The sequence below is a fragment of the Pseudosulfitobacter sp. DSM 107133 genome, from assembly GCF_022788695.1.
In the GTDB taxonomy this organism is placed as follows: Bacteria; Pseudomonadota; Alphaproteobacteria; order Rhodobacterales; family Rhodobacteraceae; genus Pseudosulfitobacter.
The window spans coordinates 1-57,049 of sequence record NZ_CP085161.1; the positions used below are offsets into that span (position 1 = coordinate 1).

General features: G+C 60.1%; 50 protein-coding genes and 2 pseudogenes (1 of these 52 cut by a window edge). 32 read left to right on the forward strand and 20 right to left on the reverse strand.

Features of this window, described 5'->3' with window-relative positions; genetic code table 11:
- From repA to DSM107133_RS23980, 5 genes are all read left to right on the forward strand, one after another.
- On the forward strand, window positions 1–1,212 hold the full coding sequence (gene repA / locus DSM107133_RS23960; protein WP_064225041.1) for a plasmid partitioning protein RepA: 1,212 nt from the start codon (window positions 1–3) through the stop codon (window positions 1,210–1,212).
- A gap of 103 nt (window positions 1,213–1,315) precedes the next feature.
- On the forward strand, window positions 1,316–2,311 hold the full coding sequence (repB, locus tag DSM107133_RS23965; protein ID WP_064225040.1) for a plasmid partitioning protein RepB: 996 nt from the start codon (window positions 1,316–1,318) through the stop codon (window positions 2,309–2,311).
- A gap of 160 nt (window positions 2,312–2,471) precedes the next feature.
- Window positions 2,472–3,752 (forward strand): plasmid replication protein RepC, encoded by a 1,281-nt coding sequence (gene repC / locus DSM107133_RS23970; RefSeq protein WP_064225039.1) that lies wholly within the window; start codon window positions 2,472–2,474, stop codon window positions 3,750–3,752.
- A 55-nt stretch (window positions 3,753–3,807) separates the two neighbouring features.
- Complete coding sequence (locus DSM107133_RS23975) at window positions 3,808–4,065, forward strand: type II toxin-antitoxin system ParD family antitoxin (RefSeq protein WP_064225038.1); 258 nt, start codon at window positions 3,808–3,810, stop codon at window positions 4,063–4,065.
- Window positions 4,062–4,397, forward strand: a complete 336-nt coding sequence (locus DSM107133_RS23980; protein WP_064225037.1) for a type II toxin-antitoxin system RelE/ParE family toxin — start codon at window positions 4,062–4,064, stop codon at window positions 4,395–4,397. The genes DSM107133_RS23975 and DSM107133_RS23980 overlap by 4 nt, the downstream gene beginning before the upstream one ends.
- Before the next feature lie 6 nt (window positions 4,398–4,403).
- On the opposite strand, the gene DSM107133_RS23985 is transcribed toward DSM107133_RS23980, so the two are convergent.
- Window positions 4,404–5,519, reverse strand: coding sequence for a tyrosine-type recombinase/integrase (locus DSM107133_RS23985; RefSeq protein ID WP_065331088.1), 1,116 nt, complete (start codon window positions 5,517–5,519; stop codon window positions 4,404–4,406).
- A gap of 165 nt (window positions 5,520–5,684) precedes the next feature.
- On the opposite strand from DSM107133_RS23985, the gene DSM107133_RS23990 reads away from it, so the two are divergent.
- The 8 genes from DSM107133_RS23990 to DSM107133_RS24025 all read left to right on the forward strand — a co-directional run bounded on the left by DSM107133_RS23990 (window position 5,685) and on the right by DSM107133_RS24025 (window position 14,870).
- Complete coding sequence (locus DSM107133_RS23990) at window positions 5,685–7,331, forward strand: Mu transposase C-terminal domain-containing protein (protein WP_114295578.1); 1,647 nt, start codon at window positions 5,685–5,687, stop codon at window positions 7,329–7,331.
- A complete protein-coding gene (locus tag DSM107133_RS23995; RefSeq protein WP_114295321.1) occupies window positions 7,324–8,202 on the forward strand; it encodes a TniB family NTP-binding protein in 879 nt (292 codons plus the stop codon). The genes DSM107133_RS23990 and DSM107133_RS23995 overlap by 8 nt, the downstream gene beginning before the upstream one ends.
- 71 nt (window positions 8,203–8,273) lie before the next feature.
- On the forward strand, window positions 8,274–9,218 hold the full coding sequence (locus DSM107133_RS24000) for a TniQ family protein (RefSeq protein WP_240310681.1): 945 nt from the start codon (window positions 8,274–8,276) through the stop codon (window positions 9,216–9,218).
- Between the two features lie 205 nt (window positions 9,219–9,423).
- Window positions 9,424–10,308: a DUF1403 family protein gene (locus DSM107133_RS24005; protein ID WP_064225035.1), complete on the forward strand. Its 885-nt coding sequence runs from the start codon at window positions 9,424–9,426 to the stop codon at window positions 10,306–10,308.
- A gap of 2 nt (window positions 10,309–10,310) precedes the next feature.
- Window positions 10,311–10,925, forward strand: coding sequence for an SMC-Scp complex subunit ScpB (locus tag DSM107133_RS24010; RefSeq protein WP_064225034.1), 615 nt, complete (start codon window positions 10,311–10,313; stop codon window positions 10,923–10,925).
- A gap of 359 nt (window positions 10,926–11,284) precedes the next feature.
- Window positions 11,285–13,519, forward strand: coding sequence for an AAA family ATPase (locus DSM107133_RS24015; protein ID WP_064225033.1), 2,235 nt, complete (start codon window positions 11,285–11,287; stop codon window positions 13,517–13,519).
- Window positions 13,516–14,223: a UvrD-helicase domain-containing protein gene (locus DSM107133_RS24020; protein WP_240310675.1), complete on the forward strand. Its 708-nt coding sequence runs from the start codon at window positions 13,516–13,518 to the stop codon at window positions 14,221–14,223. The genes DSM107133_RS24015 and DSM107133_RS24020 overlap by 4 nt, the downstream gene beginning before the upstream one ends.
- Window positions 14,223–14,870 (forward strand): hypothetical protein, encoded by a 648-nt coding sequence (locus DSM107133_RS24025; protein WP_240310674.1) that lies wholly within the window; start codon window positions 14,223–14,225, stop codon window positions 14,868–14,870. The genes DSM107133_RS24020 and DSM107133_RS24025 overlap by 1 nt, the downstream gene beginning before the upstream one ends.
- Before the next feature lie 13 nt (window positions 14,871–14,883).
- On the opposite strand, the gene DSM107133_RS24030 is transcribed toward DSM107133_RS24025, so the two are convergent.
- Window positions 14,884–15,975: a beta family protein gene (locus tag DSM107133_RS24030; RefSeq protein WP_082894843.1), complete on the reverse strand. Its 1,092-nt coding sequence runs from the start codon at window positions 15,973–15,975 to the stop codon at window positions 14,884–14,886.
- A complete protein-coding gene (locus DSM107133_RS24035; RefSeq protein WP_064225031.1) occupies window positions 15,944–17,272 on the reverse strand; it encodes an XRE family transcriptional regulator in 1,329 nt (442 codons plus the stop codon). Before DSM107133_RS24035 ends, DSM107133_RS24030 begins: the two co-directional genes overlap by 32 nt.
- A 462-nt stretch (window positions 17,273–17,734) precedes the next feature.
- Between DSM107133_RS24035 and DSM107133_RS24040 the strand changes: the two genes are divergently transcribed.
- A complete protein-coding gene (locus tag DSM107133_RS24040; RefSeq protein WP_064225030.1) occupies window positions 17,735–18,073 on the forward strand; it encodes a helix-turn-helix transcriptional regulator in 339 nt (112 codons plus the stop codon).
- Window positions 18,066–19,367 (forward strand): type II toxin-antitoxin system HipA family toxin, encoded by a 1,302-nt coding sequence (locus DSM107133_RS24045; RefSeq protein ID WP_064225029.1) that lies wholly within the window; start codon window positions 18,066–18,068, stop codon window positions 19,365–19,367. Before DSM107133_RS24040 ends, DSM107133_RS24045 begins: the two co-directional genes overlap by 8 nt.
- Window positions 19,368–19,445: 78 nt before the next feature.
- Here DSM107133_RS24045 and DSM107133_RS24050 read toward each other — a convergent pair.
- A pseudogene (locus tag DSM107133_RS24050) lies at window positions 19,446–20,406 on the reverse strand (IS481 family transposase).
- A 286-nt stretch (window positions 20,407–20,692) separates the two neighbouring features.
- Here DSM107133_RS24050 and DSM107133_RS24055 point away from each other — a divergent pair.
- Together DSM107133_RS24055 and DSM107133_RS24060 are read left to right on the forward strand one after the other, a co-directional pair.
- Window positions 20,693–21,874: a DNA repair exonuclease gene (locus DSM107133_RS24055; RefSeq protein ID WP_064225028.1), complete on the forward strand. Its 1,182-nt coding sequence runs from the start codon at window positions 20,693–20,695 to the stop codon at window positions 21,872–21,874.
- Entirely contained in the window at window positions 21,871–25,287 is a 3,417-nt protein-coding gene (locus DSM107133_RS24060; RefSeq protein WP_064225027.1) for an AAA family ATPase, read from the forward strand. Before DSM107133_RS24055 ends, DSM107133_RS24060 begins: the two co-directional genes overlap by 4 nt.
- 96 nt (window positions 25,288–25,383) lie before the next feature.
- Here DSM107133_RS24060 and DSM107133_RS24065 read toward each other — a convergent pair whose 3' ends face one another.
- From DSM107133_RS24065 to DSM107133_RS24075, 3 genes are read right to left on the reverse strand one after another with little or no spacing between them, the layout of a single operon-like run.
- Entirely contained in the window at window positions 25,384–26,235 is an 852-nt protein-coding gene (locus DSM107133_RS24065; protein ID WP_082852112.1) for a TniQ family protein, read from the reverse strand.
- Window positions 26,232–27,113: a TniB family NTP-binding protein gene (locus tag DSM107133_RS24070; RefSeq protein WP_067267035.1), complete on the reverse strand. Its 882-nt coding sequence runs from the start codon at window positions 27,111–27,113 to the stop codon at window positions 26,232–26,234. Before DSM107133_RS24070 ends, DSM107133_RS24065 begins: the two co-directional genes overlap by 4 nt.
- Window positions 27,114–27,125: 12 nt before the next feature.
- A complete protein-coding gene (locus DSM107133_RS24075; protein ID WP_107817728.1) occupies window positions 27,126–28,739 on the reverse strand; it encodes a Mu transposase C-terminal domain-containing protein in 1,614 nt (537 codons plus the stop codon).
- Between the two features lie 156 nt (window positions 28,740–28,895).
- Between DSM107133_RS24075 and DSM107133_RS24080 the strand changes: the two are divergent.
- Both DSM107133_RS24080 and DSM107133_RS24085 read left to right on the forward strand, forming a co-directional pair.
- Window positions 28,896–29,504: pseudogene (locus DSM107133_RS24080) on the forward strand (IS3 family transposase); the annotation flags it as partial.
- A 146-nt stretch (window positions 29,505–29,650) separates the two neighbouring features.
- Window positions 29,651–30,777, forward strand: a protein-coding gene (locus DSM107133_RS24085; RefSeq protein ID WP_240310525.1) for an IS3 family transposase whose coding sequence is annotated in 2 segments (ribosomal slippage) — window positions 29,651–29,912 and window positions 29,912–30,777 — 1,128 coding nt in all. Because the reading frame shifts where the segments join, the coding sequence is not laid out codon by codon here.
- Between the two features lie 59 nt (window positions 30,778–30,836).
- On the opposite strand, the gene DSM107133_RS24090 is transcribed toward DSM107133_RS24085, so the two are convergent.
- Window positions 30,837–31,175 carry a TetR family transcriptional regulator gene (locus tag DSM107133_RS24090; protein ID WP_067264464.1) on the reverse strand — a complete coding sequence of 113 codons (339 nt, stop codon included), beginning with the start codon at window positions 31,173–31,175 and terminating at the stop codon, window positions 30,837–30,839.
- 167 nt (window positions 31,176–31,342) lie between these two features.
- Between DSM107133_RS24090 and DSM107133_RS24095 the strand changes: the two genes are divergently transcribed.
- From DSM107133_RS24095 to ugpC, 6 genes are all read left to right on the forward strand, one after another.
- Window positions 31,343–32,185, forward strand: coding sequence for a metallophosphoesterase (locus tag DSM107133_RS24095; RefSeq protein WP_067264461.1), 843 nt, complete (start codon window positions 31,343–31,345; stop codon window positions 32,183–32,185).
- Window positions 32,186–32,230: 45 nt separating this feature from the next.
- Complete coding sequence (locus DSM107133_RS24100; protein ID WP_114293606.1) at window positions 32,231–33,544, forward strand: ABC transporter substrate-binding protein; 1,314 nt, start codon at window positions 32,231–32,233, stop codon at window positions 33,542–33,544.
- Window positions 33,545–33,606: 62 nt separating this feature from the next.
- Window positions 33,607–34,542, forward strand: a complete 936-nt coding sequence (locus DSM107133_RS24105; protein WP_082852031.1) for a sugar ABC transporter permease — start codon at window positions 33,607–33,609, stop codon at window positions 34,540–34,542.
- The gene (locus tag DSM107133_RS24110) at window positions 34,532–35,395 is read left to right on the forward strand and encodes a carbohydrate ABC transporter permease (protein ID WP_067263926.1); all 864 of its coding nucleotides are present in this window, start codon (window positions 34,532–34,534) and stop codon (window positions 35,393–35,395) included. The genes DSM107133_RS24105 and DSM107133_RS24110 overlap by 11 nt, the downstream gene beginning before the upstream one ends.
- Window positions 35,395–36,138 carry a tyrosine-protein phosphatase gene (locus DSM107133_RS24115; RefSeq protein ID WP_067267189.1) on the forward strand — a complete coding sequence of 248 codons (744 nt, stop codon included), beginning with the start codon at window positions 35,395–35,397 and terminating at the stop codon, window positions 36,136–36,138. The genes DSM107133_RS24110 and DSM107133_RS24115 overlap by 1 nt, the downstream gene beginning before the upstream one ends.
- Window positions 36,135–37,241: a sn-glycerol-3-phosphate ABC transporter ATP-binding protein UgpC gene (gene ugpC / locus DSM107133_RS24120; protein ID WP_067264170.1), complete on the forward strand. Its 1,107-nt coding sequence runs from the start codon at window positions 36,135–36,137 to the stop codon at window positions 37,239–37,241. Before DSM107133_RS24115 ends, ugpC begins: the two co-directional genes overlap by 4 nt.
- 18 nt (window positions 37,242–37,259) lie before the next feature.
- On the opposite strand, the gene DSM107133_RS24125 is transcribed toward ugpC, so the two are convergent.
- The 5 genes from DSM107133_RS24125 to DSM107133_RS24145 form a co-directional block, all read right to left on the reverse strand.
- A complete protein-coding gene (locus DSM107133_RS24125) occupies window positions 37,260–37,643 on the reverse strand; it encodes an enoyl-CoA hydratase-related protein (RefSeq protein ID WP_067264167.1) in 384 nt (127 codons plus the stop codon).
- A 69-nt stretch (window positions 37,644–37,712) separates the two neighbouring features.
- The gene (locus tag DSM107133_RS24130; protein ID WP_082852112.1) at window positions 37,713–38,564 is read right to left on the reverse strand and encodes a TniQ family protein; all 852 of its coding nucleotides are present in this window, start codon (window positions 38,562–38,564) and stop codon (window positions 37,713–37,715) included.
- Window positions 38,561–39,442 carry a TniB family NTP-binding protein gene (locus DSM107133_RS24135; protein ID WP_067267035.1) on the reverse strand — a complete coding sequence of 294 codons (882 nt, stop codon included), beginning with the start codon at window positions 39,440–39,442 and terminating at the stop codon, window positions 38,561–38,563. The genes DSM107133_RS24130 and DSM107133_RS24135 overlap by 4 nt, the downstream gene beginning before the upstream one ends.
- A 12-nt stretch (window positions 39,443–39,454) precedes the next feature.
- Window positions 39,455–41,068 carry a Mu transposase C-terminal domain-containing protein gene (locus DSM107133_RS24140; protein WP_107817728.1) on the reverse strand — a complete coding sequence of 538 codons (1,614 nt, stop codon included), beginning with the start codon at window positions 41,066–41,068 and terminating at the stop codon, window positions 39,455–39,457.
- A gap of 282 nt (window positions 41,069–41,350) precedes the next feature.
- The gene (locus tag DSM107133_RS24145; RefSeq protein ID WP_114295287.1) at window positions 41,351–42,256 is read right to left on the reverse strand and encodes a hypothetical protein; all 906 of its coding nucleotides are present in this window, start codon (window positions 42,254–42,256) and stop codon (window positions 41,351–41,353) included.
- A 1,130-nt stretch (window positions 42,257–43,386) separates the two neighbouring features.
- Between DSM107133_RS24145 and DSM107133_RS24150 the strand changes: the two genes are divergently transcribed.
- From DSM107133_RS24150 to DSM107133_RS24170, 5 genes are all read left to right on the forward strand, one after another.
- On the forward strand, window positions 43,387–43,725 hold the full coding sequence (locus tag DSM107133_RS24150; protein WP_064225024.1) for a DUF736 family protein: 339 nt from the start codon (window positions 43,387–43,389) through the stop codon (window positions 43,723–43,725).
- Window positions 43,726–44,359: 634 nt separating this feature from the next.
- Window positions 44,360–44,536, forward strand: a complete 177-nt coding sequence (locus DSM107133_RS24155; RefSeq protein WP_235602448.1) for a hypothetical protein — start codon at window positions 44,360–44,362, stop codon at window positions 44,534–44,536.
- Between the two features lie 410 nt (window positions 44,537–44,946).
- Window positions 44,947–45,669: a helix-turn-helix domain-containing protein gene (locus DSM107133_RS24160; protein WP_233501446.1), complete on the forward strand. Its 723-nt coding sequence runs from the start codon at window positions 44,947–44,949 to the stop codon at window positions 45,667–45,669.
- Complete coding sequence (locus tag DSM107133_RS24165; protein WP_114295286.1) at window positions 45,662–47,578, forward strand: relaxase/mobilization nuclease domain-containing protein; 1,917 nt, start codon at window positions 45,662–45,664, stop codon at window positions 47,576–47,578. The genes DSM107133_RS24160 and DSM107133_RS24165 overlap by 8 nt, the downstream gene beginning before the upstream one ends.
- 14 nt (window positions 47,579–47,592) lie before the next feature.
- Window positions 47,593–49,506: a type IV secretory system conjugative DNA transfer family protein gene (locus tag DSM107133_RS24170; protein ID WP_114295285.1), complete on the forward strand. Its 1,914-nt coding sequence runs from the start codon at window positions 47,593–47,595 to the stop codon at window positions 49,504–49,506.
- 18 nt (window positions 49,507–49,524) lie between these two features.
- On the opposite strand, the gene DSM107133_RS24175 is transcribed toward DSM107133_RS24170, so the two are convergent.
- The 6 genes from DSM107133_RS24175 to DSM107133_RS24200 form a co-directional block, all read right to left on the reverse strand.
- Window positions 49,525–50,946, reverse strand: coding sequence for a DUF2235 domain-containing protein (locus tag DSM107133_RS24175; protein WP_064225048.1), 1,422 nt, complete (start codon window positions 50,944–50,946; stop codon window positions 49,525–49,527).
- Window positions 50,947–51,054: 108 nt separating this feature from the next.
- Window positions 51,055–51,777, reverse strand: coding sequence for a DUF6602 domain-containing protein (locus DSM107133_RS24180; RefSeq protein ID WP_064225022.1), 723 nt, complete (start codon window positions 51,775–51,777; stop codon window positions 51,055–51,057).
- 12 nt (window positions 51,778–51,789) lie between these two features.
- Window positions 51,790–52,689 carry a CBASS oligonucleotide cyclase gene (locus DSM107133_RS24185; protein WP_064225021.1) on the reverse strand — a complete coding sequence of 300 codons (900 nt, stop codon included), beginning with the start codon at window positions 52,687–52,689 and terminating at the stop codon, window positions 51,790–51,792.
- Window positions 52,686–53,189: a hypothetical protein gene (locus DSM107133_RS24190; RefSeq protein ID WP_064225020.1), complete on the reverse strand. Its 504-nt coding sequence runs from the start codon at window positions 53,187–53,189 to the stop codon at window positions 52,686–52,688. The genes DSM107133_RS24185 and DSM107133_RS24190 overlap by 4 nt, the downstream gene beginning before the upstream one ends.
- Window positions 53,186–53,656, reverse strand: coding sequence for a hypothetical protein (locus DSM107133_RS24195; protein WP_064225019.1), 471 nt, complete (start codon window positions 53,654–53,656; stop codon window positions 53,186–53,188). The genes DSM107133_RS24190 and DSM107133_RS24195 overlap by 4 nt, the downstream gene beginning before the upstream one ends.
- Window positions 53,656–54,561 carry an AAA family ATPase gene (locus tag DSM107133_RS24200; protein WP_064225018.1) on the reverse strand — a complete coding sequence of 302 codons (906 nt, stop codon included), beginning with the start codon at window positions 54,559–54,561 and terminating at the stop codon, window positions 53,656–53,658. Before DSM107133_RS24200 ends, DSM107133_RS24195 begins: the two co-directional genes overlap by 1 nt.
- Before the next feature lie 181 nt (window positions 54,562–54,742).
- Between DSM107133_RS24200 and DSM107133_RS24205 the strand changes: the two genes are divergently transcribed.
- Window positions 54,743–55,804, forward strand: a complete 1,062-nt coding sequence (locus DSM107133_RS24205; protein WP_064225017.1) for an XRE family transcriptional regulator — start codon at window positions 54,743–54,745, stop codon at window positions 55,802–55,804.
- A gap of 37 nt (window positions 55,805–55,841) precedes the next feature.
- Entirely contained in the window at window positions 55,842–56,297 is a 456-nt protein-coding gene (locus tag DSM107133_RS24210; protein ID WP_229737798.1) for a hypothetical protein, read from the forward strand.
- Between the two features lie 152 nt (window positions 56,298–56,449).
- Here the strand turns inward: DSM107133_RS24210 and DSM107133_RS24215 are convergent, their stop codons facing one another.
- A protein-coding gene (locus DSM107133_RS24215; RefSeq protein WP_064225015.1) for an ATPase, T2SS/T4P/T4SS family crosses the window boundary here: on the reverse strand, window positions 56,450–57,049 show its 3' portion. It continues 381 nt past the right edge of the window; the window shows 600 of its 981 coding nt (coding positions 382–981); its start codon lies off the right edge, out of view; its stop codon occupies window positions 56,450–56,452.

The window sequence follows — 57,049 nt, forward strand, 5'->3', positions numbered from 1 at the left end:
ATGCGAGATAGGTCATTTACGGCTGATACGAAGGATCAACCCTTCGACGAGATCATCCTTCAACAGGGAGAGCTGATTTCTGACCGTCTCAATATGTTGCGGCAGGAACAGTATCCTCCAGATGCCCAGAAAGGTCTACGTCAGTTTTCGCTGGCGGAGGTCGCTTATTATCTCGGCGTGACCCAGTCGACAATCAAGAAGCTCCACCTAGAAGGTAAGGGGCCTGATCCCGAAACCTCGTCGTCGGGGAGGCGTAGTTATTCAGCTGAGCAAATGCTCGAACTGCGGGCGTATTTGGACAAGCATGGTCGGCCTGGAAAGCGGCGGTATGTGCCCCATCGGCGTGAAGGTGAGGAACTGCATGTAGTTTCTGTCGTCAACTTCAAAGGCGGGTCCGGAAAGACGACGACTGCGGCTCATCTGGCTCAGCACTTGGCGCTGAAAGGGCATCGTGTACTGGCGATCGATCTTGACCCGCAGGCATCACTGACAGCTCTGCATGGTATTCAGCCGGAGCTCGATAATGTTCCATCGCTCTACGAGACGCTCCGCTACGATGATCAACGCAAGCCAATTATCGAAGTAATCCGACCAACGAACTTTCCTAACCTTGATATCGTGCCTGCAAGTTTGGAACTTCAAGAGTATGAGTACGATACCCCCGTTGCCTTGACGAGCAGCGACCCCCACGAGGGGCGCCTTTTCTTCACTCGGATCTCTAAGGCGCTCGACGAAGTCGATGATCGCTATGATGTCGTGGTGATCGATTGCCCACCGCAGCTTGGCTATCTCACGCTGACCGCACTGACAGCCTCGTCGTCAGTCATCGTCACCGTCCACCCACAGATGCTGGACGTTATGTCGATGAGTCAATTTCTGCTCATGCTTGGCGGAATCATGAAGACAATACGAGACGCTGGCGCGAACATGCGACTGAAATGGTTTCGCTATCTGGTTACCAGGTTTGAACCCACTGATGGCCCTCAGAAGCAGATGGTCGGGTTTCTGCAGGCGATGTTCCCGAACCAGATGCTTACCGCGCCTGTTTTGAAATCCACGGCGATCTCCGACGCTGGGATTACTAAACAGACACTCTACGAGGTCGAGCGCTCCCAGTTTGTTCGCACAACTTATGACCGGGCAATCACTTCACTGAACGACGTGAACGATGAGGTTTCGGAGCTGATCCACAAAGCATGGGGGCGCGAATGACGACGTCTTTGACAGCCGTGCAGATTGATAGTTTTGACAGCCGTGCAGACAGCCATTTGTCCAGAGTGTTCACGTCTATGATCGCCCAGAAGGAGACAGTTTGATGGCTCGTAAAGACCTCCTGAAAAATGTGATGGCCAGTTCTTCCGAGCAGCCGAAGGACTCTGGCCGATCAGGCTATGCGATGCGTGGCGCATCAAAGTCCATGAAGGTCTCGATTGACAATCTTGCCGAAAATTCGAAGCGCTTGCTCGAAGGGGAAACCATCGTCGAAATCGATCCCCAATTGATCGATGTGTCCTTCATTTCGGATCGTCTCAGCGACGACGACGAGGCCTTCAACGAGCTGAAGGAGTCGATTGCAACTGGTCGCCAGGACACTCCAGTACTGCTTCGCCCGCACCCGGATCTGGACGGTCGCTATATGATCGTCTTCGGCCATCGGCGTGTGCGCGTGGCGTCAGCCCTTGGCCGGAAGGTTCGCGCTGTAGTCAAACCAATGGACGATGTGGCGCACATTCTCGCCCAAGGGCAAGAGAACACGGCGCGCGCGGATCTTTCATTCATCGAGAAGGCGCTTTTCGCAAAAAGCCTCCTTGATATGGGGCAGGCGAAGGATGTGATCCAGTCGGCGCTGACCATTGATGGAACGCTGTTGTCGCGCATGTTGTCTGTCGCGCAGAACATCCCGAGGCATGTGATTGAGCGGATCGGTCCCGCTAAGCAGATTGGCCGTGACCGCTGGGAGGATTTCAAGAAGCTGGCTTCGGAGTCTGCGAACCAAAAGGTCCTTGAAGGTGCCTTGGAACTCGAAGGGTTTCACGAGCTGGATAGCGATGCAAGGTTCGAGCTCCTGCACAGCAGACTGGCAGAGGCGGGCAGGACACCCAAGCGCAGAAAGACGCGCATGGCACCCAAGAAGCGCACCTGGACCGCCGGCAAAGGCCGCATCAAAGGGGTAATCGGCCGGTCCGGAAGGGCATTCAGTATTTCGCTGACAGCACAGGATTCAACCGAGTTCGGAGACTTTCTCTCCGGTCGACTGGATCAGCTCTACAGCGAATTCCTCGCAACAAAAGAGGAGCAGTCGGAACAATGATCTAGGCAAAAGAAAAGCCCCCAAGCAGCGTGGCCTGAGAGCTAATCTGAAAAGTTTGGTCGCTTAGAAGATACCTCTCCCACGAATCACTGTCAACGATGAACGCTTTTGAGCGAACGGCTTTCTTTTGCCTCCACATAACCGGAGGTGAGATACAGGCATGAAACATACAGGTTGGCGCAAGCCGACACCGGGTCTTGGGGTTGCTGAGCAACTTGCCCAAGCCGGTGAACGGGTAGCAGTACCCAAAACACGAGCATTTGTCGCGCTCAAGCGCGTTGGTGCACATATCGGCCTGAAGGCTGGCGACATGATGCTCCTCGACACGCTCGGGGCCTTCACCCAGGCCCAGGACTGGGAGGAGGGGCAGCGCCCGATCGTCTGGGCGTCGAACGCCTATCTGATGGAGCGGACGGGCTTTTCGCTCTCCGCGCTCAAGCGCCATGCGCGGCGCCTGGCCGAGATCGGCGTGATTTCCTTTCAGGACAGCCCGAATGGCAAGCGGTGGGGCCGTAGGGACGCCGATGGGCGCATCGTTGAGGCGTATGGCTTCGATCTGTCGCCGCTTTCAGCCCGTGTCGAGGAGTTCGAGGAGCTTCATGCCGAGCTGCAGGCCGAGCGCGAGCTCTGCCAGCGCCTGAAGCGTCAGATTACGGTGGCACGCCGGATGATCCGCGCTCGGATTGAGGCGGCTATCAGCAGCGCGCTGCGCGGGCCCTGGAGCCAATTCACTGGACTCTTTGAGGAACTTCTGGACCGGCTTCCGCGTCGTCATGAAGCCTCTGAGCAGTTGGAACGGCTACTGTTGTGGTTCAAGGAACTTCAGGAACGGGTCGAAGCGGCCTATCTCAAGGCGACTGGTGCGACAAAACCTGTGGAAAACATCGGTAACAAAGACACCCAAATCACAAAAAAGACTCAAGAAATGGACCCCAGGGAGGTCATTTCTGAACCTCATATACTAATTACAAATCAACTTAATCCTGTAACTAGTAATTCCTCTGAAAAAGAGGAAGCGGCGGGCGTGGTACCCAATGCTCCACCCGAAGAGTGGGTTGATAGGGAGCTGGAAGACTGGGTTGCCGAGGTGCGCAAGAAGCGGACGGCGCTCGATCTGCCGACAATCATGCAGGCCTGTCCGGAATTCGCGTCCTGGGCGCGCAATATGGGTGGATTCCTGAAGGATTGGGGCGACCTGCACCGCGTTGCCGGGCAACTCAGGCCGATGATCGGTATCTCAGAGCATGCCTGGAACGTAGCGCAGGATCGAATGGGGACCCAAGTGGCCACGGCCGCATTTGCGCTCGTCTTCGAGAAGCACAGTGTCGGTGAGGTTGCCTCGCCGGGCGGATATCTTCGGGGCATGGTCGAGAAGGCTGGGGCAGGAGAGCTGCATTTGGAGCGTAGTTTCTATGGCAGGCTCAGCGGGCAGGCGGCGTGACGTATTGATAAATAAGTGGCATTGGCATATATTGCCAACAAAGGAGATCTGACACATGGTGACACGCAACGTTGTCCTGACCGAACCTCAGGATCAACTGGTTCAAGCCTTGGTGGCATCCGGGCGCTACCAGAACGTGAGTGAAGCAATGCGCGCTGGCCTGAGATTGCTGGAGCAGGAAGAAGCACAACTAGCCGGGATCCGGAAAGGTCTAATTGAAGGTCTGGCGCAGGCCAAGGCGGGCGATCTTGCGGAGGGAAGCGGCAAAGATGCGATCCGTAGGGCCTTTGCGACTGCGCGCGCGCGTTCATGAGCCGATCCTTCCGGCTGACTCGTCGTGCGGAAGCTAGCCTCACTGAAATCGGCAGATGGACGATCGAGAATTTCGGGCTGCGCCAAGCGGAGCTTTACGAGGCCGAATTGCTCAACTGCTGTGAAAGAATTCTGAACGGCCAGGCCCATAGCCGGAGTTGCGCAGTTCTCGTTGATGATGTCGAAGACCTGCGGTTCATAAGGGCAGGGGAACATTTCCTTGTGTTTCTGGATCGATCGGACGAGGTCATCATCGTGGATATCCTCCATTCCCGCAGCGATCTCCCTCGCCATGTTGCCTCACTTTCGGCTTTGAAGTCCGAAGACTCCTGATCCACATCACAACCCGGCTGCCTTCGTCAGGTTCACCCGGAACCTGTCTCGGCGACGCTGATAGCGGCGAGTCATCTCGGCCGAAGCGTGCCCCAGCTGCTTCTGGACATAGCGCTCGTCGACTTCGGCGGAGCTGGCGAGACCGGCGCGTAGGCTGTGGCCAGAGAACATAGCGAGGCGGTCTTTCTCAGGCAGGTCCGACCGGATGCCCGCGTCCAGGACCGTGCGCTTGATCAGCCGCGCAACGTGTTTGTCGTTGAGCCGCTTGTCAGAGGCGCGTTTGCCATCCCGCGAGGTGCCGACAAAGACAGGGCCGAAGTCGATCCTGGCGAAGTGCAGCCATTGCTCGAGTGCATGGACAGGGCAGGTCTGGTCCTTGGAGCCGCGGCCGATCTCAACCTCGCGCCAGCCGGTCTTTGCGTTCAGGGTCAGTACGACGCCCTTGTCGAAGATCTCGATCCAGCCGCCCGAGTCCGGCGTGTCGTCCTTGTGAACGTCGAGGCTGACAATTTCCGACCGACGCAGACCGCCCGCGTAGCCAATCAGCAGGATCGCCCGATCCCGCAAGCCGCGCAGGTCGTAGGGCAGGGCGGCGATCATCGCCAGAATATCCTCGGCCAGAATCGCTTCCTTCTGCACCGGCGGGCGCGCGTGCTTGCGTTTGATCCCAGCCAACACCGTCGCGATGTGGCGGTTCTTACGATCGAGGGTGAATCCGCGTTGCGCATAGTTCCAGGCGAGGCCGGAGAGGCGGCGATCGATCGTGCTGACCGACAGGGGGCGGGACGCCCACTGCGAAGGGGAGGGGCCTGACCCGGAGGCGAGATCGGCGAGGTAAAGGCCGATCATCTCGGATGAGGGGGGCAGGGGCTCCACTCCCTTCATCCGGCACCAGCGCGCAAAATGCGCCCAATCCTTGGCATAGGCCTTCAGCGTGTTGTCGGACGCTGCAGCGCGGGCATAGTCGCGGGCGGTGTCGACCAGGCGATCAAGGCTGCCGGAGCCCGCGACATGGGAGGGCAGGGCGATCCCATCGCTTTTTTCTTGATTTCTCGCGTCGCCCTGAGCATTATGACTTGCATCAGAGTTTGATGATGTCGATTTCTCGTCCTCTGCGGCCATTTTCCAGTGAATGTCGGTCTGCCGGAATTTCTGAGACTGTGGTCCATTTGTTTTCAATATCTTGCCTGTGTCGCATTTCTGAAACCGATTCAGGGTAAGTGAGACTGGAAGCGATTTGAGTCGCTATTGATGAGACTCTCCAGCATCCGCACGTTGAGCAACATTATGTCCGATAATTTTCCAGCTGACAAGGATTGGGAAGAGGCGGAGTTTCGCGCCCGGGTGCTGGCGGAATTACCGATCCAGCTCAGCCCAGGCGCTGTCGAATGGGCCATGCATCAGCTGAATGTCAGCCGATCCACGCTCTTTCGCCTGGTGAAGCAGTTCCGCGAGGATGGGCGGACCTCTGCATTGCTCCGGGATACACGGGGCCCTAAACCGGGCATGCAGCCCTTGGACCCGTTGGTGGAAACGATCGTGTCCCGCCATTTCAAGGGGTTTTATGCTTCCCGTCGTAAGCCCACCAGGACACGGTTCTGGCGCGAAGTTGCTGCCGATTGTCGGGCGCAAGGGCTGGCCCCACCCTCGATCCGCCGTCTGGGGCGCTGGCTGGAGCAACATGACCAAGCTAAACTGATGGCCCGACGAGAGGGCAAGGACAAGGCCGAGCGGCGCTATCTGGCCACGCCTGGGGGGCTGGTCGCCAACGATCCGCTGGATATCGTCCAGATCGACCACACCAAGGCTGATGTGACAGTGGTAGATCCGGTGACACGACGTCCGCTCGGCAGGCCAACGCTGACGGTCGCGACCGACGTGAATACCCGCATGGTTCTGGGGTTTTACCTGTCTCTGGAACCGCCATCGCTACTGGCCGTCGCACTGTGTCTGACCCATACGGTAATGGACAAATCGCATTGGCTCACCGCGCGAGGTATCAGCACGGATTGGCCAACGCGGGGCATCCCGAACGCGATTTATGTGGACAACGGCGCGGAATTCCATGCCCGCGCCTTCGGGCTCGCCTGTGCAGAGTACCAGATCGAACTGCGGTACCGTCCGCCAGGTACACCGCGCTATGGCGGCCATATCGAGCGCCTGATCGGCACAATGATGGGGGCGGTTCACCTGCTGCCGGGGTCGCATTTCTCGAACATCTTCGAGCGCGGCGATCTCGATGCCGAGGCCGAGGCGGTGATGACGCTCGGCGAACTGGAAACCTGGCTCGCTCTCGAGATCACCGGCTCCTACCATGTGCGGGTCCACTCTGCGCTGGAAACCACACCTGCGGCGGCTTGGGCGGCCCGGGTGGATGAGGCCCGGCTTCGCATGCCGACCGATCTCAGGCAGTTTTTGGTCGATTTTCTGCCTTCCGAGAGCCGTGTCTTGCAGCGTGACGGGCTGCATCTCTTCCACATCCGCTACTGGGCGGACGAGTTGCGCTGGCTGATGGGCCGGGAAAGCCGCAAGTTCACGCTTAAATACGACCCGCGCGATCTCTCTCGCATTTTCGTGCTGACTGAGAACGGGATCATCGAAGCGAGACCCGCGGATATGACACGGCCTGCGATCACGCTCTGGGAGCACCGCGCGGCGCGGCGCGCCTTGCGCGAGGCCGGGCGCCGGTCGGTAGATGAGGAGCTGATTTTCAGGACGATCGAGGCGCAGCGCGACCTCGTCGACAGCGCCGAGCGGCAGACGAAGGCGATACGGCGCCATCAGGCTCGGCGGTTGCATCTCGCCCCTCTGCCGATGATCGATGTAACACCGGATGCCGCACCGCGAGATGCCCTGCCTGCGCCGGACGGAGAGGGGAGCCCGTTCCTCAGCCACCCCGGCTTCAAGGTCGAGGAGTGGTACGAGGATGACTGAGTTCCCGCATCTCTATCCGGGAGCGTGCAAGATCGCCGCGCTCAGCGCCGAGGAGCGCATTCACCGGATTCGCGCCGACCGCTGGATCTCCTATCCCAGGGCCGAGGCCGCCTTGGAGAAGCTGGAAACGTTGATGTCGTTTCCCAATCGCGCCCGCATGCCGAACCTGCTCATTGTCGGTGACAGCGGCATGGGCAAGACGATGATCATCGAGAAGTTCACCCGCGATCACGCATCGAGCTTCGACGAGACCAGCGGACGGCTGCATATGCCGGTCGTCGCCGTGCAGATGGTGTCTGGGCCTGATGAATCGCGCTTCTACCGCCGGATCCTGGCGGCGATTGGTGCCCCGGAGCCGCCGCGGGCGACACTGTCTGTGCTGGAAAGCCTGGCCTTGCGTCTGCTCGCCGAATTGCGTCCGGGGATGCTGGTCATCGACGAGATTCACAGCCTGCAGGCCGGCACGGTCCGCGAACAGGCGCGATTCCTGAACATGCTGCGCTTTCTGGGCAACGAGCTGCGCGTCCCTCTGGTTTGCGTCGGCACCGCCCAAGCCCGCAACGCGTTGCGTACCGATGATCAACTGGTGCGCCGTTTCGAGGCCTTCGCGTTGCCGCCCTGGCGGGAGGGCGAGGATCTGAACGGGCTGATGAGCACGCTCACCCGCACACTGCCGCTTCGGCACCAAAGCGAGATCGACGGCCACGCGCTCGCGCGGATCATCAAGGTGACCGGCGGCATCACCTCGGGCATCTTTTCGATCCTGTCGCAGCTGGCGATCGCCGCCATCGAAAGCGGCGAGGAACGCATTCTCTCGCGCGATATTCTGGGCGGCGACCGGTTGCAGGCGGTCTTGGGAGAGCCGGTGTGACGGGGTGCGGGCGCCTGCCGGTTGTTTACGCCCCCGAGGTCGATGAACGACTGTCTTCCTGGGCCGCGCGCATGGCCCCGTTCTACGCGATGACGGTTTCGGAATTCGTCACAGCACTTGGCCTGCAGGGGCAGGGCGTGTTCGACCTGGAATGGCGGCTTTCAGAAGGGCAGGGGGCTCTGATCGCGGCTCGGACCGGCCTTTCGCCCGAAGCGGTGCAGTCCATGACTTTCCGGGAGTTGGGGGCGGCGGCGCGCATGATGATCGCGCGGAAGAACCGGTCTCCATGCCCGCACTGTCCCGAAGACCTGCATCGCAAAGCCGCCGCGCTGCCGTGGCGATTTCGCTGCCCGGTGCATGGTGTGGAGTTTCGGGACGCCACCGGCGAGACCCTGTCCGACCGGTTCGGTACGGATCGCTTCAAGAAACTTGAAGGGCATGCCGAGATTGGTGCCGCGCATCTCGATGCCTGGGCGCGCGGCGCGGGGCAGGAAGACCTGGAAGCGCCCGAAGTGCTTCAGGTTCTGACGGCACGGCATCGCCAGGCCTCGCCGCCGAACGTCTCTGAGCAGCCACGCATGTCTCTGAAAGACCGACGGGACTACCATGATTTTCTGACCACGCCGATCCTCCGGCAGGCGCTGACGGTCGTTGTCCCCGAATACGATCAGGTGGCGCCAGTGCTTGCTAAGCCAGTGCGTCCCGGTCTCCACGCCCTGGCGCAAGGCTCGCTCTTGCAGTGTTTCGCGCTGACGGTCGGCATCGGCCGGATCGTCGAAGATCCCGTGGCCCGAGCGATTGACGTGCTGCTCGCAAGTGACATGAACGGACAAGTGCGGGTCCGGGAGGCGCTCCGCTCATGGCCTCTCTCGTTGAGGAGACGCATCTCGGCCCGGTTCTGGCGCGCTGAGCGCGAAGAGAGAGCACGTCAGACTGCCGAAAAAGCCGCACGACAGCGCCAGTCTCACAAATACCGACTCATCCAGTCTCATAAATACCGGTACAGAGTCTCATGAACCCCGGTTCGTTTTTCAGGGAAGTGCTTGAATCTCATGAATTCCGGCTATCCGACAGCATTTTCCGTATTTTTTGACATGGCATTGAGCAAATCTACTTATGTACGATAATGCAAACTTATTGGACATAAAGAGGAGCGACAAGGCGGAGCGGTTTATGTGCTATTTGCTGGTGGAAAGCGCCGCGACGATTTAGGCTTCCGGCATGACATTTGCCCGGCCCGATCACATGAGCGACCTCGACACGATACCCCGAATGCCCGCCTGGGTCACCTCCGGGCGTGTGGAAACCCTTGAAACTGTGGCCTTTCTGTCGGGCGCCGCGCTGAGCCATCTGCATGTAGTGCTGAGCCGCGAGGACGTTCCCCAAACCTTGTTGCGAGACAGGCTTGCGCTGCGCGCGGCCGAGGCTTGTATCGCGTTCTCTGGGCGCCCAGAGAGGGCAGGGGAGTTGCGCGACGCCGTACATCTTCTGCGCCCCGACGATCTGCCCGGCCCGGCGGGGGAAACCTACCTGGCCTGGCAGCGCGCTGTGGAAAAGCCGGTGTCGGTCAAGGCTCTGGGCCGAGCCCTGCCGAACGTTGAGCCGGGCCAGATTGCTACATGGTTCGATACGGGGCAGGGCGGGCCGGTCGGCCGTGCCGCGATGGTGCTGGAGGCCGTGCTGCGCGAGGCGCCGCGTGCGGAAGTGCCTGCGCTGATCTTCGCGGACGCGGCCCTCGCCCAAACCTTCGGTTGGGATCATGTCGTGCCGCTGCTGGCCGCAGGCCTGAAACGCGCCGATTTGCGCAAACAGGGCGATGACCTTCGCCTTGCTTGTTATCGCGCTGTTGTCTCCTCGGTGGTCGAAGCAGTGCGCCTCGCGGCAGATCTCGCGCGCCGGGCGGCGCATCTGAAGGCAGTCGCACCCAAGCTGCGGGCCAAGGGGGCAGGAGAAGCGGTCGAGATGTTCCTGACCCGTGATGCGATGGCACCTTCGGCTTTGCCTCTGCCGGATCGCGCCGCGCGGCGGCTCTGCGACCGACTGGTCGACCTCGGCGCGGTGCGCGAGCTGACCGGGCGCGACACTTTCCGGCTCTACGGGGTGTAGCGATGGCGAAGGACAGATCTGAGCTGGAGCTTGATCGCGAGTTGTCCGACCTACCAGCCGATCTGCGCTGGCGGGAATGGATGCGCCGGATCGAGGCGGTGTTGTTTGCCTCGGCCTCGCCGGTCCCGCGCGAGGATCTGGCCCGGGTCGTGGGGCAGGGGGCCTCGGTCGATTTGCTGGTCGAGGACCTTGCCGCCGATCTGGAGGGGCGGGCCTTCGAGATCGCCCAGGTTGCTGGCGGCTGGATGTTCCGCACGCGTGCCACCTACGCCCCCGCGATCCGCGCGGCGGCAGATGTCGGGGATCAACTGCTGGACCTGAGTGAATTCGACGTCGCGGTCCTGGCGGCCATCGCCTATCACCAGCCGATCACGCGCGACGGGCTCAAGGATATCTTCGGCAAGGAGATTAGTCGCGATCTGATCGGGCGGCTGCATGCACGCAACCTGATCGGGACTGGGCCAAGGTCGCCCCGGCAAGGGGCCCCCTATACCTTCGTCACCACCGAGCAGTTCCTTGTTGCCTTCGGGTTGGAGAGCCTTCGCGATCTTCCCGATCGGGAGCAGCTGGTGGATGCGGGTGTCGTGGGCGAAGCGCCACAAATCGATTGCGGGTAACGCGTTGCCGATCCTGAGAGTGAAGTCCGCCGTTGTGCTTATCGTTTCATTTGCGGTGCAACGATTCATCTGCGTGCCAAGAAAGTCACGCGATTACAAAGCAATAATCGTTTCACTTTTTCTGACCGAAGTCTCTTGCATTTATTGGCGGCAAGGCCTCCGGCGTTCCGCCTCACGGCCGATGAGAGGCCCAAAACCCAGCATGCGATTTCCACAGCATCTCCTGTGAATCTGCGAAGCGAATAGCCAGACAGTGAATACTGAGAGAACCCCGACGGTTGCGTACGGCTACACACCCGCAGGACGAGTATATATAGAGAAACTATCGCAGCATTCTCTGCGAGGGGGACACCAATACTATGAAGCTCACACGCATTGAAGTTTTCAATTTTCGCAAATTGCGGCGCGCCCGTCTGGATATGTCGGACAAGCAGACCCTGCTCGTCGGGGCCAACAACAGCGGCAAAACATCGGCCATGAAGGCGCTGCGCAAATTCCTTAAGGATCGCGGCGGTATCGACACGCGTGATGTGACAGCCTCAAACTGGGCCGCAATTGAACAGATCGCGGGAGCCTGGACACAGGAGGTCGAGGTGGATCTCAGCCCGCTCCTGGCCCAGCTTCCCTTCATTGACGTCTGGCTCCATGCTGACACGTCAGAGCTGCACCATGTCGCGCACCTGATCCCAACACTGACCTGGACTGGTGGCTTGCTGGGCGTGCGCCTACGCTTGGAGCCAAAGAAGGGGGCGGACATCAAGGCGCAGTACCTGGCCGCACGAGAGGCCGCTCAGACGCTGCAACCCGGCGGCGCAACGGCCAAAGGGTTCGCGCTTTGGCCACGTGACTTTCGAGAATTTCTAGACAAGCGCCTGAGGGACCTATTCGAGCTTAACGCCCATCTTCTGGATCCCATGAGCTTCACCACGACAGGGCCGGTTGAGCCGCATGCCCTGCCGGCCTTGTCGGAGGGGATCGGTTCGAACCCCTTTGCTGGACTCATCCACATTCGTGAGATCAACGCGCAACGCGGTTTCGCAGACGCAGGGGACAGTAATGGTGACGACGATGAACCGACGAACGCAACTAGCCGCAAGATTGCCAGCCAGATTCAGCCCTATTTCCGTAAACATATCGACCCCGAAAAGGACCCCACGCCGAACGACGTCAAAGCGCTCGAGGCAATCCATGATGCCGAAACCACCTTTAATGCCCGGCTCAAGGATGGTTTCGCTGATGCTATCAAGGAACTGGAAAGTCTCGGCTACCCCGGCGGGCTGAACAATCCGAAACTCTTCATATCCACGCAGATCAAACCGGTTGACGGGCTCGATCACCCGGCTGCGGTGCAATACGATATCTCGGGCGACACTTCCGGGGTGAAGTTGCCTGAAAGCTACAATGGCCTCGGCTTCCAGAACCTGATCTCCATGGTGTTTCAGCTAATGCGTTTCCGGGATGACTGGATGCAAGTAGGCAAGTTCAAATCACAGTTAGTGACCCCAGACGACAAGGGTATCGAACCTCTGCAACTGGTGCTAATCGAGGAACCGGAGGCGCATCTGCATGTTCAGGTACAGCAGGTCTTTATGGCTAGGGCCCACAAGGTGCTGCGCAACCATAAAGATCTGGAGCAGGAGGGCTCGGCCTTTACCACTCAGCTGGTCGTGAGCACCCATTCGGGCCATATTGCACACGCCGCCGCGTTTGAGGAGCTGCGTTACTTCAAGCGCGAGCTGCGAAGTCACGGAGTTGTGCCCACGGCCAGTGTGGCGAATATGACTGGGCTCTTTGGTGCGGACAATGAAACCCATCGCTTCGTGACGCGCTATCTGCTGAGCACACATTTTGATCTATTCTTTGCCGACGCCATCATCGTGATCGAGGGTGCTGCGGAGCGAATTCTGCTGCCGCATCTGATCCAACATCACTACCCTGATTTGGCTGCAGCCTATCTATCCTTTTTAGAGCTGGGGGGCAGTCACGCGCATAGGCTGCGGCCTCTGATCGAGGCGCTGGAGGTGCCGACGCTGATCATCACCGATCTCGACGCGGTGGCAGAGGTCGACAAAGGCGGGAAGGTCGTCAAAGAATCGGTCCAGCCTTCCTGCGGGGCTGCTCAATCCACAGCCAACCACGTGCTAAAGACCTGGCTCCCCAAGCTGGCAGAGATCGATGAGTTGTTAGGCTCTCCCCCCACGGCTCTGTGTCACACGGCCCCTGACCGCCCCATCGCCGTCAGCTATCAAACCCCGCAAAAAGTGACACTTGGCTCGGTGTCCACGAGCGTCACGCCCAGCACCTTCGAGGATGCTCTGGTCCTGACTAACCCGAAAGCCGTGACGGACGCCGCAGGAGCAGAGTTCTCCTGCCTCATGACCCGTGCCTTTGCCAAATCCATCGCTGAGGCTCAGGCCCCTGAAGACCTCGCCAAGGCGCTCTTTGAAAGGTTGGCAAAAAGACCGGAAAAGGCCGCCTTCGCACTGGATCTTCTGTACATCAAAGACATCAAAGTGTTGCGCGCGCCGCCCTATATCAACACCGGCCTTACCTGGCTCGCGGGCCAGCTGAAGGGCGTGGAGGGCGCGGCGTGACAGACGTGACCGACGCTACCCGCGACGCGGACGCTGACGCGACGATTCGCGCGTGCCTGTCCCTTGGTCAGCCGCGCAGCTTCTTTCTCTTTGCCGGGGCGGGATCTGGAAAGACGCGATCTCTCAAGGAGGCACTTGAGGGGTTGGACACACAGACCCTGACCACCTTGCGCAAACACAGCCGCAAGATCGCCGTCATCACCTATACCAACGCCGCCGCAGATGAGATCACACGCCGCGTCAAGGCCGATCCGGTGTTTCAGGTACAGACCATCCACAGCTTCGCTTGGTCGCTCATCGAGGGGCGCAGGGCGGATATTCGGGGCTGGCTAGAGAGCAACCTGCGGACAGAAATTGCCGAGATCCAGGCAGCCCATGCGAAGGGCCGTGCGGGCACCGACGCCCATGACAAACGCGAGAAGAAGATGGCCTCCAAGACGAAGCGTCTGGAGCGCCTGGCTGAAATCCGCGCCTTCACCTATGCGCCCGAGGGGGACAATTTCGGCCGCGATGCGCTGCAACATACCGAAGTCATTGCACTCGCCGCGCATTTCCTGACTGAAAGCGAGACGTTTCAGATGCCTTTGCCGCGATGGCAGTGCTGCGCGACGGCTCACCGCTGGTCGATAAGAGAGGTATCCGGACGGGGCGCGGGGGCCAGGCTTCTGGCCTCGACGCGGCACGGGCGGGCGTTGCGGCGCTGATGACGCTATTTAAGGACGAACCGGATCCGAGTTGTGCCGACGTGTTGGCAGTCGTGGCCGAGCACCGGTTGTTCCCGATCCCTGACCAGCTTCGGCCCTGTTTGCCTGACGACAATCCGGCGGCCCAGGACATGGCCGATATCCTTGCCGAGCTTGATCCCTTGTTTGACGAGCTGGACCTGACCACGCCCGAGGACACACCACCCACTGAACCCACCATCACCGAGGCCTGGACGCAGGCGCTTGATGCCCCGTTTTCCCAGGTGGCGCGCTACCTCGCCTATGTCGAAGATCGCAGCCCCTTTGGCACCCACCAGGGGGTCAAAGGGCTCGAATTTCCCCGGGTCATGGTAATCGCCGACGACGTCCATACTCGCTTCAAGGGCCTTGCTTCTTACGAGACGCTGTTTGGTGTGAAACCCTTGGGCCCAACCGCCCAAAAAAAGGCGGACAATGGCGAGGAAACCACGATCGAGCGCACCCGCCGCTTGCTCTATGTCACTTGCACCCGCGCCGAAGAGAGCCTCGCGCTAGTGCTCTATTCCGAAGCCCCCGATACGATCCGCAGGTTTCTGATCTCCAACCAATGGATGGCCGAGGACGAGGTCGTGATCGCTGCGGCCGACGGGACCTATCAGGATGCTTAAGTGCAGCGCTGAGCTAGAAAAGGCTTTCCTGCTCCGAGTACTCAGAGACAGCATCTTCTTCGAACTCGATACCAGACATAGCACCCAAGTCCTTGACTATCCTGACCAGATGGTGCGCGGTGTTCAGTTCCCGCCAGCCAGTCGCGTCGCCGCAGGTTTCGGTCAGCCCCTTCGCGTTTCGCCAGATCCGGTCGTCCGCGGGGGAGAAACTCCTGCCGCTGTACTCCTTGCTCTCGATGATCTGCTTGCAGACGTCGCGCATCGTCGGCGTGAAGGTTCCTGAGTCGCTGCCCCTTACCACCAAGGTGTGGGACTTGCCGGTGTAGCGCAGGTGCGGCCTCGGCCTTCCGCCGCCCTTCCCCTTCGGAAACATCATTCGCCCGCAATCCGCGCCGAAGTCACCGTAGGCCAGTCGGTCCGGTTGGACGTCTGTCTCCTTGAGTGCCGCCTGGAAGGTGGTCCACTCTGCCCTGGCGATTAACGTGCGTTCGTTGGCACCGACCGGCAGCTTGTCCGGGTACGCCGACGCTTGATAGACGATCTTGCTCCACCGCGCCGCGCCGTCCAATTGATCGAAGATTTCGCCGATAGCAGGCGCGAAGTCGGCGCCGAGGGGAGCTCCAGTGAAATCTACGAAGAGGACGCAGTGTTCCGGCCGGAGGCCCGCCTTCTTCACCGCCTCGACCAGGGCAGCCGGATCAACCTCCTCGAAGTCTATGTAGATGCCCGTCCTGACGTCGCCGTTCCGAATGAGGGCCTGGCGGGCCGGGTTGGTCAGATCGGCGATCGTCAGGACTGGAAGCAGGCGGGCGTTTACCGCCGTGGCGATGCGGAAGAGCGTAGCCACCCCTTCGTCGCCGAGGGCCGCCGCCGCAAGTTGCGGGTCGAGGAACGCACGCCGGTGGGGCCAGCTCTTTCCGAGGCGCTCCCCCATTATGTGGGCGATTTCGTCCAGCGTGGGCACGCGCCCCTTTTCGGGGTCGGACTCAGTGGGAGGCGGCACCACGAAGCGCGGGCAGACATACCCCTGATAACGGGGGGCCAGCCTGCCGCAGGCCGCGAACTCGCCGGGCTTAGCCCTTAGGGCCGGGTAGTATGGGAGCATCACTCTTTCCTTTCTGGGCTTCGCCCACAAACAGCTTCTTCACGGTGTTCCTCCCGATCTTATTTGTGAACAGGGACCACTCGCCCCGTTCCTTGCGTATCCGCCCGAACACAATCGCCGGATGGATACCTAGCTCGTTGGCGAAACGCTCGATGACCGCAGCCGACTTCGCAATTCGGGCGGTAGAGCGCCGCCAGCGTTCTTCCGGAATGAGCAAGTTGGAAGCGAAGCGGTTGGCTTCCTCCTCCTGTTCATCGACCGATGTCTCTTGGTCCGTCTGATCGTAGAAGCCTACGGCCAGCCCGGTGGAGAAGTGAAGAGTGACGTGGGCAAGTTCGTGCATCAGCGTGAACCAGAAGTTGTCCACCGTGTCGGTCCTGACGGTCATTCCGATGACCGGTCTCCCATCCACGATGAACGCTGCGCCGTCGATCTTGAGGCCGGGGATCTGTGGCTCCACAATCAATACGATCCCGCGGTGGGCGAGCACTTCCACCGCCCGGAGCGGCCCGCGGGGGTCATTGCTCAGACGGACCAGTTCGGGCATCCACTTGAGTTCAAGCGGCTCATGAACGTCCTCGACGCCCGCGAAAGCGTCACGAGCTCTCGCGGTGACCCTAGCGCGCCAGGCGTGGAGCAAGACGTCTTCGGCGTGATCCACAACGTTGAGGCCAGTTCGGAGAAGCCCTGGGCTTCCAAAATCGATCCGGTTCTCGGCGATGTAACGACGAAGTTCCGCCTCGGTGAAGTCTTCGGCGAACCAGCCGTTCTCGCGCCCATGTTTGAGGATTTTCTTGATCTCGGCCTTCGACACACCGTCGATGACCTTGTCCAGTCCGCGGAGCTCCGGTTGGTCAGGCATGTCAGCCCAAGGCCGGACTCCCAGCAGCGCCGCCACGCGATGATAGTTCTTGAGGCTGATCGGGGCATAACGCTCAGCCTCCCAACGCTGAACCTGTTGTTCCTTTACGCCGAGGCGCCATGCTAGGTCCTTCTGAGAGAAGCCGTTGGCGATCCGCGCTACTATGAGCATCAGGCCAAGGTCGCGGTTAACCAGTTCTTTTAGGGCGGTGGGTCGTTGGGTGTCCTTGGCCTCTTCGTATGCCTCGACCGCTTGGGTCAGGCGCGCGCGCTCGGCCTTCATCATGCGCGAGACTTGAGAAACCACCTCAGGCGGCAGGCCGGCCACAACCGGCTCCATCGCGCGCTCCGAGTGAAGAGCCTCAGAGAGACGAGAAATCCGGGCACGCGTTTCCCGCGCTTCTTTTTCGTTCAGGGTGATTCTGTTCATGGTCATGCCTCAATATACCCAACTTATTTGTTGTGGCCAAGTACCCAACAGATAAGTTGGGTGCAATCGGATTCTGGATGGCCGCGAAACGCTGAGTGCGATCGATTTGGGCGTTACAGTATCGACCATCACACTTGTCATGGGCATATGGTGCTTTCCGTAGAGAACTGGCAGCACCCGACCGCAAGTTTGACGCGGGCCGTTGCTTCCGACGATGCCACGCTCCTCGCGGCCTATGCTGGCGGGTCCACGAGAATCTTAGAGTTCGCTTGGGTCCGTTTCCCCAATAACTCGCTGCTGTGATATCCCAACTTTTCATCGAAAGGCCATATGTGGCCCCGTAATGAGGGGTGGGCGCTCCAAGAGGCCACTTGAGGCCTATTGACAAGAATCACCATAAAAGGCCATATACGACCGACATTAGCAAATTATCTGGAGTAATCGGCATCTTGCGGCCTTTAAAGTAAAATGGCGACATCTCAACAAATCGAACAAGAAATCGGGCAACGTCTCGCGCGCTTGCGCCTCGCGCGCAACGTGACCCAAACTGACCTCGCCGAGAAGGCGGGCATCGGAGTACGCACCCTGCGCCGCCTTGAAGCGGGGGACCCTTCGACCCTGGACACCTTTCTTCGCGTCGCCACCGCGCTCGATCTGGAAGAGCCAATACTCTCCGCGTTACCAGAGGGAGACATCAGGCCAATTGAACGCGTCTCGCAGAAGGGGAAGGAGCGCAGGAGAGCGAGTCCTGTATCCGAACGCTCCAGAAAATCAACATGGACCTGGGGTGATGACGTAGATGACTGACGCGAGCATAGTATTGTGGGGTCGGCGCATTGGTGCTGTGAGTTGGGATGAGGCACGCGCACTCGGCATCTTTCAATACGATCCGGCCTTTGTGGGCGCGGGTATTGAGGTCGCGCCCCTGAAGATGCCAGTTCGGGAAGCACCCTACGAGTTTCCCGCCCTTCCGAAAGAAACGTTCAAAGGGTTGCCCGGCATGTTGGCCGACGCGTTGCCAGACAAGTTCGGCAACCGGCTGATCGATGCGTGGCTTGCGGAAACGGGGCGAAGCGTGGACCGGTTCAGCCCCGTGGATCGGCTTTGTTACATCGGTAACCGCGGGATCGGGGCACTGGAGTTCGAGCCGACGGTCCGCAAGGCGACCCGGTCAAAAAAACTCGAAGTGGCCCAGTTGGTGGATCTGGCAAACAGGGTACTAAGCGAGCGTGAGAACCTTGCAGGTAGGCTGGGGGGTGAAGACGACGCCGAGGCGCTGGAAGATATCTTGAGCGTCGGGACCTCGGCGGGTGGCGCGCGCGCCAAGGCTGTACTCGCCTGGAACCGAGACACCGGTGAGTTCAGGTCAGGGCAAGTCAAAGTCGACGAGGGGTACGAGCATTGGCTCTTGAAGTTCGACGGAGTGTCCAACAACCGCGACAAAGAGCTCGCCGACCCGCAAGGCTTTGGAAAGATCGAGTACGCATATTACCTGATGGCGACCGAAGCGGGCATCGACATGTCGGAATGCAGGCTCCACCACGAGGGCGGCCGAAGCCACTTCATGACACGTCGGTTCGACCGGGACGAACGGGGGCGAAAGCGCCACATGCAATCGCTAGGCGCGATGCAGCATTTCGATTTCAACGACCCGGCATCCTATTCCTACGAGCAGGCCGTCTTGACAATCAGGGATCTTGGGCTCGGGATGGACGTCGTAGAACAGCAGTACAAGCGTGCGGTCTTCAACGTTGTCGCCCGCAACCAGGATGACCACGTCAAGAATATTTCCTTCCTCATGGACCGGTCCGGAGCCTGGCGACTGTCTCCCGCCTATGACGTGGCCTATTCCTACAATCCTTCTGGCTCATGGACCCGCGATCACCAGATGAGCTTGGCGGGAAAGCGAAACGATTTTACCCATGGCGACCTCATGGTACTTGCTTCGAACGTGGGGCTGAAATCCAACAAGGCGAACCAGGCAATCGAGGACATTGTGGACGCGGTCGCGAAGTGGCAAGAGTTCGCTGAGCAGGCGGGTGTCGAGCATTCTGATATGAGCCGCATCGAGAAAACCTTTCGCATGAATTTGCGTGGCTAGTGGCGCAAGGATGCCCGATACCGGTTGCCCTGGAATCCGTCGTGGATCATGTTTTCCATCGCGCGCAGTTGGTGCGCGTTAGGTGTTTAGTCCCGGCATCTGGTGGATCGGATTTAGGATGAATCTGTCTGGCTCGGATGTCCAGATCTTGCAGATGTATTCGTAGGGCGTGAGGCCACCGAGGGTCATGAGCCTGCGCGCGAAGTTGTAGGCTGCCATGAAGTCTGCGAGATGCGCCTCCAATTGGTCATGGTTGTTGTAATGGAATCGCTTGACCGTCGCGTCCTTGATGGTGCGATTCATTCGCTCCACCTGACCGTTGGTCCACGGATGGTTTGGCTTGGTGAGGCGGTGCTCGATGCTGTTGGCTTCGCAGATCATGTCGAAGCGCATCGGCCTTGAATAGGCGGTGTTGCGATTGCGCGGTTGCTCTGCGAACTGAATGCCGTTGTCGGTGAGAATTGTGTGGACCTGATAGGGCACGGCCTCGAGCATTTGCTGTAGGAACTCCCAAGCGGTCTTGCGGTCTGCCTTCTCTACGAGTTGGGTGACTGCGAACTTACTGGTCCGGTCAATACCGACGAACAGGTAGAGCTTGCCTTCAGCAGTCTGAACCTCGGCGATGTCGATATGGAAGAAGCCGATGGGGTATCGTTTGAACTTCTGGCGCTTTGGCTTGTCGCCCTCGACATCAGGCAGCTGGGAAATGCCGTGTCGCTGCAGACACCGATGCAGCGCCGAACGCGTCAAATGCGGAATCGTTGGTTGAAGGGCATAAAGACAATCGTCCAGCGGCAACAAGGTGTGCCGTCTGAATGCGACGATTGTCGCCTCCTCTGCTTCGGACAAGACCGTTGACCGGGGCTCTTTCGGCCCAGTCTTCAAATCCTCGACAGTCTGGCGTTTACGCCACTTCGCCACTGTTTTTGGATTGATGCCGAGCCTCCTGGCTCAGTTGCGCGAGCGAAGCTTGCGATCGCTGTATTGCAGCTCTGACGGCGTGCGTGGTCGTGGCGCTCCCATGACGAACTTGTCCCATAATGCTTCCTTCCATTCCTGCGAAAGGATCGCACCATCAAACCTTGGGATCAAACACCTAAGGGAAGCCCTATTAGGCATGCTGCCAAAATTCAAATTACATTGCACTCACGACTATCAGTTTTACATACTTGCGAACATCGATCGGGATGCAGGAGGGCACCACCACCGAACTGCGCTAAGTGGCGGCGGCCAAATTGAGGAACAAAGACATGTTCAATAGCAACTGATAGCTATTGTGATGTATCAAAGAAAAACCGCATCTTTCGCGGAAACACGGACGGAATATGATGCGCCTCCTCGTTTCAGCTGACATTCATCTTGGATCACCCATCCGATCCGTGGCGCTACGGAACCCCGATCTTGGCGACCGGCTGAAACAGGCCAGCCGCGACACCTTTGCCGAGATCATCGACCTGGCGATTTCGGAGCAGGTCGATGCTTTGGTGCTGGCGGGCGACATCTTTGACAATGGTTACCCGGATTTGAAAGCCCGGGCCTTCCTGATTTCCCAGTTGGCGCGTGCTTCCGAAGCTGGTGTGCCCACGGTGCTGATCAGGGGTAACCACGATGCGCTGTTAGATCACAAGGCGCATGGAGATTTGGGGCCGAATGTCCATGTTCTGCATAATGGTGCACCGACGGTCGAGATCGGTGGCACGGCTTTCCATGGCCTCTCCTTTGATGCGGCACATGTGGCAAAGAGCTTTCTTCCCGATTATCCGCGACCGGTGCCGGGCAAGCGCAACGTCGGGCTGATGCATACCTCGCTTGACGGTGCTCAGGGTCATGATCCCTATGCACCCTGCGCCGAACGGGACCTGATGGCGTATGGGTACGATCTCTGGTGCCTCGGGCATATACACGCACCCTTCGAGCGTGTCGACGGACCGGTACTGGCGGTCATGCCCGGTATCCCGCAGCCGCGCCATTTTGGTGAGCGCAACGGTGGCACCGTGACGATTGTTTCGGTGGGCGAGGGCACGCCGGAATTCGAACGCCGCGCCATTGGTCACCTTGGCTTTTCCGAATGTGCGCTGGATTTGAGCGCCTGTGCTGACCAACAGGAGGTCTTGCGCAGCTTGCGCGACACATTGATGTCCGCGCAAGTGCCGGGACGCGATATGGCGGTGCGCCTGCACGTCACCTCGGATCGCCACGGGACAGAACTGGTGACGGAACTGGCGGCCGAAGTGCTGGATAGCATCGACGGTGTATTCCTCGACAAGGTCAAATCTGCTCCGCCGCCCCGCAAACCGGGAGCCGAGACTGACGATCTCGTTCGCCTCATGCAGGACGAACTGACCGAAGACGGCTTTCGGCAGGCCGCTCTGCAACAGCTCGAAGAACTACGCCTCGCCCTGCCATCAGAAATCATGGACGAGCTGGATGAGAGCGGGCTGGATGCACTACTGGAGGAAGCGATAGCGGAAGTTTCTCTGACGTTGCACGCGGGGGCTTTGCAATGAGGCTGAACCGGTTAGACCTGATCCGCTATGGCCGTTTCAAAGACGCCGAGATTGTATTTCCAAGGCCTGTCGAAGGCGTCCCCGATGTGACGGTGATTTTTGGTCCAAACGAGGCGGGCAAGTCCACGGCCTATCATGCCTTTCTGGAATTGCTTTTCGGGTTTAAAGGCGGGGCACATCCTTATGCCTTCAAGTTTGAGCGAAGTGATCTTTTGGTGGGGGCAGAACTTGACCTGCCCGGGCGCGGGACCATGGCCTTGCACCGTAACAGCAAGAGGACGCAATCACTGTTGGACGCGCAGGACCGCCCAATAAACGAGGCGGTCCTGTCGGGTGCTTTGCACGGCCTATCGCGAGAGACTTATGAGGAACGGTTTTCGCTCAACGAGAAGGGCTTGCGCGAGGGCGGCGAACGGATCGCCGGGGCGCAGGGAGACCTTGGGCAACTTCTGCATGCGGGTCTTTCTGGCCTGACGGGCATGGCGCAAACGCTAGACGCCCTGGCGGAGCGAGCCGACAAATTTCATAAGAAACGAGGCCGGGGCAACATTCTGAAAACCGGTAGCGATCGCCTGAAAGAGATTGGCCGCGAAATGCGGGCTGATCGCCTGACGACAGAGCGAGAGCGCACCCTGCGTCATGATCGTGATCGGGCAGCAGCCGAGTTTGAGGGGGTTGATGCCGAGCTGCGGCAAACCCATCAAAGACAGGCCGCGTCAAAAGCTGCGGAGGTCTGGTATGATCGAACTGAGGAAATAGGGCAGCTTACAGAGGCCTTGGTCGATTTCCCCGACGGCCCCGACCTCCATCCCGGCGCGGCAGAGCGTGTGGCGGGCCTTGTCGAAAAAATCGCCGCGCAGACGAGCCGGATCGCGGAGGCGGAAGAAGAGATCGCCAAACAAGATCAGGTCGTCGCAGACAACCCAGTCGACAAGCTGGCCCAGACGTTGACGGCAGAGTTGGAACGTCTCGATCAACTGACCATCGATGGAGCTTCGCTTATGGGACGGGCCAATACGGCGCGGGCCGATCTTGCCCGGCGTCGCGAAGATCAGGAAAAACTCAGTCGCCAAATAGACGCCGTTTTGCGGCTCCTCCAGGTGCCAGATGCGCCGGCATCGACTGTTGCCCTGGAGGCAGGCGTTCTTGAGGATCTTGCAGCTGCAGTCCAGGATTGCTTGACCGCCAGTTTTTCAAACGACGCCGCACGGGCGGCCGCCGAAGTAGCCCGCGCCCAACAGGGCGAAGCGCCCGCTGAACCGCAAGACATGTCTGCGCTGCGAGCCGCCTTCGATCTTTGGAAGACTGTGGCGGATCTTACCGCGTTCGAGACCGACCAAAGCCAAGCTTTGGCGCGTCTGATCAAGGTCACTGCTGGTCTGCCGGGGTCCTGGAAAGAACTGATCGCCGAGGGCCTACCGGCGCGCGAAACGCTCGACGAAGTCGGTCGGAACTGGGTGGCCCTGACCGCCGACCTTGCGTCGGCGCGCAATGACCTCGACGCCCGCGCAGCAGAACTGGCCGAGGCGCGAGCCCATCTTTGTGCGCAAGAGGCCGCGCCTGACGCCGTTGACATTGTCATGACCGAAGAGACCCGGCGTCGGCGTGACATGGTTTGGCAGCAGCACCGGGACGATCTGACCACCGAGACCGCGGATCAATTCGAGACAGCGATGTATGCTGATGATGGCACCCGCGCGCATTACCTGATCGGCGCAGAGGCCCGGCAGCGTCTGCTCGCGGCGCAAGGTCAGGTGCGGACCGCCGACGCAAGGTATGGGACCGCAAAGACGCGTCACGACGACTTGGTCACTCTCCGTGACCGCCTGTCGGAGCGATGTTCCAGGTTGGCGCTTGCATTGGGATTGGGGGAAGATGCGACCCCCTCAGCCTTCAGCGCGCGTCAGCAGGCACTGACCGCAGCGGCCGAAGCGGCAGCCGAGCTTTCCAATGCGAAAGAAGCGTTGAAAGCCCGTCTTGCCCATCAGGAGGTGGCCCGCGACGCGCTGATTGATGCTGCGCGGCCCCTTGGACTTGACCCAGCGAAAGGTGATCTACCCGCGCAGGTGCAACGCGCATTGACGTTGGAGGATAGTGATCGCAAGGCTTGGGCCAAATGGCAGGACGGCGAGAAGACCATAGCCAAGCTGGACAGCAACTCGGAGGAATGCCAAACCGACTGCGAAACGGCGCAGGGGAATCTTGACCGGTTGACTGCGGCGCTGCCATTGCCGGATCGCTCGCTTGAGGCAATTCGAGCCGCCCTGCCGCACCTGCGCAGCCTGCAGCAGCTTTATGGCGAGCATCAAAAGCTCTCCGCTCGGATCGAGGCCCTGGAGCAGGCGATTGCCGCCCTTGCAGAGGGCGCGCAGCGTTTGGCTCGAATTGAGGATGATCCTGAGGATGAGACAGGTATCGACCCGGTTCAAGTCATCGACCGTGCTCGTGCGCGCGTGGTTGTATCCACGCGGGCTGACGAGAAACGAGTTGAGGCCGTGTTGCGACGGGATGAAACAGGCAAGTTAAAACGCCGGGCAGAGGGCGAGCTTCAGACTGCAATCGACGATCTGAACGGTTGTTTCGAAGGGCAGGGTGGGCAAGACCTCTCGCCGCGCGACCGGGTCGCAAAGCTGGTTGAACGGGATCGTCTGCGCGCCAATAAGGCAACGGCGGACCGCGATCGGCAGAAGGCTCGCGATGGCGTAGACGCCGATCTCTTTGCCGAGGAATTGGACCGGATGCCGGATGCCACACGTGCGGCAGAGCTGGAACTCGCCCTGAAAGACGTACAGGACTCCCGCGACACCGCCCGCGACGCACAGCGCGAGGCTGCCCGTCTGTACCGCGACGCTTTTGAGGCCGCCGACCGCAGCGATCTCGCAACCGAACAGGCGACACTGCTCGAGGAACTCCGGAGCGGTGCCCGTCAGGCGGCGGTGGCTCGGCTCGGGGTTCTGGCGGCACGCGGGGCACTGCGTCGCCTTGCTGAAGAGCGGCGCAGTGGCATGTTGCGCGATGTTGAAGAGGCCTTTGTCACCATGACCACCCCCGCCTGGACTGGTGTTGACGTCTGGAGCCAGGCGGAAGGTGAAAAGCTTGTTGGTATCCAATCTGATGGCAGCACGGTTCCTATTGAACAGATGTCGACGGGCACGATGGGCCAGTTGTACTTTGCGCTGCGCCTCGCTGGATATCGCAGCTTTGCGCGCGACCCAGGGCCACTGCCGATGATCCTGGATGATATCATGGAAACCTTCGACGATACGCGCGCTCGGGCCGCCCTGCAGCTTTGCGCCGAGATTGGCACAAACGGGCAGGCAATCCTCTTCACGCATCATGCCCATCTGGTCGAGTTGGCACGCGACTCCATCAAAGGGGCGACTGTCGTGAACATGCCAGATTTACTGTTCTGAGTCGGCGCCGGATTTGTCACTTAGCACTTAAATGTGAGAATGCGGTCGATTTGAAGATTTTTGGCACTTTAAGCTGAGAATCATCTGGCCCGGGTTTCATATCAGTTGGAACTGCTGGGGTGGTCCCCACTCGATCGCCGGGCTTACCAAATGGTCTGTCGCCATGACAAAGCGCTTTCTGTTCTCGCCCATCATGTGCCCGTGCAGCATCTTCAGCATCGGTGGCCCTGCGCGGTCAATGATCGCCACGCCTGCCAGGAGCGCGGGTCGGATGCAGAGTGGCAGGATGGGGTGTTTTGGCGAATGTGGAAACGAAGTCTCCCTGGCCAGTATGGCATCGAAATCGGGGACGATGGCGCCGAGGAGCCGGTAGCGCCAGAGATCGCCGTCACGCGGGGGCGGCCAGGGGATGCGGCGCATGAGCAGAAGCCGCGCGATCTCCAGAGGTGGCAGCCATGTTTCCACGCGGCGCTCTGCGTGGTTGTTCAACAAGGTCTCACCGCGACGTGCTGCCGCGCGATATGGCTCAAGCGTCCGTTCGCCGTCACTGGTGGTCTTGTCCTGGTAGGGTTCCCCACAGTGCGAGCAAGTGATCCGCCACCCCTGCAATTCGCTTCTAAGAATTGGCGGAGGGCTGACATCGGTTTGAGTGCACCGCCCGCAACGCTGCATTGGACTCTTGGCGATGAACCGGTGAGCCGCTTTGGGGGCACCCGCGAAGCTCAGGCTGCGTACAAGTTGCGGGCTGACACCGAACATCCCCGCAATCCGGTTCGCTTGGGCGTTGGTCAGGGAAAAATCGATTGCCTCAAGGGATGTCGCATCCGGCAATCCATGGCGCAACATGGTCAACGGCGTGACGCCATAGAAGTCCGCGTGGCGACTGATCCAGGATGACAGGACTTCGCCGCGCAGAGGTGGCAAGGTGACGGGCAGGGGTCCCGTCATGCGAAGACCGCTTCGGCATCAAATGCAGGCACCCAAGCCTCGACGGCGCCGTCGGTGATGTGTTCGGTCCCGCTCTCGATAGCCTCGATCGCAAGACTGCCCAGCATCTGGAAGATGTTCGCCGTGATACCGTCCGTAATCTGCAGAATGCGCCGCAGGGATTTCGGCGTCAGCACAGAGGGTCGCCGCAATGGCGTATTGCGCAGGATCGACGCGATCAGCGTCTCGAAGTCTTCGTTGGCGGCCCAACGGTTCAGGGTGAGTTGCTCGAAGCGTCGCGCAAGTTGAACGTCACCGCCGATGGCTTCCCGGGCGTCGTTCACGCCGAAGCAGACCAGTGAGATTTGGAGCCGATTGCTGAGAAAGCGCAGCATGTTGAGCACGATACGTTGCTCTCGATAGGTCCCGGCGAGGATGTTGTGGACCTCGTCGATGACCAGAACCTGGGTGCCGATTGCCTTCATAATCCGCAGCGTCGCCTGTTCCATCTGAGCAATATCGGCCCGCGGTGCCTGGGGTGCGCCGAGGAGGGAAAGCAGTTCACCATAGAAGCGCCGCTCGCCGGGGCGGCTAACCATTTCCATGGCCAGGACCGGTGTCTTCAGAATCCCGGTACGGCGATCAAGATGTGGCGGATGCTGATCGCGGAAGCGTTGCATGATCATGGTCTTGCCCATCCCGCTGTCGCCATAGATCGCGACAGACGGCATGCGGGAACCTCTCGGATGATCAAGGAGCGCCTCGAGGCGATCGAGGGCTTGCTTTGCGCGAGGGTAGAGAACCCAACGGCGGGACCTGATGGCGCGAATGCGTCCCGCCTGGGGTTCAGACAGCAGGGCTGCCGCGTCGGCGGTAAGATGAGGGTGATCGTTCGTCATTATGGCTCCAGCTCATTCGGTGTCCTCAACAAAAGGCACCGGTTTGCTGGAGTCGACACCACGGAGCGTGCCCGTATCCCGGAGGTCGTCGGCACGCCTCGGCTGAGCTTTGCCGCGCCGCACGGCAGCGGTTCTGTTTACGGCCTCATCAACCAACTTCCGCTGTTCGAGTGCGGTCCTCACAACCGCGCGGCTATCGACTTCACGCCGCCCTTTCTCACGCAGGGTGCGACGCGCCGTCAAAGCCTCGTGCAGGGAAATGGGTGCCAGGGTCAGGTCCGCGTAGCGGGCTTCGACGAAGTTGCCTGAGGGCCGCCGCACGAACACACGCGACATATCACGCGGATCATACTTCACGAGAAGCCGCCGCTCAGTCCGGCCGACATCGGCGCTGAGTGCGGCTGACCAGTAGCGCAGATCGAACAGGTGAATGCCGGTTGGACGCAAGGTCCGTTCCTGCTCCGGCAGGAAAGAGACCCAGAACTGCAATCGATCCTCAGGCAGCCGCAGAGGGATCTCGCCTTCATGGTCCCACCAGACGGCGAGGGGAGGGCGGCTCAGCGAGCTGTGGATGGATTGATGATAGGACCCGACAATGTCGAGGGCGATATAGCGCTCCAACTCGCGCAGGGTCAGCGCCGCATGTTTTCTTGAATCATACTCCGCGAGGTCCTGAGCGTTGCTGAAGGTCGTACCGGGCAACAGGTGCAGCCGTCCCATCTGGGTGCCGATCAAACGCTCGATATGTCCGCCGAAGCGCGGCGTACCCGGCGGTCGCCAGTCGATCGCAATGCCTGCATTCTCGCAGCCACGTTTGAACGCGCGACTCCGGAAATCCGCGCCATTGTCCACATGCACCCGGTCGGGAAGGCCGGCCACGGGCCAGGGCTCTTCGATCTCGCGCGCTTTGAGCCAGGCCGTCTTGTCATAGACCGAATGCAGCAGGCATAGGCTCGTCGAAAGCCGGGATGGCGCATCCATGGTCAAGTAGAAGCCCGTCACCATACGGCTAAAGACATCCATGGCCAGGGTCAGCCACGGTCGTCCGATTGGTTCGCGGGTTTCCTCATCGACGACAAAGATGTCGGCCTTCGTGTGATCGATCTGAACAATCTCGAGGGGTCGGGAGGTGCTCAGTGTTCCCGGGACCGCCGTCGTTGCTTTTACGGTCCGCGTTTCGCCCCGACGCTGCGCCCGGTGGCGCAGGTCCAGGTCGCCCAGCCGCCGCTCGATCGTTCGGCGATGCGGCGACTTCAATCCTGCCGAAGCGCAATCCGTTTCAATGTCCCGCACCAGCTGCGAGACCGGTGGCCGGGTCGGTTTCAGATAGTACGTGCGGATTGCCTTCTCGATGATCTCCTCGCGCCGAGCATCCAAAGCGCGATGGCCCGTCGGGCGTCCGCGCTTGGTCTCAACGAGCGACATGACAGTTCCGTCCGCCCGAAACCGCCTCAGCAAACGGTAGGTCGTCGCTTGGCTGACCTGCAGTTCGGAGGCAAGATCGGCAATAGCGGCCACTGTTGACTCACCGGAACTGGATTCCAGGAATCTGCGGATCGCAGCCGCACGGCGACAGGCTTCTGCCCACACGGCGTCGTCTATCTCGTATAGAAGTGGTTCGGTCACAATGAGAACCCGACAAAATCGGAGCCACAATTATCGAATTAAGGGCTAAAGTCCAGTCTCCATTATTAATTTAAGTGCCAATTCTCACATTTAGGGGCAAAGCTAAGTCATTGAAATAAGGAAGATCAGATTATCATCTTTAAGTGCTAAGTGACAGGGTTGATGCCGATCTATCAGAAACCCAACACAAGCAGGCCGGCGAAGGGGCACAAGACCTATCCCTACCTGCTCAGAGGGCTGCGGGTAGAACGCCCAAACCAGGTCTGGTGCTCGGATATCACCTATCTGCCTATGAGACGCGGGTTCCTCTACCTCGTGGCGATCATGGACTGGCACAACCGCAAGGTTCTGTCCTGGCGGATCTCGAACACGTTGGAAGCCCAGTTCTGCGTCGACGCGTTGAACGAGGCCATCCACAACTTCGGCCCGCCCGAGATCATGAATACCGATCAAGGATCCCAGTTCACGTCCTTTGCCTGGACGGATCGGCTCCGCCGATCAGGGGTGAGGATATCGATGGATGGGAAAGGCCGGTTCCTCGACAACATCTTCATCGAGAGGTTGTGGCGCACCCTGAAATACGAATGCGTCTACCTGCATGCTTGGGAGACCGGATCGGAGACGAAAGAGGCCATCCGGAAATGGATGACCTTCTACAACCACCAGCGCCCGCATTCAGCCCTGGGCGGCCAGCCTCCGGCGCTGGTCTACTGGCAGAGAAATGATATCAACCAACCCGATCAGCAGGTGCAACGAGTAGCTTAAATTACGCCAGATCCTGTCCAAGAGATGGGGAGTAGCTCAAACACTGCTTTGCGACACAAACTTGTCGACCCATGCGCCACTGAAGTGGTCCCAGGAATCCGGACAGTCGGCTAAGGTGTATCCCAAACCTTTGAAGGGATACGAGAATGGCGAAGCGCCGGAACTTTACAGACCAGTTTAAAGCCAAGGTGGCGTTGGAAGCGCTGCGTGGCGACAAGACCGTGCAGGAGATCGCGGCGAAGCATCAGCTGCACCCTAACCAGGTCAGCACGTGGAAGCGGCAGGCCATCGAGGGCATGGCGGACGTATTCTCGGGCGGCAAGCAAAGCGGCCCGACCGAAGCCGAAGTCAAGGAGCTTCACGCCAAGATCGGGAGGCTGGCGGTGGAGAACGATTTTTTGTCGGAAGGGCTCAAGAGGTGAGCCCGGCAAAGAAACGGTCGATGGTCCAGCGCGACCATCCCGAACTGAGCATCAGCCGGCAATGCAAGCTGGTGAACCTGAGCCGGTCGGCGTTCTACTACACGCCGGTCGGTGTTGATGCCGAGACGCTGGCGATGATGAAAGAGATTGACCGCGTGTTCACGAAGTATCCGTTCTTCGGGTCACGCCAGATCGCGGCCTATCTGCGCCGGGAAGGCACCGTCGTGGGCCGCCATCGCGTGCGCCGACTGATGGCGAAGATGGGGCTGGAGGCAATCTACAAGCGCCCCAGAACCAGCCAGCGGCATCCGCAGCACCCGGTTTATCCGTATCTGCTGAGGAAAATGCAGATCGACCGACCCAACCAGGTCTGGTGTGCGGATATCACCTTCGTGCCTGTCAAGAACGGCTTCCTGTATCTGCTTGCCATCATGGATTGGGCCACGCGCAAGGTGCTCAGCTGGCGGCTGTCGAACACGATGCATGCCGACTTCTGTGTCGAGGCTCTGAACGAGGCCATCGCGAAACACGGCCCACCGGAGATCATGAATACGGATCAAGGGTCGCAGTTCACGGGATCAGCCTGGATCGCGACGTTGACCGAGGCAGGCGTGCGCATCTCGATGGATGGGCGCGGCCGTTACCTCGACAACATCTTCATCGAGCGCCTCTGGCGAAGCCTGAAACAAGAGGCCATCTACCTTGAGGAAATCACCGACGGCTTCCAGGCGCGGCGCGTCGTTAAGGACTGGATGGCCTTCTACAACACCAAGCGGCCCCATTCCGGGCTTGATCGGCGGACGCCAGACGACGCATATTGGGCAGGCTTGGAAAAGCAAAAAGCAGCATGAAACCTAAACCCGATACACCTTAGAAACGCTGCAAACCTGTCCGAAATGATAGGACCACTTCAGTAACCGAACAGGCTCGCCCGATCCGGATCCATCGCGATGAAATCGAGGTAGTCCCGTATGTAACGCTTCACCCGCTCTTCATGAGGCTCGTCCGGGGCGGGTTCGCGGACCAGAAACGCCGTCATCTCGGCGGCCAGATCGGCATAGACGGCCTTGATCAACTCTTCTTTCGACTTGAAATACAGGTACAGAGATCCGATCGCCACGTGCGCCCGTTCGGCGATCTCCGACATCGGACCCTGCAGGCCGGACAGGACGAACTGCTCTCCCGCTGCCTTGATAATGCGCGCCCGTTTGTCGTCGCCGCGCGGTTTTTCTGCCCTGACCAAATTCATGAATGAACCTTCATTCAGTTGTCACATAGTCACGCTAGTCGATGGAAAACCCGAACTCAAGCGGTGAGTCCCGGACCTTTCCGGCCTCACCGGACAACAGCCAGACCCAGCCATCCCGCCGCGGCCACCGGCCGCGATCAGGAAAGGCATGCCCAAGGAGACCCGCGATGCCAAAGACCTTCGTTCACCTCACCGACCTGCACATGTCGAACCCAGATGTTGACGAACCGCACCTCTATTCCGACACGGCCGCGATCCTGCGGGACGCGCTTGCCCGGATCGACGCCCTGCCCGACCGGCCCGAGTTCATCATCGTCAGCGGCGACCTGACCAACAACGAAGACCCGGTCGCCTATCAGCGCCTGCGGGCGATCTGGGACGACGTCGATATTCCGACCCTCTTTGCCCTTGGCAACCACGACAGCCGCCCCGATTTCCGGCGCGAGATGCTGGGCGAAAGCGCCGATCTGGACGCGCCTTACGATCATGAGGCGGTCATCGCGGGGGTCCATGTCATCGTTCTCGACAGCTCGACCCCGGATCAGATCCACGGCACGCTTGAGGACGCGCAGCTTGAATGGCTGGCCGCCGCGCTCGACCGTCACGCGGACCTGCCAAAGGTGGTCGTCCTGCATCACCCGCCGATGATGGGTGCAGACGAACCGGCCTTTGAATGCCTCGCTGCCGAAGATACCGAAAAGCTCCGCAAGGTCCTGAGCGGACGGCCCCTGTTGGGCCTCTTCTGCGGCCATATCCATCAGGACCGCGTGTCGATCTGGAACGGCGTCCCGGTCTTTGTCGGCAACGGCCACCACTCCCGGATGCAGCCCTTCAGCGACATGGCGATCGAAGCCACCGACGGCACCGGATTCTCGGTCTGCACCCTGCGCGACAGCGGGCTGACCGTGAACTTCCTGCCCCAGCCCTCCGAAGGCCGCACCGTAATGGCGATGAGCCATGAAGACGCCGCCCGCCTGATGTCCGAACCCGCCGCCGAGGTCGTGGGCTGATCCTCAGGCCCGCGACCACACCCAAACAAACCGACAGGAGACACCATGACCTTCCCCCTATCCCGCCGCGCGCTGCTTGCGCTTGGTATTGCCACCATGGCCACCGGCCCCGTCTGGGCGCAAATGGCCGACGAGATCATCGAACCGGTCGAGATCAGTTTCTACAACTACAACCTCGCCACCGCCGGGCAGGGTCACGACGCGACCGTTCAGCTGATCGAAGAATTCATGGCCGCGAACCCGATGATCAAGGTCGAGGGCGTCGGCGTGAACGCCAATGACATGGGCACCCGCGTCCAGACCGATATCGCCGCCCGCCGTCCACCGGATGTCGCGCAGGTGATCTTCTCGGACCTCGCCTACGCCGGGCAGCAGCTGGGCGCCGTGCCGATTGATCAGGCCGTGCCACAGGCCGACTGGGATGCGCATGTGGAGGGCATGGTCCCCTCGGGCCTCGACCTCGGCAAGGTCGGCGACAAGACCTATGCACTGGCTTATACCTTCTCCACCCCGATGGTATTCTACAACGCCGACCTCTTTCGTGAGGCCGGGCTGGACCCCGACCAGCCACCCAAGACATGGGAAGAGGTCAAGGACTACGCCCTGACCATTCAGGACAAGACCGAGGCCAACGGATTTGCCGGCGGCATCATCGGCGTGCAGGTCGGCCCGTACGACTGGCTGCTGCAATCCGTCATCCTGTCCAACGGCGGCAGCGTGATAAACGATGCGGGCACGGCCGTCACCTTTGACCGGCCCGAGACCATCGAGGCAGTCGCCATGCTGCGCGGTCTCAAGGATGCGGGCGTCTACGGCAATATCTCTCGCGGGGAGGCGCTGGAAAGCATGGCGGCGGGCAAGCTTGCGATGTACATCAACTCATCTGGCCTGCAGAACCACCTGCTGAGCCAGGCCGAAGGCAACTATGAACTGCGCGCCGCGCAGATGCCGGGCTTTGGCGAGCGTCCCGCGTCGCCGACCAATTCCGGCAGCGGGCTGGTCATGTTCTCTCAGGACCCGGTCAAGCAGCGCGCGGCGTGGGAGCTGATGAAGTTCCTCACCTCCGAACGGGGCTACACGATCATCACCTCCAAGATTGGCTACCTGCCGCTGCGGACCGCCATCGTCGACGATCCGGAGTATCTGAAGGACTGGGTCGATGCGAACCCGCTGGTCCGCCCGAACCTCGCCCAGCTTGAGCGGATGGAGCCGTGGCGGTCGTACCCCGGCACCAGCTATCGCCAAGTCGCCGCAACGCTGATGGAGGCCGCCGAGCAAGCCGTCTTTGGCGACGGCGACGTGGCCGAGATCATGCAAGGCGCGCAAGCCCGAGCCCAGGCCATGATGCCCGGAAGCTGACCTGAACTTCGGGTCGGCCCCCGGGTCGGCCCGATCCGCCCCCGTTCCTTCGAGGAGCCGAAATGACCGTCGCCGATATCCACACCCCTGCCCGCGCACAGCCGCGCCGATCCCTGAAGATCGGGCGCCTTTCGTTGCCCTGGTTCTTCCTCTTCCCGGCGATTGCCACCTTCGTCATCTGGATCTACGCGCCGCTTGTGCAGGCGGCATGGCTCAGCTTCTACGACTGGAACATGCTCCCTTTCGCACCCAAGACTTTCGTGGGCTGGAAGAACTACGAAAACATCCTCGCCCTGCCCAAGCTCTGGCAGGCGCTTGGCAATACCGCGATCTACATGCTGGGGATGCTGCCCTTTTCGGTGCTCGTGCCGCTGGCCATCGCCATCTGGACCGAAGATCTGCCGCCCCGCGCCCGCAACATCTATCGCGCGCTGATCTTCCTGCCGATGATCATCGCCCCCGTGGTCGCCGCATCTGTCTTCCGCTGGCTGCTCGACCCCGGGCACGGGCTGGTGAATGTCGGGATCACGGCGCTTGGCTTCGAACCCGTCCAGTTCCTGAACGACCCCGATATCGCCATCTGGACGATCATCTTCATCACCGGGTGGAAGCTCGTCGGCTTCGCGACCCTTATCCTGTCGGCCGCCAATGCCAATATCGACCCCTCGCTGGTCGAGGCCGCGCGGATGGACGGCGCGACCCGCTGGCAGATCATCCGCGACATCCGCCTGCCGCTGCTCAGTTCGACCATCCTCTTCCTCGTGATGATGACAATCCTTCTGGGCGCACAGTGGAGCTTTTCCTATATCCACGTCCTGACCGAAGGCGGCCCGCTCGGCGCGACAACGAACATCTACTACCTGCTGTGGGAGTTCGGGTTTTCCTCCCTCTCCGTCGGGTGGAGTTCCGCCGCCGCGATGATCCTCTTCCTCGGCTTCGGCGCCCTCGCCTTCCTCCTGCTGCGTCTGATGGAGCGCTATTCTTTCCATGACAGCTGAAACCGCGACCTTCGCCGTCCCGCGCCGCCGGGCTGTCCGCCGCGCGGGCGCGACCCGGATGCTGCCGGGCCATGCGGCCATGATCCTTCTGTCGCTCATCTGCGTCTTCCCGGTCTACTGGATGATCGTCAGCTCCCTGAGGCCCGCCAACCGCATCTTCGAAGGCACGCTCTGGCCGACGGCCCCGTCGCTGGAAAACTACGCCCAGGCCCTTCAGTCGATCCCCATGGGCGCGATGCTGTGGAACACGGTTGTCGTCTCCGCCTCCGTCACGGTGATCCAGCTTCTGACCGGGGTGCTCGCGGCCTATGCCTTCGCACGCTTCCGGTTCCGGCTGGACTGGGTGGTCTTCGGGCTGGTCGCGCTGACATGGCTGGTCCCGTTGCAGGTCGTGATGATCCCGAACTACCTGCTGGTCGCCCGGCTTGGCCTTCTGGACACGGTCACGGCGCTGGTCCTGCCACATTTCGCCCATGCGCTGGCGATCATGCTGCTGACCCAGTCGATCCGCGCCTTCCCGAAAGAGGTGCTCGAGGCCGCGCGCATGGACGGGGCTGGACATTGGCGGGTTCTGTGGGGGATCATCGTGCCGAACCTCCGCGGGATGATCGCCTCGCTTGCGATCCTGATCTTCATCTCGACCTGGAACGAATATTTCTGGCCGCTGCTGCTGACCCGCACGGCCGAAAATTCGGTCGTCCAGATCGGCATCCAGATGTTCATCACGCAGGAAGGGACGCAATGGGGTCCGCTGATGGCCGCCTCGACCATGGCCAGCCTGCCGATCCTGATCTTTTACGTGGTCCTGCAAAGGCAGGTCATTCAATCCTTTATGAAATCGGGGTTGCGCTGATGAAATTCGACCGAATTCTTTCCGTGCCGGGGGCCTATAACATCCGTGACCTCGGCGGATATCCGGGCACGCAGGGCAGCACCCGCTGGCGCAGCATCCTGCGCGCCGACAGCCTGCACCGGCTGGACGGCCCCGCGATGGACCAGCTGCACGCCATGGGGCTCACTACGGTAATCGACCTGCGGCACGCGGCGGAACACGCACGCTTCCCCAACCCCTTTGCTGACCATCCGGCGGTGATCTACCTTCAGATTCCGCTGTTCGAGAGCCTGCGGATCCCCCACGACATTCCCGAAGATCAGGTGCTGCGCACGCTCTACACCCAGGCGCTCGACAAGCGGCACGACGCCATCGCCCGGACCCTGACCGCGATTGCCGAGGCCCCCGATGGCGCGGTCATGTTCCACTGCACCGCCGGCAAGGACCGCACCGGGCTGATCGCCGCGCTGCTGCTCGCGCTTGGCGGGGTGGATGCCGAGACCATCGCCACCGACTATGCCATGACGCGCGAGTTGCTGGAGCCGATCATCGACGGCCTTCAGGCACATGTTCTGGAACAAGGCACCGACCCGGCCATTGCCGCCGCCGTGCTGGGCAGCGACCCGCAGTCGATGCTGCATCTGCTGGCCCATCTGGACGCGACCTACGGCGGCATCCACCCCTATCTCGACCGGATCGGCCTGACGCCTGCGACGGTCGACGCCCTTTGCGCCCGTATCATCGACATGGAGGCAACCGCATGACCGGTGTCAGCATCCGCGACATCCGCAAATCCTATGACGGCAAACAGGTGGTTCATGGCCTGAACGCCGAGATCCCGGATGGCTGTTTCGCCGCTATCGTCGGCCCGTCGGGCTGCGGCAAGTCCACCCTGCTGCGCATGATCGCGGGGCTGGAGCAGATCACCGGCGGAGAGCTGCGGATCGGCGATCACTTGATGAACGATATCGAACCCTCGGACCGGGGTTGCGCCATGGTCTTTCAGAACTACGCGCTCTATCCTCATATGACCGTGGCCGAGAACCTCGCCTATCCGCTCAAGATCGCCCGCCTGCCCAAGCCCGAGCGTCAGACCCGGATCGAGGAAGCCGCCCGCATCCTCGGCCTCTCCGAGCTTCTGGACCGCCGTCCCGCGCAGCTCTCCGGCGGGCAGCGGCAACGTGTCGCCATGGGCCGGGCCATCGTGCGCAAGCCGGATGTGTTTCTGTTTGACGAACCGCTCTCGAACCTCGATGCCAAGCTGCGGGTACAGATGCGGCTTGAGATCAAGCGCCTGCACCGTCAGCTTGGTGCAACCTCGGTCTTCGTCACCCATGATCAGGTCGAGGCGATGACCATGGCCGATCTGCTGATCGTCATGAACGGCGGCCGGATCGAACAGATCGGCTCCCCGGCCGAGGTCTACGCCCACCCCGCTACGACCTTCGCCGCCAGCTTCATTGGCTCGCCCGCGATGTCGCTGTTTCCCGTCCGGATCGCCGATGGTGTTGGTCATCTGACCGGCGCGGAGGATCATAGGATCGACCTGCCGGGCGTCCGGGCCTCCGGCGACACGATCCTTGGGCTGCGGTCCGAAGATGTCTCCCTCTCGCCCGCCACCGGCAAGGTCCAAGTCCGGATCGAGCTGATCGAGGATTTCGGCGCCGCGCGGCTGGCCCATTGCCGGATGCCGTCGGGCGACTCCGTGGCCGCCACCTTGCCCAAGTCGACCACCCTGCGCGAAGACATGCTGGCGTGGCTCGACTGGCCAGCAGAGGCGCTTCACCTGTTCGACCCACTCAACGGCAGGCGGACCGACCGCACCGGTATGGCCACGTCGAACGTCGGCCCCGAATTCGTCAGCTGATTCGGGGCGCGATTGCCGTCACGCCGGACCTGGACCGCCGATCTTGACCTGTCGGTTAAGGTCGGCGGCGCGCTCAACTTCCAGCACCAGCGCGTCGCTCAGCGGCAGGGCATAGCCGTCGTCCATCAGCGCCTTGATCCGTGCGATGTGGGCCGGGTCCCATTGCGCGATCCCCTCGGCCACCTCGCGCGCGGCACTGGCCAGCGCGTCATCCGGCACGACCCGCGTGACAAAACCAAGCGAAGCAGCCTCTGTCGCAGGCACGCGGCGGGCGGTGAGGGAGATTTCCTTCGCCGTCGACGGCCCGACGACCCGCGGTAGGCGCTGCGACAGGCCCCAGCCCGGCAGCAGCCCGATCTTGGCATGGGTGTCCTGGAAATACGCGCTCTTGTCACTTAGCACTTAAATGTGAGAATGCGGTCGATTTGAAGATTTTTGGCACTTTAAGCTGAGAATCATCTGGCCCGGGTTTCATATCAGTTGGAACTGCTGGGGTGGTCCCCACTCGATCGCCGGGCTTACCAAATGGTCTGTCGCCATGACAAAGCGCTTTCTGTTCTCGCCCATCATGTGCCCGTGCAGCATCTTCAGCATCGGTGGCCCTGCGCGGTCAATGATCGCCACGCCTGCCAGGAGCGCGGGTCGGATGCAGAGTGGCAGGATGGGGTGTTTTGGCGAATGTGGAAACGAAGTCTCCCTGGCCAGTATGGCATCGAAATCGGGGACGATGGCGCCGAGGAGCCGGTAGCGCCAGAGATCGCCGTCACGCGGGGGCGGCCAGGGGATGCGGCGCATGAGCAGAAGCCGCGCGATCTCCAGAGGTGGCAGCCATGTTTCCACGCGGCGCTCTGCGTGGTTGTTCAACAAGGTCTCACCGCGACGTGCTGCCGCGCGATATGGCTCAAGCGTCCGTTCGCCGTCACTGGTGGTCTTGTCCTGGTAGGGTTCCCCACAGTGCGAGCAAGTGATCCGCCACCCCTGCAATTCGCTTCTAAGAATTGGCGGAGGGCTGACATCGGTTTGAGTGCACCGCCCGCAACGCTGCATTGGACTCTTGGCGATGAACCGGTGAGCCGCTTTGGGGGCACCCGCGAAGCTCAGGCTGCGTACAAGTTGCGGGCTGACACCGAACATCCCCGCAATCCGGTTCGCTTGGGCGTTGGTCAGGGAAAAATCGATTGCCTCAAGGGATGTCGCATCCGGCAATCCATGGCGCAACATGGTCAACGGCGTGACGCCATAGAAGTCCGCGTGGCGACTGATCCAGGATGACAGGACTTCGCCGCGCAGAGGTGGCAAGGTGACGGGCAGGGGTCCCGTCATGCGAAGACCGCTTCGGCATCAAATGCAGGCACCCAAGCCTCGACGGCGCCGTCGGTGATGTGTTCGGTCCCGCTCTCGATAGCCTCGATCGCAAGACTGCCCAGCATCTGGAAGATGTTCGCCGTGATACCGTCCGTAATCTGCAGAATGCGCCGCAGGGATTTCGGCGTCAGCACAGAGGGTCGCCGCAATGGCGTATTGCGCAGGATCGACGCGATCAGCGTCTCGAAGTCTTCGTTGGCGGCCCAACGGTTCAGGGTGAGTTGCTCGAAGCGTCGCGCAAGTTGAACGTCACCGCCGATGGCTTCCCGGGCGTCGTTCACGCCGAAGCAGACCAGTGAGATTTGGAGCCGATTGCTGAGAAAGCGCAGCATGTTGAGCACGATACGTTGCTCTCGATAGGTCCCGGCGAGGATGTTGTGGACCTCGTCGATGACCAGAACCTGGGTGCCGATTGCCTTCATAATCCGCAGCGTCGCCTGTTCCATCTGAGCAATATCGGCCCGCGGTGCCTGGGGTGCGCCGAGGAGGGAAAGCAGTTCACCATAGAAGCGCCGCTCGCCGGGGCGGCTAACCATTTCCATGGCCAGGACCGGTGTCTTCAGAATCCCGGTACGGCGATCAAGATGTGGCGGATGCTGATCGCGGAAGCGTTGCATGATCATGGTCTTGCCCATCCCGCTGTCGCCATAGATCGCGACAGACGGCATGCGGGAACCTCTCGGATGATCAAGGAGCGCCTCGAGGCGATCGAGGGCTTGCTTTGCGCGAGGGTAGAGAACCCAACGGCGGGACCTGATGGCGCGAATGCGTCCCGCCTGGGGTTCAGACAGCAGGGCTGCCGCGTCGGCGGTAAGATGAGGGTGATCGTTCGTCATTATGGCTCCAGCTCATTCGGTGTCCTCAACAAAAGGCACCGGTTTGCTGGAGTCGACACCACGGAGCGTGCCCGTATCCCGGAGGTCGTCGGCACGCCTCGGCTGAGCTTTGCCGCGCCGCACGGCAGCGGTTCTGTTTACGGCCTCATCAACCAACTTCCGCTGTTCGAGTGCGGTCCTCACAACCGCGCGGCTATCGACTTCACGCCGCCCTTTCTCACGCAGGGTGCGACGCGCCGTCAAAGCCTCGTGCAGGGAAATGGGTGCCAGGGTCAGGTCCGCGTAGCGGGCTTCGACGAAGTTGCCTGAGGGCCGCCGCACGAACACACGCGACATATCACGCGGATCATACTTCACGAGAAGCCGCCGCTCAGTCCGGCCGACATCGGCGCTGAGTGCGGCTGACCAGTAGCGCAGATCGAACAGGTGAATGCCGGTTGGACGCAAGGTCCGTTCCTGCTCCGGCAGGAAAGAGACCCAGAACTGCAATCGATCCTCAGGCAGCCGCAGAGGGATCTCGCCTTCATGGTCCCACCAGACGGCGAGGGGAGGGCGGCTCAGCGAGCTGTGGATGGATTGATGATAGGACCCGACAATGTCGAGGGCGATATAGCGCTCCAACTCGCGCAGGGTCAGCGCCGCATGTTTTCTTGAATCATACTCCGCGAGGTCCTGAGCGTTGCTGAAGGTCGTACCGGGCAACAGGTGCAGCCGTCCCATCTGGGTGCCGATCAAACGCTCGATATGTCCGCCGAAGCGCGGCGTACCCGGCGGTCGCCAGTCGATCGCAATGCCTGCATTCTCGCAGCCACGTTTGAACGCGCGACTCCGGAAATCCGCGCCATTGTCCACATGCACCCGGTCGGGAAGGCCGGCCACGGGCCAGGGCTCTTCGATCTCGCGCGCTTTGAGCCAGGCCGTCTTGTCATAGACCGAATGCAGCAGGCATAGGCTCGTCGAAAGCCGGGATGGCGCATCCATGGTCAAGTAGAAGCCCGTCACCATACGGCTAAAGACATCCATGGCCAGGGTCAGCCACGGTCGTCCGATTGGTTCGCGGGTTTCCTCATCGACGACAAAGATGTCGGCCTTCGTGTGATCGATCTGAACAATCTCGAGGGGTCGGGAGGTGCTCAGTGTTCCCGGGACCGCCGTCGTTGCTTTTACGGTCCGCGTTTCGCCCCGACGCTGCGCCCGGTGGCGCAGGTCCAGGTCGCCCAGCCGCCGCTCGATCGTTCGGCGATGCGGCGACTTCAATCCTGCCGAAGCGCAATCCGTTTCAATGTCCCGCACCAGCTGCGAGACCGGTGGCCGGGTCGGTTTCAGATAGTACGTGCGGATTGCCTTCTCGATGATCTCCTCGCGCCGAGCATCCAAAGCGCGATGGCCCGTCGGGCGTCCGCGCTTGGTCTCAACGAGCGACATGACAGTTCCGTCCGCCCGAAACCGCCTCAGCAAACGGTAGGTCGTCGCTTGGCTGACCTGCAGTTCGGAGGCAAGATCGGCAATAGCGGCCACTGTTGACTCACCGGAACTGGATTCCAGGAATCTGCGGATCGCAGCCGCACGGCGACAGGCTTCTGCCCACACGGCGTCGTCTATCTCGTATAGAAGTGGTTCGGTCACAATGAGAACCCGACAAAATCGGAGCCACAATTATCGAATTAAGGGCTAAAGTCCAGTCTCCATTATTAATTTAAGTGCCAATTCTCACATTTAGGGGCAAAGCTAAGTCATTGAAATAAGGAAGATCAGATTATCATCTTTAAGTGCTAAGTGACAGGATTTGCGTTTGCACATAGACGCGCTGATGGCGGGAGTGTTTTCCCCTGACATTCACGTTCCCGGAAATTTTCTTTGGGGGGTATGCCCACGAGGAATACGGCGGTTTCAGGCCTGCATACTGCTTTACCGTGGCTGGACGATGATCAACTGCGTCTCGAACACATGCGCGGCGATGTCTGCCACTTGCCGGAGTACGGCTGCTTCGCTTCCGAGAGGCTTGGGCTCACGCGACATCGGAGGTTCGGGTTCCGGCATGATTGCTGCGTCAGATTCTCCTTCCACGATGGACCTTCGCGTCAAGGTTTCAACCACCGGAATGTCCCCCCGGTCAGAAATAGAAGTATCTTGTGGCATACCTGAGCCGCGGCGCAGCTCGGCTTTCTGCCGCCCGCGCCGTTCGGCCTCATGCATTTCCGCCACCAGCGACGGCAGGCGTTCTCCAAGCGGCTGATCGTGTTTCTTCAAAAAACCGTTCAGCTTGTCCTCCAACCCTCGGTTGGTTAGCACTTCGAGAACGCGTGGTTCCGAACACAGCCATGTATTCCCACCATCGAAGGCGACATGGTGTTGCTCATCGTCCAATGGGCCTATCATCCGTGGAGCCACGAAGAGCGAGCGCCGGGCGACATCAGACCGACTCCAGGCTTGATTGATCTCGTTTCGCCTGTGAAAGTGGGGTGCCGCGTAAAAAACGAGGTTTGAGCCATCATCTAACGCCAGCAGGAGTTCATGCTGATCGGAGGTCGTCGCTTCGGTGATGGGGAAACGGTAGTAGGGAACGTTCAGTGTCCCGCCCAAGGCCACGACGGCTTGGTGTTCCTTCGCCGTTCGGCGGACCATACAGTGGGATCGTTTGAATTGCAGAAACAAGGGAACACCTGGCCGGTCGAGCTTCACATCATAGCCGCCCCCTGCTTTGCCTTCCTCGACCAGGCTTGGGAACACGGGTGCGGCTGATAGCGCAACCCAACCGACGAGTTCATTGGTAAGGGCGAACCCGTAAGAGAATTCGGAAATTTCAGGTTTCATTTTTCAGCCGCCGTTGCCAGTATCTTTGAAATCACGCGGATCGGTGAACCGGCTTCTGCACGACTTCTTTAAACCCGATGATTGCATATATGACTGAAGTAACTCTATAACAAAAAAGGGAATTTTATGGACACTACCGCCATCCCTCCCGAAATCCGCCACCAGTGGAATAGCGCAAATATTCCAATCATCGTCCGTTCCGGGATTTCAGGCGATAAGCTCACAGCGCGGTTGCCATATCGTCCCGATAATCGGGGCTGGCTTTTCGGTCTGGCAACCGGACGCCGGAAGCCCGAAGTACAATGGGCTCCCGTCGAGAAAGCCTGGAAGCTACCAGTTAGTTGGCTCAATCGTTTTGTTGACAGTGGCTTGGAACGATATGGACGGCTCTACGTCGTTCAGCCCTACCGTGAAATGGAGAAGTGCGCGCCCGCTTGTCGGAACGCCGTCGGACACGATTGCCAGTGTTCCTGCATGGGCGCGAACCACGGCGCAGGTGATGGCGGTGGATGGTTCGACGTCTCCGAGACGTTTTCGTTCCGATGGGGACCGCAATCTGCGGCGATCAGGTTGATGACCCGAAAGGCATGAACAAAGCTATCGGCTCAGTCGTCAAACGAAGCTCGTAAGTGTTGGCAACGGTTTTTTGGGACCACTGTCACCATTAGTCGGCATGGGTGTCTGCCAGTCTGCCTAGGTGCATTAGTTTGCTTGGCCTCCTCCTGGCTGTCCGAAGTGCCGCACTTTGACTCGTTGTTTCCCTTCGCTTGCTCGGCGCTCTGCTAGGCCCACCATTTGTTCGTTCATAGGTATCATGGATACTTGCCGCGGTTTAGTTGGGAGTGAAAATGAACCCGATGTGCCCTGGTGCGTCTGTCGGTGCAATTCACATTTCCCACCGCGGCCATCGCACTTCTCCCGATTTGTTGCTTTGCATGACATGCTGGTCGCAGCTGTCGTCCCGTCCACAAAGGTTGTCGCCGATCTTTTTCCCTTGGCCCTGCGGGCCATTCCTCGCGCAGCAAAAAGACCGGCGCCTGCCCCTCTCCGCTGCGCTTCGCCTTCGGTGTGGTCAGGCCTTGGCCAGCTGCAAGTTGACCATCATTGCAACGCAAACAAGGAGAAGAGCAATGACCACGAACTGCATCAAATTCACCAGCGCCGATGTTGAGACCGCCAAGGGCGTCGGCTCCATCTCGACCCTGACCTTCGACCTCGACATCACGGTCGAACCCGTCGGGAGCACGAACCCGATGGCCCCCACGCACCGCGTCCTCGGTCGCTCCCCGCGCGGCAAGCTGGTCGAGTGCGGCGGCATCTGGAAGAAGCAGAACAAGGAGACCGGCGCCGACTACTACACGCTGACCATCCGCGACCACGGCTTCAACGCCAACCTCGGCAAGGCCGCTAGCCAAGACGATCCGTCCCTGCAGGCCGTCATCCCCTGGGGCCCCAAAGACGCCGCCTAAGCCATCGGCCAGACCGCTCCGGCGGTCTGGCTTTTTTGTCGTTCCGGGGAACTACCTCTGGGCGGGCCCAAGATCGGTGTCCGAAGAACGCGGCATATTTCGGACGCGGTCATAGTAGCGGGCCGTCGGACCAGGTGGGTCATACACGCTGTTGGGATCCTTCTCTCTGGCTGCGTCGAGGATCGTGTGAACCCTTGACGGCACCAAAGGCCTGTCGGGGGTGCTGGTGGTTCATCTCGCAATAGAATCCCATTCTTTCTCTCCCTCCAGCAACCTGCGTCTGGGTCGTCTTGGCGAAGCCACTGGGTATGCAAACACATCGTTGGCAGCCGGTGATGAAGTCGCAAATCAACGTCATGCTTCCGGGGGCAACGTCTCATGTCAGGGTCACCGCCGCGCACCTTTCCGTCGACCTGTTGGCCTGTCAGATCGCTAGCCCGGGGTCGAGCGGTCGGCAACGCCGGAGGCAGGTTTCTGGACGGCAGACGCCTTGAGCTCTGCTGGGCATCGCTCACAACAAACCTGCCCCCGGCGTGCTCCATTTCATTCCGCCCCGTGGCGGGTGCAGCCCGCTCTCATGCCCCCGGTCTTTTCCACGATCCGTCCAACGACGATCAACGGAAAGGATCACACCATGACACTCGAACAATCCATCGACCTCGCCGAACTGCAAGCCGACATGGCCTTCGATGCCTACCTCGCCGCCTTCGATGAAGATGCCCATCCTGAGTTTCTCGACAGCCTCGAGACCGAGGCACTGATCGCCCGCGGCCGCTACGAAGATCTGCGCAATCAGGGACTGGGTCACTGACCCATGCCCTTGCGGGTCTTCGGGTCCGCAGGGGTCCGACGCCGTCTCTCAGAAGCTTCGTGACGCCCTCAGAGGGTGTGACCTGCGCCATCCCGCGCGGGCCGATTTCGTGTTCCTGGCGCCCAATCCGTGGCCGGCTCGGGCGCTCGATATGTGCGCTTTCACGCGCTGCTCGGGCACCAGTTTCCGCAGTCTCTTTCCGAGCAACCTCTGTCTGTCGATGAGGAGAGCGCCCATTCAGCGCCTCGCTGTGCAGGGTTTTGAAGACGCCGCCAAGCCATGCAAAAAGTTAAAACATGCAAAACGTAATATTGTGTAATGTGATGTATTGATGTATAAGCGAAGGAGAAAAGAAAGACGTTGGCAGGATATGGCCAATGTTTGCACATTTTGTCCGAGGGGTCTGACCCGTGCCGAGGCCAGCGAAAAACCTTAAGTTCGAACAGCGCATCGAAGTGGCGCGGCGTTTTGCTGCGGGCGAGAGCGCGAAGGACCTGGCGGCAGCATTCGACATTTCCCCGCGCCATGTGAACCGGCTCGCGAAAGAGGAGGCGGGCGAGGGCGTCACGGTGCGCGATCCGAGCGAAACGGTGGCGTTCCGGGCCAGTCGATCTGAACTGGAAGCCTTCGATGCCGAGTGGCGCGAACGGGGCTATGCCAACCGGTCACAGGCGCTGAATGCGGTACTGCGCGGGCGGTGCGGATTTCTCGATGTGCCACGCGATCTGGTCGGGGAATTCTGCGCGGCCTGGCGTCAGGCGAAGGATGTGAGCGACGCTGGATTGGCACTTTCCAAGGCGGTGCATCGCGGCTTGCTGGAAGTCTCGGAGGCGGACCGCGCCGTGCTGATCGAACTCTTCGATTTGGCGCAGTCGATGAGCCGTGAGATGGGCCGGATGAAGGATGCCGCACAAGCACTGCGTCATCAGGAATGGCCGCAAAAGGAAGAAGGGCAGGGGGCGGAGAGCGAGGTTCTGGAGGACGGCCCGCGCGTGGCTGGCGGCGGTCTGAGGCTGGTGCCTGAGAGTTCCGGTTCAGATTTGGATCGGGGTTCGCTGCCTCTCGGTAAGCCTCGAACGCGAACCCCGATGCATGACTGTTCGATCGTGAACCGGAACTCTCGAAATGGCTGACCCCCTCGCCCTCTACACCTCCGTCATGGGGCGGCTCTGGGAGGATGAGCGCATCCGCGGCCAGGCCGCGGCGCGGATCGACGCGCGGCTGGCGGGCCGTCGGCAGGGTCGGAGCTTTGCGCGCGTCGGATCCCTGTCGGCGCGCAACGCACTGAAGGCGGCGTCGGGTCAGAGCCGCGCGGCGGTCTTCAAACGGATCCGGGCAGGGGGCTGCAAGACGCGCGCCTCGCTCGGAGCGCAGATCTCCTACATCAATGACAAGGCGGTCTACACCTACTCGACGATGACCAACGCGCTGACCGACGCGGAGGTCCTGACCGACGAGCAGAAGGAAGACATCATCGAGGACTGGGCCGGCACCTGGCGCGGCTCGACCAAGCTCGGGTTCACCTCGCACATGCTGCTGTCCTTCCCGACCGACGTGACGGTCGATCAGGTGCGCGACATCGCGATGGACTGGACGGAGCATTTTTTCGAGAGCGGCGAATACGGCGACCAGTGGGATTATGTGCTCGCAGTCCATGACGACCGGGCGCACAAGCATGCGCATATCATCCTGAACAATCGCGGCGTCGAGAAGGGCACCTGGTTCTCCTGCTGGGCCGAGGGTGTGATGTCGCCGCAGCTCATGCGCGAGAAGCAGGCCGAGATCGCTGAAGCGTACGGCGTGATGCTCGACGCCACCACCCGGCTTGAGCGCGGCATCTTCGAGAAGCCCGCCGGGATCGAGGAGATTTACCGCGCCAAGGAAGAGGCCCGCCTGCCGCGCGAGATCGCCCTGACGGCCCAGGAATCCGCCATTGCGCAGGCGCAGGTGGTGGGCTTCGCCAAGGACTACAAGAACCTCGCCGACCTGCTGGACCGGATGGACCGGCAGCACATGGCGCGCGCTGTGCGCGGCATGGCGGACGGGCTTGGTTCCGGCACGCCGTGGAACTTCACCGAAGGAGAGATAGACATGAAGGACATCAAGACCGTCGGTGATGCGATCGACTATTCCGAGCGCACGATCGAAGCGCTCAGGCTCAAGGCCGAGGAACTGGATCCTGCCGAGCGCGCCGCCTTCGAGGCCAAGGCCGCACCGATCATCGCGGACCTTTCGCAGATGGTGCCGGATCCGGACCTGCGCGCGCGCTTTGGCAAGCAGCTCGAAGAACCCTATCCGCCGGGGGCGGGAAGCGAGGTGCTGATCGCGGCGCTGCAGTCCGGCAATGGCGATGGGCTGCGCGATGTGCTCGAGCGCGCCGAGGAGGCCGGGATGGACAGCGAGGAGCTGGTGGCCCGGATCGCGGCGGGCGGTACGCGGAACTACGGCATGGCGCAGGACTGGGTCGAGCGGGACATGAACGCGGTGCTGGCCAAGGACGGACTGAGCGTGGAGACGGCCAATGACGACCAGCTCGATGCCGCGCTGGAAAAAGTCGACGGCGTGATGGACGCGCTGATGGAACGCGCCAAGGAACTGGGTGTCGAGATCGGTCGGACCCTCGCGGACGAAGAACAGGAGATCCTGCCGCTCATCGACGAGGACGATCGGACGCCCAATCCCTACCTGCAGGACCTCGCCGACATGTTGCGCGACGGCAAGCTTACCGAGGAGCAGGAAGAGACCGTCGAGCGGACCCTGCAATCCGAGCTCTTCAAGGAGTTGGGCGAGGAAGGCTTGGCCGAACTTCGGCGCGGAAACTACGAGGTGCTGGACGCGGCCCTGCCGAGCAAGCTCGACCAGATCACCGTCACGCAGGAATTCCTCGAGATGACCTTTGAGGAGACCGGCGATCAGGTCTTCACCGACCGCGCCGCCGGTTTGCAGCAGGACAAGGCGACCGAAGTTGCGCGGTTGCGCGGCCAGCAGGAAGCGCAGGAGCTGGGCCGTGACCGCGGTCTCGATGACGAGATGGAATTCTGAGGGAGATGACCACCATGACCAAGACACTTCCCCTCTGGGCCGCACTTCTTTTCGGCGTGATCTGCGGCGCCGTCATCGGCACCATTGTCGCTGCCTTCTACCTGACCCTTGCCCTGAAAACCGGGTTTCAGAGTTTCGACATGTTGGCGCTCTGGAAGGCCGGCGCGGGCACACGCGCGGCCCATCCGGAGGCTTTCAAGGTTGGCTTCGGCGCCGTCGGCTTCGGAGCAATCGGCCTAGGCGCCCTGGCGCTCGCTTGGACCTGGAAGAAGGAGCGGGATGACTATGGCTCGGCCCACTGGCAGACAAAGGCGGAGTTGAAGAAGAACGACATGCTGCAGGCGCCGGGCAAGGGCTTTGTCTGTGGCAAGCTCGGCGCACCGAGTTCCAAGGCTGAGTTTATCTCTTCGACCACCATCCCCCATGTGATGATGGTGGCCCCGACCCGCGCCGGTAAGGGCGTCGGCTTCGTGATCCCGAACCTCTTGAGCTTCGCAGGTTCGGTGGTGGTGCTCGACGTGAAGGGCGAGAACTTCGAGAAAACTGCCCGGCTGCGGGCGCTCAACGGCGACGAGGTCTATCGCTTCAGCCCCTTCGACTGGGCCAATGCCACGCACTGCTACAATCCTCTGGCCCGGATCGCCAAGGCCCCGAGCTTCGCGCAGCGCTTCACCGAGGTCTCGATCCTCGCGGACCTCTTCCTTGACAAGGACAACAAGACGCTCGACACCTTCTCCGAGGCTGGCAAGTCGATCTTTGTCGCGGCCTGCCTGCTAGCGATCCAGCGGGGCACGCCGAACCTTGGCGCGGTGAACCAGATCGTCGCCGGGGGCGAATACAAGAACGCCCAATACAAGACCTATGCCGACGAGGCCGAAGAAGACATCCTGCGCGAGCTCTGGACCAACGCGGCCTCGGCCTCGTCGCGGCTCCTGACTTCAAACATTCAGGCGTTGATGACAGCCGGTCTCAAGCAATGGGACAACCCGGCGGTGCGCTCGGCCACCGAGGCGAGCGATTTTGATTTCTCGACCTTCCGCAAGACCCCGCAATCGCTCTACATCGCCGTCTCCGAGGATCACATCGCGACATTGGCGCCGCTTTTGCGCCTGATGTTCGCCGATCTCATCGCCTCGATCCGTTTGAACGAGCCCGGCCCGGATGAGCCCTGGCCGGTCATGATGATGATCGACGAATTCCAGCAGATGGGGGCGATGCCCTATCTCGAACGCGCGATCCATTCGCTGGCAAGTTACGGTGGTCGCGTCGCGATGATTGCGCAGTCGCTGGCCTCGCTCGACCGGATCTACGGGCCCGAGGGCCGTGAAAGCCTCGAGAACGGGGCAGGGCTCAAACTCTACATCACCCCTCGGGATCAGCGCACGGTCAAGGAGGTCTCAGCCGCGGTCGGCAGCACCACACGCGAGGCCGTGACCCGCATGTATGGCCGCAACAAGGGCTTCCTCGGCGCGACCTCGACTTCGGCGCGTCTGGAAGAGCGGCCGCTGCTATCTGAGACCGAGGCTCGCTTGATGGACCCCGACGAGGTCATTATCCTCGCCTCGCCGCAGCACCCGATAAAGGCGAGCCGGATCAAGTATTACGACGATCCGTTCTTCAAGGACATGCTGGCCCGCCAGGAGGGCAAGCCCTTCCCCTATCCGCCGAGTGTGCAGGGCGTGGGGCCTTGGGCGCGTGAAAGTGCGGATGAAGTCAGTCAGGATGAGCCGCGACAACCAACCGACCGCACGCCTGTCCGGGATCGCTCGCAACGCCGCGAAGCGCGCGCGATGAGCGTGATGGCGATGGAGGCCGGGCGCGGGCAACCAGAGCCGGAGACGCTCGAGCGGGAAGCCGCCGTGCCGAAGGAATGGGAGGCGGCGCTCGACCGGCAGGAGGACTTCATCGAGGAATTGTTGGGAGGGTGAGCGCCGTCGACTAGTCCCCTATTCGTCGTAGTAGAATTTCAAGTCGCGTCGCTCTTTCAACTGGGCAGGTCGGTAGGGCTTAACCTCGCCACACTGGGCGACGGCCTTGGCTCGCATGCGCTCTTCGACTGAAGGATGGAGCGGGAAGTCGTCGCCAACTGCGCGAATTCCCTTCTTCCAGCGGATGCGGAGGGGGCCAAATGCTACCAACGCGTCTTCGCGGTGCTGCAAACCCAGAGGGTCAGGGGAGCGGTTCAAGACGTTCTCGTTGATCTGGATCGACGGCACGCAGTCTTTCAATTCGTCGACCATCCAATCGAGGGCGATATCGCTCAGGCGGGACTCTGCCTCGGGATAACTTCCACCGATGTCGCTATGGCAGCCCGGGAACCAGACCTGCTTCAACCACTTCGGCTCTCGATCTTTGGTCTCAATCGCGGCCGCCTTGGATGCCCATCCGACCCTTGGAAAGTCAGCACGGTCTTCGTCGATCGCCATGGCATGACGGGCGTGTTGGACATCGGGATCAAGCCACTTGTCGTAGTTGCGCTTGTTCCAAGCCGCGAAATGACCCGTCTTGAGGATCTGCGGCCAATCCGTTGGGCGCCAAAGCTTCAGTTTGCGTTCGGGATCGTCCGAGAAATATTTGAAGTTGTCGAGCAACAGGGAACCAAGCTGCCAAAGAAGCGCAACTAGTAGTACGCCGAGTGGAACAACCAAAAGCCAAGACCACCCGAATGCAACACCTGCGGCAAAAGCCGACCCGACGCCGAACGTGACGCCCCAGACCAAGGTGCGGACAACAGCCGTTCGCAGTGACGCCACGGTGTCGAAGACCCCGATGAATGTTGGCTGAACGTTTCCCTGATTGTCTTCGCCTTCAATGGGAAAGCTCGAATACTTTTTGCGAAATCGTTTGCCGAGCTCTTCACGGTTGTTGAAGTAAGGATCTTGTCCGCGCGGTTTTCCAGCACCGTGATTATACACGAATTTTACAGCGTCCTTGGCTATCTTCCGCAATCCGGGACCGTGACGCGGGACCGGCGAACCATCCGGCATCTGCGTCGGGACACCGCAGAGGTTCATAACGTTCGCCAGTGCTCTTACTGTGTAGGCCCCGCGCGAGAACCCGAACAGCAACACACGGTCGCCGGGTTCGTAATTGGCGATGATCTGCTCGTAGCAATCGATGATGTTGTGGTCGATGCCAGTGCCGACGGCGCTTTCCAAGATCGGCTTGATCCGACCGAATAACCCGCCACTTTCTCCTGTTCCCAAGCCAGGGTCGTAAAAGGCCACTTGGTCCTTCGGGCTAATTGGTGAATCTGGACCCGGACGCATGGCTCGATACATCTTGTAAACATTCGACAGCCGTTGGTCAGGCCTGGCGCCGCCCATTTGGCCTGTTCCGTCCGAGAATATGCAGATGTTCTTTACCATTTGTCGCCCCATCCAAGAACACGAAGTACAGTCAAAGTCCCTTAACCGCCAATCGATAGCTGTTGGTGCCGCCGCGAAGCAAAAAGCCGAAGCGGACTTTGGCGACAGCTACTTGGTCAGCCAATCGCCGTAGGCATCGATATCGATCATTGGCACAGTGCCGCTGAACTGGAGCCGTGAGATCAGTGCAAATAAGAAAGCCGTTGCCGGTTTTGACCCCTCAACAAGGTTATATCGCCCATCCTCGGCGAACAGGAAATGCCCGTGAGAGGCAACGCATCCGATGTCCAACCTCCTATCATCTTCGCCTTCGTTGAGGATCTTTTCGAACGATGCACCGAGGGGAGGTTTCCATTCGCTCTCAAAAGTAAGAAGCCCACCAATGATGGGAATGAGCTGTTTTGGCGGATAAACCCCACCAGCATGAGGGATTGGTAGGCTGGTCCGATGCAAATTTCGGACTGAAGCCACCTTGTCTTGCGCGTATCTCACCAGACCGGCATCTGCCGTCTGCTTGGCCTCAAAAACAGCGTATACACTTTCTGCTGGAACTATGAGCTGTTCTTCGTAGGTGAAAATGAAGGGCGAATATTGACGGTCAAAGATCACGGCATCAATTTGATCGCTAAAATTTCCCCGGCTATCGACGACATGAGCACTTGCAACCTGATATCTCTCAGGGATGTACTGTGCGAGCATATCGATCCAAATCGCTTCGCTTGCGTCCCCTTTTGTACCGGGATGCTTGAACGACTTCCGCGCCGTTGACAGCCGATGCTGAATATCCTCGTGCAACGATGATAGAAGTTGTGATAGCGACCATTCAGCCATTGTTTCTTCTTTCTAAGACAGCGGAAATTTTGGTCCGAAGAAAGCGCGCCACGCTTTCAGGGCGTCTCCGTTCTTGCCCTGGCGCGCCAAGTGAATTGCGGCAGCGATGTCGCGGTTTGCCTGATCCAGAATTGTCTGGGCGCGCTTCACCATCGCTGCGTCCATTCGATCGCTAACAGGAGACCCGAGCCCGGCCGGATCTGGCCAATCCTCGTGAATTCGGTCGCGTAGCGTAGCGAAGAACGCTTGGATTTCGCGGTCATGTGAACCACCCCATCCACCATGGAGGCATTCCATCGCCATGACCTCGATCAGAAAGGATGGCTTGATAGGTTTTTCTCCGTGGCGGCTGTTTTGGTTCCAGTACTTCACCATGCGCACCAGGCCCTTCCACTCATTGCCATAAGCTTGGTGGGCCGAAACAGCCTTCTGTGCATGGATTTCGGGATTTGTTCCCATCCACTTCCCGGTTGTGTTGTTCGGGATCTCGTAGTCGTCGCCCTTTGCAAATGCGGGCACTGCATCCACGCTTACAACCCGGTAATCTGTGTTGTCGTCGGAATCGACGACGACACCAAAGTCCACACCCACAGAGCGTCCCTGTTTTTTGACGGCGCTGCTTCCATAAACGTCAACCAACGTATCGTAGAATGCGGTCAGTATCTTGTCAGGATGTTTGTCTCGATAGTGGTCCTCGTCCTTTCCAAGAACGAAGAAGATATCGACATCCTTGAGTGGTTTGGACTTGGTCCAGCGGGCGTAGCTTCCTGTCAAAAAGCTACGGTCGATCTGAAAGGCCTTATCCAGATGCTCGCGAACTTCCTTCTGCCGCTTGGATGCGTTCTGCTGCTCTCTTTCGTTCAACTCCATTCGGCTCTTGAACTTTTTGAATGCGTCCGGGAGTGAAATCATGATGCCTGCCTCCAATACGCTGCCGTCGCTCCCAGACCGTTGTGTTCGATGGTGGAGCCAAGGCTTTGGCGAACCATACCGTCTGTAGATCGGGCGGTGGTCCGGTGCCAACCCGGGACATCAGGTCGTCCAGGCTTTGTACGTAGCAGGAGGTCATACTTGGCGCTTGCCGGCGCAACTCCCGCTTTGCGAATTGCCCAACGAAGTTGATCGGTGTCCGTCCAGAAGTTTCCATCTCCAGCAGACCAACTGTAGTTCACGTCGATATCCCAACGCAGGATTAGTCCATTGGTTGCCGGATCGTATATCTCGAGTGTGATCTTCTCGAGGTCTTCGCTCTCCAACCATGCCTTGATTCCGCGCATGTTGATTTCCGTGTCGTTCACGAAATTTGTTGGATCCATGCCACTCAGACGGATAATGTCTTTGAGGCTCTTGAGGATGTTATCGGCCACATAGGTGACAGACTGGGTGCGGGAATACGTGATGACTGTTGTCATGGTTTCAACAACCCCTCGAGATCAATTTCGAGCGTAGCACCTTGCGAGTTGTTCGCTGTGTCTTGCTTTTTGGTTTCGGTTCTGTCGCGTGCTGTGATGCGGTTGCTCTTCTGTTGCAGCGCAGATTGGACCCAACCGAGATCATCGGGTTCACATGGCAGTGAAATCGACCAATCACCTTTCAGCGGGTCAAACCCGAGCACGTCTTCGTTCGCGTCCGACCCGTCGATCGCATCGTCATCGTAAAGACAGTAGATGCGCGTCTGCGGCCCTTCACAGCTGACAATGATTGGTGAGTTTTCGCAGGCTTTGTCCGCGATTATGCTGCTTGCAATGCCAGCGACACTGCTGAGTTCTTGCTGCGCTCCGGTATTTGTACGGGTGAGCAAGTCGCTGATGGCGGCCCATGTTGCCAATGCGTCGCGATGCGGAGAGCTTCGGAATGTTCTGCGGGCTACAGTTATCATCACTTCCCCCGATTCGCTCTTTTGTTGGTTTGGGCTGATTTTGCGGCAGCAGCTAACTGGGGCAGTGTTACTGAGCCGGGGTTCAGTGCCACCTGAGTGTTAGAGGCGAGCGCGTTTGCGACGGTCTTTCGGATTGTCCTGCCGTCGAGGCCGACGAATTCGCCAGCACAGGTGTCGAAACCACGGTCGCTGGTCAGCTCTTCTATCTCAGGATACGTGCTGCTTAGCCCCAACAGGCATTCCCGCAAAATCGTCTTGCAGGCTTCCTTTCCGGGAAGAGGCACTTCAAGCACCAGATCGCATCGGGAAACGAAGGCATCGTCCACCGCTTCCGGGTAGTTGCTGGTTGCCACAAACAGCAGGTTCTTGTGAGATTCTGCCAGCAGGTCGAGCTGTACCAGAACGGCGTCCGTGGCTCGATGAATGTCGACAGGGTTGGCATCGAGGCTTAGCCTAGAGCGGTCCACCGCAAGGGTTTCCACTTCATCTAGCAGGACAATCGTCGGGCCTGCATTGGCAAGTTCTGAAAGTGTTTGCGCGAAGAGGTCAGTAACCGCTCGCTGCGTTTTCCCCATGGCGGAACTCGTCAAGCCATGCGCTTCAACCTCGACCAGTTGGAAGTTCCCCCCCTTGAAAGCCGCTGCTGTTCGGTTGGCCAACCCTCGCGCGAGCGACGTTTTGCCCGTTCCGGGTGCGCCAACCAACAGGAGGACGCCATGGAGTGGCAACACGGCTCGGCTCATCTTTGGTCGCATTGTGAAATTCAGCACCGCCTGAGAGAGCAGGCGCTCCTTTATCTCGGCTTCGACGATGATCGAGTCCCAGAGTTCTGCCAGACCGGGGTCCGGCAGTGCCGTGATCTTCTGAATTCCTCTAGGTAGGTCGCCCGCAAACGGTGCGTTCATGGCTACTTCCTCTTTTCTTTGCCTGTTTAGCGCCTCGTGAAGCGACTTGGCGGTTTACAAATTTGCCTTTCTTTCGGCTTGCTGTTACAAGTTAGGGACAAAAAGCCGCGCTTTCAAGCATTGTAGTTTACAAAATATCAATCATATGGGTGAAATGTAAACCACCCACTGGGAGGACGTTATGATTGGCAAGCGACTCAAAGGAGCCCGGGCAGCATCTGGCCTCTCGCTCCGTGCACTTTCCGATGCCATGGAGAAAAAGGTGTCCGCTCAAGCCATAGGCAAGTACGAGCGCAATGAAGACATGCCCGGATCGGGCGTGCTGCTAGGTCTTGCCCGAGCACTCGAGGTCTCTGTGGATTTCCTGCTGAGCGATGACGAGCTTGAGTTGGAGGGCGTGGAGTTTCGCAAGTCAGCCAGCTCGTCAGCCAAGGAGATCGCGACGATCGAAGCCAAGACGCTCAATATGGTTGAAAAGTACCTCGCCATCGAAAGCTTGCTGAATCTTTCGAGCCAGGAATGGGATGCCCCACACGAAGCGCCCTACTGGGTGGCCGATGTTCGTGATGCCGAAGACGCGGCTCGCAACATGCGTGCTTCCTGGCAGCTGGGTCACGATCCGATCCCAATGCTTGCTGAACTCCTCGAGGAGCACGGGATCAAGGTGTTGTCTTTGGACGTTGATCGGATTGATGGCCTTGCGGCCAAAGTCCGTCGAAAAGAGCATCACTCTGCGCGGGTGATTATGATCAAGAAGAAGACCTGGTCTGAACGGAAGCGCTTCAGTTTAGCTCACGAACTGGGCCACATGGTTCTTAAGGTCGCTGAAGGATGTGATTCAGAACGCGCCGCAAATCGATTTGCTGGTGCATTTCTCGTTCCGGCAGAAGTGCTACGGCAGGAGATCGGTGCCCGCAGAACGGACATAAGCATTGGTGAGCTCATTAGTCTAAAGGATCGGTTTGGCGTCAGCATTCAAGCGCTGACGTATCGATGCAAGGATTTGGACATCATCAACCAGGCAACATTTGCGCGCCTGTTCAAGGTCTATAAGCAACGGGGTTGGCGCGATGAGCCGTTCGAGGAGCCGAATTCCATTCCTTGGGAACGAGAAGAGCCTGACCGCTTTCAGAGGCTGTGTTTTCGTGCCCTCTCCGAAGGGTTGATTGGGTTGTCTCGCGCGGCAGAACTTCTCGAAATACGAGTAAAAGAGCTGGAAGAACGGTTGAACCACATGTCATAGTAGTTATGTGCAAGTTCTTGTTTCCGATACCTCTGTCTTGATTGACATCGAAAGAGCCTCGCTGACCGCGAGGCTTTTTGACCTGCCTTATGAATTTGTGGTCCCAGATATTCTGTATGAATCGGAACTCCTCGATTGGTTGGGCCCTGATTTGCTCGATCTTGGATTGAAGGTCGAACAACTCACTCCACAAGAAACCGCACGTGCAACAGAACTGAAACGGGCGAAAGCAATGCTATCGACGCCAGATGTTTTTGCGTTCTGTTTAGCGGTGGAACGGAATTGGGTACTACTAACCGGCGATGGTGCGCTTAGGGCAGAAGCAGAGAGTCAAAAGCTCTCGATGCACGGTGTGTTGTGGGTGTTTGACGAAATGGAAAAACACATGGTTTGTGCGACAAGCGCGCTAAAAGCGGGTTTGGAGGCCGTTCGTGACCATCCGAGATGCAGACTTCCACAAAAAGAAATCAACCGAAGACTTGCACGATACTAGCCCTTCGCCACGACGAAATGCCACTCCCACGTGGGCGTAGGAGCCAGCCCGCTGCAACTGTGTCTGCCGATCAAAGTCCGCTCCTGCAATTGACCATTGGAGCCTTCGCTCCAGCCGCGAACGGCAGCTTCCGACCCTTTGTGCCGAGGGGCTTACGACCCCGGCAGATAGAACTCCGTAATCCCTCGCTTGCCCTCGGCGCGGCCGAGCTGCACGATCACATCGATGGATTTCCGGATGTATTCGCGCACTTCGGCGAAGGTCAGCGGTGTGCCAGCCTGCAGCACCATGATCGCAAGCCGGTCGATGGCGAGTTCTGCGGTTTCAGCGTGGATTGTAGAGACCGACCCGCCATGGCCGGTGTTGATGGCTTCGAGATAGGTCAGGGCCTCGGCCCCGCGCAGTTCGCCAACGATGATCCGGTCGGGTCGCATTCGGAGGGAGGCCTGGAGAAGGGCGTTGGCGCTACGTTGCGAGCCGGAACCGCGGTCGGCCAAGAGGGCGACGGTGTTGGGTTGACCGGGGAAGAGCTCGAAGGCGTCTTCGATGGTGATCAGCCGTTCGCGTTCGCTGACATGAGTCAGAAGGTGGCGGGCGAAAGTGGTTTTGCCGGTCGAGGTCCCACCGCTGATCAGGACGTTGAGCCGCCCCTCGACCAGGGTCTGCAACGCGGCTTCGAGGTTCTCATCTGCCAGACTGGCGATGTTCTTCATTTTCTCGGCGCGGAGCGCGTCCAGCGACACGGCCTTGCC

What these genes read in the sequence shown, in the direction of transcription:
- repA (WP_064225041.1), top strand. Translation starts at nt 1, where the DNA reads ATGCGAGATAGGTCATTTACGGCTGATACGAAGGATCAACCCTTCGAC.
- repB (WP_064225040.1), top strand. Translation starts at nt 1,316, where the DNA reads ATGGCTCGTAAAGACCTCCTGAAAAATGTGATGGCCAGTTCTTCCGAG.
- repC (WP_064225039.1), top strand. Translation starts at nt 2,472, where the DNA reads ATGAAACATACAGGTTGGCGCAAGCCGACACCGGGTCTTGGGGTTGCT.
- DSM107133_RS23975 (WP_064225038.1), top strand. Translation starts at nt 3,808, where the DNA reads ATGGTGACACGCAACGTTGTCCTGACCGAACCTCAGGATCAACTGGTT.
- DSM107133_RS23980 (WP_064225037.1), top strand. Translation starts at nt 4,062, where the DNA reads ATGAGCCGATCCTTCCGGCTGACTCGTCGTGCGGAAGCTAGCCTCACT.
- DSM107133_RS23985 (WP_065331088.1), bottom strand. Translation starts at nt 5,519, where the DNA reads ATGGCCGCAGAGGACGAGAAATCGACATCATCAAACTCTGATGCAAGT.
- DSM107133_RS23990 (WP_114295578.1), top strand. Translation starts at nt 5,685, where the DNA reads ATGTCCGATAATTTTCCAGCTGACAAGGATTGGGAAGAGGCGGAGTTT.
- DSM107133_RS23995 (WP_114295321.1), top strand. Translation starts at nt 7,324, where the DNA reads ATGACTGAGTTCCCGCATCTCTATCCGGGAGCGTGCAAGATCGCCGCG.
- DSM107133_RS24000 (WP_240310681.1), top strand. Translation starts at nt 8,274, where the DNA reads ATGGCCCCGTTCTACGCGATGACGGTTTCGGAATTCGTCACAGCACTT.
- DSM107133_RS24005 (WP_064225035.1), top strand. Translation starts at nt 9,424, where the DNA reads ATGACATTTGCCCGGCCCGATCACATGAGCGACCTCGACACGATACCC.
- DSM107133_RS24010 (WP_064225034.1), top strand. Translation starts at nt 10,311, where the DNA reads ATGGCGAAGGACAGATCTGAGCTGGAGCTTGATCGCGAGTTGTCCGAC.
- DSM107133_RS24015 (WP_064225033.1), top strand. Translation starts at nt 11,285, where the DNA reads ATGAAGCTCACACGCATTGAAGTTTTCAATTTTCGCAAATTGCGGCGC.
- DSM107133_RS24025 (WP_240310674.1), top strand. Translation starts at nt 14,223, where the DNA reads ATGACGCTATTTAAGGACGAACCGGATCCGAGTTGTGCCGACGTGTTG.
- DSM107133_RS24030 (WP_082894843.1), bottom strand. Translation starts at nt 15,975, where the DNA reads ATGCTCCCATACTACCCGGCCCTAAGGGCTAAGCCCGGCGAGTTCGCG.
- DSM107133_RS24035 (WP_064225031.1), bottom strand. Translation starts at nt 17,272, where the DNA reads ATGACCATGAACAGAATCACCCTGAACGAAAAAGAAGCGCGGGAAACG.
- DSM107133_RS24040 (WP_064225030.1), top strand. Translation starts at nt 17,735, where the DNA reads ATGGCGACATCTCAACAAATCGAACAAGAAATCGGGCAACGTCTCGCG.
- DSM107133_RS24045 (WP_064225029.1), top strand. Translation starts at nt 18,066, where the DNA reads ATGACTGACGCGAGCATAGTATTGTGGGGTCGGCGCATTGGTGCTGTG.
- DSM107133_RS24055 (WP_064225028.1), top strand. Translation starts at nt 20,693, where the DNA reads ATGATGCGCCTCCTCGTTTCAGCTGACATTCATCTTGGATCACCCATC.
- DSM107133_RS24060 (WP_064225027.1), top strand. Translation starts at nt 21,871, where the DNA reads ATGAGGCTGAACCGGTTAGACCTGATCCGCTATGGCCGTTTCAAAGAC.
- DSM107133_RS24065 (WP_082852112.1), bottom strand. Translation starts at nt 26,235, where the DNA reads ATGACGGGACCCCTGCCCGTCACCTTGCCACCTCTGCGCGGCGAAGTC.
- DSM107133_RS24070 (WP_067267035.1), bottom strand. Translation starts at nt 27,113, where the DNA reads ATGACGAACGATCACCCTCATCTTACCGCCGACGCGGCAGCCCTGCTG.
- DSM107133_RS24090 (WP_067264464.1), bottom strand. Translation starts at nt 31,175, where the DNA reads ATGAATTTGGTCAGGGCAGAAAAACCGCGCGGCGACGACAAACGGGCG.
- DSM107133_RS24095 (WP_067264461.1), top strand. Translation starts at nt 31,343, where the DNA reads ATGCCAAAGACCTTCGTTCACCTCACCGACCTGCACATGTCGAACCCA.
- DSM107133_RS24100 (WP_114293606.1), top strand. Translation starts at nt 32,231, where the DNA reads ATGACCTTCCCCCTATCCCGCCGCGCGCTGCTTGCGCTTGGTATTGCC.
- DSM107133_RS24105 (WP_082852031.1), top strand. Translation starts at nt 33,607, where the DNA reads ATGACCGTCGCCGATATCCACACCCCTGCCCGCGCACAGCCGCGCCGA.
- DSM107133_RS24110 (WP_067263926.1), top strand. Translation starts at nt 34,532, where the DNA reads ATGACAGCTGAAACCGCGACCTTCGCCGTCCCGCGCCGCCGGGCTGTC.
- DSM107133_RS24115 (WP_067267189.1), top strand. Translation starts at nt 35,395, where the DNA reads ATGAAATTCGACCGAATTCTTTCCGTGCCGGGGGCCTATAACATCCGT.
- ugpC (WP_067264170.1), top strand. Translation starts at nt 36,135, where the DNA reads ATGACCGGTGTCAGCATCCGCGACATCCGCAAATCCTATGACGGCAAA.
- DSM107133_RS24130 (WP_082852112.1), bottom strand. Translation starts at nt 38,564, where the DNA reads ATGACGGGACCCCTGCCCGTCACCTTGCCACCTCTGCGCGGCGAAGTC.
- DSM107133_RS24135 (WP_067267035.1), bottom strand. Translation starts at nt 39,442, where the DNA reads ATGACGAACGATCACCCTCATCTTACCGCCGACGCGGCAGCCCTGCTG.
- DSM107133_RS24145 (WP_114295287.1), bottom strand. Translation starts at nt 42,256, where the DNA reads ATGAAACCTGAAATTTCCGAATTCTCTTACGGGTTCGCCCTTACCAAT.
- DSM107133_RS24150 (WP_064225024.1), top strand. Translation starts at nt 43,387, where the DNA reads ATGACCACGAACTGCATCAAATTCACCAGCGCCGATGTTGAGACCGCC.
- DSM107133_RS24155 (WP_235602448.1), top strand. Translation starts at nt 44,360, where the DNA reads ATGACACTCGAACAATCCATCGACCTCGCCGAACTGCAAGCCGACATG.
- DSM107133_RS24165 (WP_114295286.1), top strand. Translation starts at nt 45,662, where the DNA reads ATGGCTGACCCCCTCGCCCTCTACACCTCCGTCATGGGGCGGCTCTGG.
- DSM107133_RS24170 (WP_114295285.1), top strand. Translation starts at nt 47,593, where the DNA reads ATGACCAAGACACTTCCCCTCTGGGCCGCACTTCTTTTCGGCGTGATC.
- DSM107133_RS24175 (WP_064225048.1), bottom strand. Translation starts at nt 50,946, where the DNA reads ATGGTAAAGAACATCTGCATATTCTCGGACGGAACAGGCCAAATGGGC.
- DSM107133_RS24180 (WP_064225022.1), bottom strand. Translation starts at nt 51,777, where the DNA reads ATGGCTGAATGGTCGCTATCACAACTTCTATCATCGTTGCACGAGGAT.
- DSM107133_RS24185 (WP_064225021.1), bottom strand. Translation starts at nt 52,689, where the DNA reads ATGATTTCACTCCCGGACGCATTCAAAAAGTTCAAGAGCCGAATGGAG.
- DSM107133_RS24190 (WP_064225020.1), bottom strand. Translation starts at nt 53,189, where the DNA reads ATGACAACAGTCATCACGTATTCCCGCACCCAGTCTGTCACCTATGTG.
- DSM107133_RS24195 (WP_064225019.1), bottom strand. Translation starts at nt 53,656, where the DNA reads ATGATAACTGTAGCCCGCAGAACATTCCGAAGCTCTCCGCATCGCGAC.
- DSM107133_RS24200 (WP_064225018.1), bottom strand. Translation starts at nt 54,561, where the DNA reads ATGAACGCACCGTTTGCGGGCGACCTACCTAGAGGAATTCAGAAGATC.
- DSM107133_RS24205 (WP_064225017.1), top strand. Translation starts at nt 54,743, where the DNA reads ATGATTGGCAAGCGACTCAAAGGAGCCCGGGCAGCATCTGGCCTCTCG.